60 protein-coding genes (2 of these 60 running past the window's edge) are annotated in these 55007 nt (G+C 64.2%); 24 read left to right on the forward strand and 36 right to left on the reverse strand.

The features are described 5' to 3' along the window. The 7 genes from ACV1FX_RS19180 to ACV1FX_RS19210 all read right to left on the reverse strand — a co-directional run. Positions 1-205: the start of an adenylate/guanylate cyclase domain-containing protein gene (locus ACV1FX_RS19180; protein ID WP_473119111.1), read on the reverse strand. The gene continues 1103 nt to the left of window position 1, outside the view; the window shows 205 of its 1308 coding nt (coding positions 1-205); it begins with the start codon at positions 203-205; its stop codon lies off the left edge, out of view. A 33-nt stretch (positions 206-238) separates the two neighbouring features. Continuing rightward, positions 239-1402, reverse strand: a complete 1164-nt coding sequence (locus ACV1FX_RS19185; RefSeq protein ID WP_473119112.1) for an ABC transporter permease — start codon at positions 1400-1402, stop codon at positions 239-241. Positions 1403-1414: 12 nt separating this feature from the next. Next, entirely contained in the window at positions 1415-2353 is a 939-nt protein-coding gene (locus ACV1FX_RS19190) for an ABC transporter ATP-binding protein (protein ID WP_473119113.1), read from the reverse strand. Beyond that, positions 2350-3153, reverse strand: a complete 804-nt coding sequence (locus ACV1FX_RS19195; RefSeq protein ID WP_473119114.1) for an HlyD family secretion protein — start codon at positions 3151-3153, stop codon at positions 2350-2352. The genes ACV1FX_RS19190 and ACV1FX_RS19195 overlap by 4 nt, the downstream gene beginning before the upstream one ends. Next, entirely contained in the window at positions 3150-3845 is a 696-nt protein-coding gene (locus ACV1FX_RS19200; protein ID WP_473119115.1) for a TetR/AcrR family transcriptional regulator, read from the reverse strand. Before ACV1FX_RS19200 ends, ACV1FX_RS19195 begins: the two co-directional genes overlap by 4 nt. An 83-nt stretch (positions 3846-3928) precedes the next feature. Further along, complete coding sequence (adhP, locus tag ACV1FX_RS19205) at positions 3929-4954, reverse strand: alcohol dehydrogenase AdhP (protein ID WP_473119116.1); 1026 nt, start codon at positions 4952-4954, stop codon at positions 3929-3931. Positions 4955-5103: 149 nt separating this feature from the next. Next, entirely contained in the window at positions 5104-5514 is a 411-nt protein-coding gene (locus ACV1FX_RS19210; RefSeq protein WP_473119117.1) for a DUF2000 family protein, read from the reverse strand. Between the two features lie 193 nt (positions 5515-5707). Between ACV1FX_RS19210 and ACV1FX_RS19215 the strand changes: the two genes are divergently transcribed. After that, positions 5708-7537, forward strand: a complete 1830-nt coding sequence (locus ACV1FX_RS19215; RefSeq protein WP_473119118.1) for a CYTH and CHAD domain-containing protein — start codon at positions 5708-5710, stop codon at positions 7535-7537. Positions 7538-7578: 41 nt separating this feature from the next. Here the strand turns inward: ACV1FX_RS19215 and ACV1FX_RS19220 are convergent, their stop codons facing one another. The 9 genes from ACV1FX_RS19220 to ACV1FX_RS19260 form a co-directional block, all read right to left on the reverse strand. Then, positions 7579-7968 carry a DUF4189 domain-containing protein gene (locus ACV1FX_RS19220; RefSeq protein ID WP_473119119.1) on the reverse strand — a complete coding sequence of 130 codons (390 nt, stop codon included), beginning with the start codon at positions 7966-7968 and terminating at the stop codon, positions 7579-7581. A 209-nt stretch (positions 7969-8177) separates the two neighbouring features. Continuing rightward, a complete protein-coding gene (locus tag ACV1FX_RS19225; RefSeq protein WP_473119120.1) occupies positions 8178-9782 on the reverse strand; it encodes an NTP transferase domain-containing protein in 1605 nt (534 codons plus the stop codon). Next, a complete protein-coding gene (locus ACV1FX_RS19230; RefSeq protein ID WP_473119121.1) occupies positions 9779-10480 on the reverse strand; it encodes an XdhC family protein in 702 nt (233 codons plus the stop codon). Before ACV1FX_RS19230 ends, ACV1FX_RS19225 begins: the two co-directional genes overlap by 4 nt. 2 nt (positions 10481-10482) lie before the next feature. After that, positions 10483-10806 (reverse strand): XdhC family protein, encoded by a 324-nt coding sequence (locus tag ACV1FX_RS19235; RefSeq protein WP_473119122.1) that lies wholly within the window; start codon positions 10804-10806, stop codon positions 10483-10485. A gap of 10 nt (positions 10807-10816) precedes the next feature. Then, entirely contained in the window at positions 10817-12019 is a 1203-nt protein-coding gene (locus ACV1FX_RS19240; protein ID WP_473119123.1) for a vWA domain-containing protein, read from the reverse strand. 125 nt (positions 12020-12144) lie between these two features. Continuing rightward, on the reverse strand, positions 12145-13053 hold the full coding sequence (locus ACV1FX_RS19245; RefSeq protein ID WP_473119124.1) for an AAA family ATPase: 909 nt from the start codon (positions 13051-13053) through the stop codon (positions 12145-12147). A gap of 113 nt (positions 13054-13166) precedes the next feature. Beyond that, positions 13167-13973: an FAD binding domain-containing protein gene (locus tag ACV1FX_RS19250; protein WP_473119125.1), complete on the reverse strand. Its 807-nt coding sequence runs from the start codon at positions 13971-13973 to the stop codon at positions 13167-13169. A gap of 39 nt (positions 13974-14012) precedes the next feature. Beyond that, a complete protein-coding gene (locus ACV1FX_RS19255; protein WP_027525325.1) occupies positions 14013-14498 on the reverse strand; it encodes a (2Fe-2S)-binding protein in 486 nt (161 codons plus the stop codon). Between the two features lie 133 nt (positions 14499-14631). Continuing rightward, positions 14632-15078, reverse strand: a complete 447-nt coding sequence (locus ACV1FX_RS19260) for an SRPBCC family protein (protein ID WP_473119126.1) — start codon at positions 15076-15078, stop codon at positions 14632-14634. A 170-nt stretch (positions 15079-15248) separates the two neighbouring features. On the opposite strand from ACV1FX_RS19260, the gene ACV1FX_RS19265 reads away from it, so the two are divergent. From ACV1FX_RS19265 to ACV1FX_RS19275, 3 genes are all read left to right on the forward strand, one after another. Then, entirely contained in the window at positions 15249-16604 is a 1356-nt protein-coding gene (locus ACV1FX_RS19265) for a 3-carboxy-cis,cis-muconate cycloisomerase (RefSeq protein ID WP_473119127.1), read from the forward strand. Positions 16605-16703: 99 nt separating this feature from the next. Then, the gene (gene pcaD / locus ACV1FX_RS19270; RefSeq protein ID WP_473119128.1) at positions 16704-17486 is read left to right on the forward strand and encodes a 3-oxoadipate enol-lactonase; all 783 of its coding nucleotides are present in this window, start codon (positions 16704-16706) and stop codon (positions 17484-17486) included. A 111-nt stretch (positions 17487-17597) separates the two neighbouring features. Continuing rightward, entirely contained in the window at positions 17598-17990 is a 393-nt protein-coding gene (locus tag ACV1FX_RS19275; protein ID WP_473119129.1) for a carboxymuconolactone decarboxylase family protein, read from the forward strand. On the opposite strand, the gene ACV1FX_RS19280 is transcribed toward ACV1FX_RS19275, so the two are convergent. Beyond that, positions 17952-18485, reverse strand: a complete 534-nt coding sequence (locus tag ACV1FX_RS19280; RefSeq protein WP_473119243.1) for a hypothetical protein — start codon at positions 18483-18485, stop codon at positions 17952-17954. The genes ACV1FX_RS19275 and ACV1FX_RS19280 overlap by 39 nt on opposite strands. 185 nt (positions 18486-18670) lie before the next feature. Next, positions 18671-18829, reverse strand: a complete 159-nt coding sequence (locus tag ACV1FX_RS19285) for a hypothetical protein (protein ID WP_284272422.1) — start codon at positions 18827-18829, stop codon at positions 18671-18673. Positions 18830-19092: 263 nt separating this feature from the next. On the opposite strand from ACV1FX_RS19285, the gene ACV1FX_RS19290 reads away from it, so the two are divergent. The 5 genes from ACV1FX_RS19290 (at position 19093) to ACV1FX_RS19310 (ending at position 24186) form a co-directional block, all read left to right on the forward strand. After that, positions 19093-20010 (forward strand): ABC transporter permease subunit, encoded by a 918-nt coding sequence (locus ACV1FX_RS19290; RefSeq protein WP_473119130.1) that lies wholly within the window; start codon positions 19093-19095, stop codon positions 20008-20010. A 12-nt stretch (positions 20011-20022) separates the two neighbouring features. Next, the gene (gene livM / locus ACV1FX_RS19295) at positions 20023-21348 is read left to right on the forward strand and encodes a high-affinity branched-chain amino acid ABC transporter permease LivM (RefSeq protein ID WP_473119131.1); all 1326 of its coding nucleotides are present in this window, start codon (positions 20023-20025) and stop codon (positions 21346-21348) included. Further along, positions 21345-22178: an ABC transporter ATP-binding protein gene (locus tag ACV1FX_RS19300; RefSeq protein WP_473119132.1), complete on the forward strand. Its 834-nt coding sequence runs from the start codon at positions 21345-21347 to the stop codon at positions 22176-22178. Before livM ends, ACV1FX_RS19300 begins: the two co-directional genes overlap by 4 nt. Next, the gene (locus ACV1FX_RS19305) at positions 22175-22915 is read left to right on the forward strand and encodes an ABC transporter ATP-binding protein (protein WP_473119133.1); all 741 of its coding nucleotides are present in this window, start codon (positions 22175-22177) and stop codon (positions 22913-22915) included. The genes ACV1FX_RS19300 and ACV1FX_RS19305 overlap by 4 nt, the downstream gene beginning before the upstream one ends. Before the next feature lie 152 nt (positions 22916-23067). Continuing rightward, positions 23068-24186, forward strand: a complete 1119-nt coding sequence (locus tag ACV1FX_RS19310; protein ID WP_473119134.1) for a branched-chain amino acid ABC transporter substrate-binding protein — start codon at positions 23068-23070, stop codon at positions 24184-24186. A 69-nt stretch (positions 24187-24255) separates the two neighbouring features. On the opposite strand, the gene ACV1FX_RS19315 is transcribed toward ACV1FX_RS19310, so the two are convergent. Further along, complete coding sequence (locus ACV1FX_RS19315) at positions 24256-24633, reverse strand: response regulator (protein ID WP_473119135.1); 378 nt, start codon at positions 24631-24633, stop codon at positions 24256-24258. Positions 24634-24927: 294 nt separating this feature from the next. Here ACV1FX_RS19315 and ACV1FX_RS19320 point away from each other — a divergent pair, with 294 nt between their 5' ends. Together ACV1FX_RS19320 and ACV1FX_RS19325 are read left to right on the forward strand one after the other, a co-directional pair. Beyond that, entirely contained in the window at positions 24928-27708 is a 2781-nt protein-coding gene (locus tag ACV1FX_RS19320) for a PAS domain S-box protein (protein ID WP_473119136.1), read from the forward strand. Positions 27709-27770: 62 nt separating this feature from the next. Then, the gene (locus ACV1FX_RS19325; protein WP_473119137.1) at positions 27771-28766 is read left to right on the forward strand and encodes a P1 family peptidase; all 996 of its coding nucleotides are present in this window, start codon (positions 27771-27773) and stop codon (positions 28764-28766) included. Positions 28767-28962: 196 nt separating this feature from the next. Here ACV1FX_RS19325 and ACV1FX_RS19330 read toward each other — a convergent pair whose 3' ends face one another. Further along, complete coding sequence (locus ACV1FX_RS19330; protein ID WP_473119138.1) at positions 28963-29805, reverse strand: EF-hand domain-containing protein; 843 nt, start codon at positions 29803-29805, stop codon at positions 28963-28965. 259 nt (positions 29806-30064) lie between these two features. Here ACV1FX_RS19330 and rpe point away from each other — a divergent pair, with 259 nt between their 5' ends. The 3 genes from rpe to ACV1FX_RS19345 all read left to right on the forward strand — a co-directional run bounded on the left by rpe (position 30065) and on the right by ACV1FX_RS19345 (position 31470). Continuing rightward, entirely contained in the window at positions 30065-30766 is a 702-nt protein-coding gene (gene rpe / locus ACV1FX_RS19335) for a ribulose-phosphate 3-epimerase (protein ID WP_473119139.1), read from the forward strand. Positions 30767-30914: 148 nt separating this feature from the next. Beyond that, a complete protein-coding gene (locus ACV1FX_RS19340; RefSeq protein WP_473119140.1) occupies positions 30915-31061 on the forward strand; it encodes a hypothetical protein in 147 nt (48 codons plus the stop codon). A 217-nt stretch (positions 31062-31278) separates the two neighbouring features. Further along, on the forward strand, positions 31279-31470 hold the full coding sequence (locus ACV1FX_RS19345; RefSeq protein ID WP_473119141.1) for a hypothetical protein: 192 nt from the start codon (positions 31279-31281) through the stop codon (positions 31468-31470). Positions 31471-31479: 9 nt separating this feature from the next. On the opposite strand, the gene ACV1FX_RS19350 is transcribed toward ACV1FX_RS19345, so the two are convergent. The 5 genes from ACV1FX_RS19350 to ACV1FX_RS19370 form a co-directional block, all read right to left on the reverse strand. Then, positions 31480-32919, reverse strand: coding sequence for a protein kinase domain-containing protein (locus ACV1FX_RS19350; RefSeq protein WP_473119142.1), 1440 nt, complete (start codon positions 32917-32919; stop codon positions 31480-31482). A 3-nt stretch (positions 32920-32922) separates the two neighbouring features. After that, positions 32923-33663 carry a metallophosphoesterase family protein gene (locus ACV1FX_RS19355; protein WP_473119143.1) on the reverse strand — a complete coding sequence of 247 codons (741 nt, stop codon included), beginning with the start codon at positions 33661-33663 and terminating at the stop codon, positions 32923-32925. A gap of 110 nt (positions 33664-33773) precedes the next feature. Beyond that, positions 33774-34382: a hypothetical protein gene (locus tag ACV1FX_RS19360; RefSeq protein WP_473119144.1), complete on the reverse strand. Its 609-nt coding sequence runs from the start codon at positions 34380-34382 to the stop codon at positions 33774-33776. Continuing rightward, a complete protein-coding gene (locus tag ACV1FX_RS19365; protein WP_473119145.1) occupies positions 34375-35046 on the reverse strand; it encodes a hypothetical protein in 672 nt (223 codons plus the stop codon). Before ACV1FX_RS19365 ends, ACV1FX_RS19360 begins: the two co-directional genes overlap by 8 nt. After that, positions 35043-35813: a MotA/TolQ/ExbB proton channel family protein gene (locus ACV1FX_RS19370; protein ID WP_473119146.1), complete on the reverse strand. Its 771-nt coding sequence runs from the start codon at positions 35811-35813 to the stop codon at positions 35043-35045. Before ACV1FX_RS19370 ends, ACV1FX_RS19365 begins: the two co-directional genes overlap by 4 nt. Before the next feature lie 189 nt (positions 35814-36002). Between ACV1FX_RS19370 and ACV1FX_RS19375 the strand changes: the two genes are divergently transcribed. The 3 genes from ACV1FX_RS19375 (at position 36003) to ACV1FX_RS19385 (ending at position 38432) form a co-directional block, all read left to right on the forward strand. Beyond that, the gene (locus ACV1FX_RS19375) at positions 36003-37373 is read left to right on the forward strand and encodes a sensor histidine kinase (RefSeq protein WP_473119147.1); all 1371 of its coding nucleotides are present in this window, start codon (positions 36003-36005) and stop codon (positions 37371-37373) included. 7 nt (positions 37374-37380) lie between these two features. Further along, positions 37381-38034 carry a response regulator gene (locus tag ACV1FX_RS19380; RefSeq protein WP_473119148.1) on the forward strand — a complete coding sequence of 218 codons (654 nt, stop codon included), beginning with the start codon at positions 37381-37383 and terminating at the stop codon, positions 38032-38034. Between the two features lie 92 nt (positions 38035-38126). Then, complete coding sequence (locus ACV1FX_RS19385) at positions 38127-38432, forward strand: hypothetical protein (protein ID WP_473119149.1); 306 nt, start codon at positions 38127-38129, stop codon at positions 38430-38432. A gap of 12 nt (positions 38433-38444) precedes the next feature. On the opposite strand, the gene ACV1FX_RS19390 is transcribed toward ACV1FX_RS19385, so the two are convergent. Next, complete coding sequence (locus tag ACV1FX_RS19390; protein WP_473119150.1) at positions 38445-39029, reverse strand: TetR/AcrR family transcriptional regulator; 585 nt, start codon at positions 39027-39029, stop codon at positions 38445-38447. A gap of 521 nt (positions 39030-39550) precedes the next feature. Between ACV1FX_RS19390 and purB the strand changes: the two genes are divergently transcribed. Both purB and ACV1FX_RS19400 read left to right on the forward strand, forming a co-directional pair. After that, positions 39551-40858 carry an adenylosuccinate lyase gene (purB, locus tag ACV1FX_RS19395; RefSeq protein WP_473119151.1) on the forward strand — a complete coding sequence of 436 codons (1308 nt, stop codon included), beginning with the start codon at positions 39551-39553 and terminating at the stop codon, positions 40856-40858. A gap of 171 nt (positions 40859-41029) precedes the next feature. After that, positions 41030-42202: a M20 aminoacylase family protein gene (locus tag ACV1FX_RS19400; protein ID WP_473119152.1), complete on the forward strand. Its 1173-nt coding sequence runs from the start codon at positions 41030-41032 to the stop codon at positions 42200-42202. Between the two features lie 13 nt (positions 42203-42215). On the opposite strand, the gene ACV1FX_RS19405 is transcribed toward ACV1FX_RS19400, so the two are convergent. The 8 genes from ACV1FX_RS19405 to ACV1FX_RS19440 form a co-directional block, all read right to left on the reverse strand. Next, positions 42216-42713, reverse strand: coding sequence for a YcxB family protein (locus tag ACV1FX_RS19405; protein ID WP_473119153.1), 498 nt, complete (start codon positions 42711-42713; stop codon positions 42216-42218). Positions 42714-42845: 132 nt separating this feature from the next. Next, positions 42846-44753 carry an acyl-CoA synthetase gene (locus ACV1FX_RS19410; RefSeq protein WP_473119154.1) on the reverse strand — a complete coding sequence of 636 codons (1908 nt, stop codon included), beginning with the start codon at positions 44751-44753 and terminating at the stop codon, positions 42846-42848. A gap of 477 nt (positions 44754-45230) precedes the next feature. Next, positions 45231-45530 carry a hypothetical protein gene (locus ACV1FX_RS19415; protein ID WP_473119155.1) on the reverse strand — a complete coding sequence of 100 codons (300 nt, stop codon included), beginning with the start codon at positions 45528-45530 and terminating at the stop codon, positions 45231-45233. Positions 45531-45549: 19 nt separating this feature from the next. Beyond that, positions 45550-45996 (reverse strand): curlin, encoded by a 447-nt coding sequence (locus ACV1FX_RS19420; RefSeq protein WP_473119156.1) that lies wholly within the window; start codon positions 45994-45996, stop codon positions 45550-45552. A gap of 39 nt (positions 45997-46035) precedes the next feature. Then, entirely contained in the window at positions 46036-46380 is a 345-nt protein-coding gene (locus tag ACV1FX_RS19425; RefSeq protein WP_473119157.1) for a curlin, read from the reverse strand. 33 nt (positions 46381-46413) lie between these two features. Next, complete coding sequence (locus ACV1FX_RS19430; protein ID WP_473119158.1) at positions 46414-46806, reverse strand: curlin; 393 nt, start codon at positions 46804-46806, stop codon at positions 46414-46416. 122 nt (positions 46807-46928) lie between these two features. Next, the gene (locus ACV1FX_RS19435) at positions 46929-47315 is read right to left on the reverse strand and encodes a curlin subunit CsgB (RefSeq protein WP_473119159.1); all 387 of its coding nucleotides are present in this window, start codon (positions 47313-47315) and stop codon (positions 46929-46931) included. A 129-nt stretch (positions 47316-47444) separates the two neighbouring features. Further along, positions 47445-48125: a response regulator transcription factor gene (locus tag ACV1FX_RS19440; RefSeq protein ID WP_473119160.1), complete on the reverse strand. Its 681-nt coding sequence runs from the start codon at positions 48123-48125 to the stop codon at positions 47445-47447. A 656-nt stretch (positions 48126-48781) separates the two neighbouring features. On the opposite strand from ACV1FX_RS19440, the gene ACV1FX_RS19445 reads away from it, so the two are divergent. Genes ACV1FX_RS19445 through ACV1FX_RS19460 form a run of 4 tightly spaced genes read left to right on the forward strand, consistent with a single transcriptional unit; the run spans position 48782 to position 52508 of the window. Further along, on the forward strand, positions 48782-50212 hold the full coding sequence (locus ACV1FX_RS19445; protein WP_473119161.1) for an efflux RND transporter periplasmic adaptor subunit: 1431 nt from the start codon (positions 48782-48784) through the stop codon (positions 50210-50212). Further along, the gene (locus tag ACV1FX_RS19450; RefSeq protein ID WP_473119162.1) at positions 50209-50931 is read left to right on the forward strand and encodes an ABC transporter ATP-binding protein; all 723 of its coding nucleotides are present in this window, start codon (positions 50209-50211) and stop codon (positions 50929-50931) included. Before ACV1FX_RS19445 ends, ACV1FX_RS19450 begins: the two co-directional genes overlap by 4 nt. Next, positions 50928-52151: an ABC transporter permease gene (locus tag ACV1FX_RS19455; RefSeq protein WP_473119163.1), complete on the forward strand. Its 1224-nt coding sequence runs from the start codon at positions 50928-50930 to the stop codon at positions 52149-52151. The genes ACV1FX_RS19450 and ACV1FX_RS19455 overlap by 4 nt, the downstream gene beginning before the upstream one ends. Before the next feature lie 51 nt (positions 52152-52202). Further along, on the forward strand, positions 52203-52508 hold the full coding sequence (locus tag ACV1FX_RS19460; protein WP_473119164.1) for a response regulator transcription factor: 306 nt from the start codon (positions 52203-52205) through the stop codon (positions 52506-52508). A gap of 69 nt (positions 52509-52577) precedes the next feature. On the opposite strand, the gene atzD is transcribed toward ACV1FX_RS19460, so the two are convergent. Next, entirely contained in the window at positions 52578-53699 is a 1122-nt protein-coding gene (gene atzD, locus ACV1FX_RS19465) for a cyanuric acid amidohydrolase (RefSeq protein ID WP_473119165.1), read from the reverse strand. 146 nt (positions 53700-53845) lie between these two features. Beyond that, complete coding sequence (locus tag ACV1FX_RS19470; RefSeq protein ID WP_473119166.1) at positions 53846-54061, reverse strand: hypothetical protein; 216 nt, start codon at positions 54059-54061, stop codon at positions 53846-53848. Between the two features lie 228 nt (positions 54062-54289). Between ACV1FX_RS19470 and ACV1FX_RS19475 the strand changes: the two genes are divergently transcribed. Continuing rightward, positions 54290-55007, forward strand: the 5' portion of a protein-coding gene (locus tag ACV1FX_RS19475; protein WP_473119167.1) for a Crp/Fnr family transcriptional regulator. It continues 89 nt past the right edge of the window; 718 of the gene's 807 nt are visible here — the first part of the coding sequence; its start codon is at positions 54290-54292; the stop codon falls past the right edge of the window.

Consider the following 55007-nt stretch of genomic DNA (forward strand, 5'->3'; position numbering starts at 1 on the left):
CGGACGTCCCGTGCCAGACCCGGTCCACGACGTTCGGGGCGAACAGGTACATCGCAGTGATGAACAGGATCATGACGCATCCCGTCACGATCAGTGCCTTGACGCGCAACAGCTCGGTCCGCAGCACCTCGCGTGCCAGCTCGTGCTCGAAATCAGCCGATATCGCGGCTTGCTGCCCGGTCGCCCCGCCTGCAAATCTGACCATCCCGCCCCCTTCGTCGTGGCGGGGCATTTTGCCTCAATCGAGCGTTCGGCGGAAGCGTGTCACGGCGATGGTCATGGCAACCAGCATGAGGGCCGCCAGCGCCAAAGTGTCATATTGCAGGTTCTGGACGGTTGCGCCCTTGAGCATGATGGCGCGGACGATACGCACATAATGCGTCAGCGGCAGCCCCTCGCCGAGGTATTGCGCCCAGACCGGCATGCCGGCGAAGGGGAACATGAAGCCGGACAGCAAGATGCTCGGCAGGAAGAACATCATCGACATTTGCATGGCCTGGAGCTGGTTCTGCACGATGGTCGAGAAAGTGTAGCCGATCGCGAGATTGGTGGTGATGAACAGCGTCGACAGCAGCGCCAGCAAGGTGAGGCTGCCGAGCACGGGCACGCCGAACAGCAACACACCGATCGACAGGATCAGGAAGGCCTGGATGAAGCCGACCAGCACGTAAGGGATGATCTTGCCGAACATCACCTCGACCGGCCTTATCGGCATCGAGAGCAGGCTTTCCATGGTGCCGCGCTCGACCTCGCGCGTGACCGACAGCGCGGTGAAGATCAGCATGGTCATGGTCAGGATGGTGCCGACGAGGCCCGGCACGATGTTCAGTCGCGAGGATGCGGCCGGATTGTAGCGGGCGTGCGCGCGGATCTCGAACGGCATGTCCGGGGGATCACCGGTGTAGAGATCGTGCTGTAGCGCGGTCTGCACGATCATGCCGAGCGAGCCGAGCGCGGCGCTTGCCGCGACCGGATCGGTCGCGTCGGCAGCGACCAGCAGCGCCGGCTTGTCGCCGCGCCGCACCGCGCGCTCGAAACCGCGGGGAATCTCGACGCCGAACAACACCTTGCCGGACTTCAAGAGGTTGTCGAACTCGTCGACGTCGTGCACCTCGCGGATGAAACGGAAATAGGCGGTGTTCTCCAGCGCCTTCAGCACGGAGCGGGCGAGATCGCTGTCCTCCTGGAGCAGCACCGCGCTCGGCAGGTTGTGCGGCGTGGTGTTGATGGCGTAGCCGAACAGCAGCAGCTGCATCACTGGGATCATCACGATCATGGCGAATGAGACGCGGTCGCGGCGGAGCTGGATGAACTCCTTGACGACCATCGCATAGGACCGCCGCCAGAAGCCGAAGCGCTCGCGGATGTCGTGGCCGTGATCTGAGACGTTTGCAACGCTCATTGGAAATTGTCCTTATTGGAAATTGTCCCTGGAGCGGTTCATGAGCTCGATGAAGACGTCTTCGAGCGAGGGATGCGATTTCTGCCAATGCAGCCCGGCTTTGTCGCGCCACGGCGCGATGCTGGCCTCGAGCGCCGTGACATCGCGGCCGGAGACGTGCAGCGAGGTGCCGAACGGCGCGACCATGTCGACCCCGGGCTTGCCGTTGAGCTCGGCGGCGAGGCCGTTCAAATCATCGCCGGTGACGGTGTAGGTGGTGAGCGCGGATTTCGCGATCACCTCGTCGACCGTACCGTGGGTGAGAAGATGACCGTAGGCGATGTACGCGATCTCGTGGCAGCGCTCGGCCTCATCCATGTAGTGGGTGGAGACCAGCACGGTGAGGCCCTCAGCGGCGAGCGCGTGGATCTCGTTCCAGAAATCGCGCCGTGCCTTTGGATCGACGCCGGCAGTCGGCTCGTCCAACAGCAGGAGCTGCGGATTGGGCAGCGTGCAGGCGCCCAGTGCCAGCCGCTGCTTCCAGCCGCCGGAGAGCTCGCCGGCGAGCTGCTCCTCGCGGCCCGAGAGGCCGAGCCGCTTGATCATTTCACCTGCCGCGCCGCGCGCATCGCGCATGCCGTAGAGCCGCGCAACGAACTCCAGGTTCTCGCGCACCGAGAGATCCTGGTACAGGCTGAAGCGCTGGGTCATGTAGCCGACCTGGCGCTTGATGCGCTCCGCATCGCGCCTGATGTCGTAGCCGAGGCAGGTGCCCTCGCCGCTGTCGGGCGTCAAGAGACCGCAGAGCATGCGGATGGTCGTGGTCTTGCCACTGCCGTTAGGACCGAGAAAGCCGTAGATCGAACCCCGCTTCACCTGCATCGACAGATCATGCACGACTTCGCGGCCACCAAAGGTCTTCGTCAGCCCTTTGACGTCGATCGCGATACCGTTGCCGGCTGTCCCGTTCATCGCTTGTCCGCCACCGGAGTCTTGATGTCAGAAGTCTTGGGATTGAGATAGACGTCGATCGGCTGGCCCACGCGCAGCGCGTCGGGCCGCGACGGTCGCGCCTGGATCAAATAGACGAGCTTGTTGCGTTCATCGAGGCTGTAAATCACCGGCGGCGTATATTCGGCAGTGGTCGCGATGAAATAGATCTTCGCGGTGAGGTCGTCAGCGCAATTGTCGCAGGCGACCCGCACCTGGTCGCCGATCGCAAGCTTCGGCAGCTCCGTTTCCGGCACGAAGAAGCGCAGCTTCATGTTGCCGGGCGGCATGATCGACAGCACCGGCCGCTGCGCCGCCACCATCTCGCCCTCACGAAAATAGATCTGCTGGATGGTGCCGGCGACCGGCGCAAATCCCCTGCGCCGTGCAAGCCGCGTCTCCGACGTCGCGACGCGCGCCTCAGCAACCCGCAGGGCCGAAACCGCGGAATCGAGATTGGCCTGCGTGCCCGAGCCCGTCTTGCTGAGCGAGGCCGCACGATCATAGGTCTGCTGCGCATTCGCCAGCGTCGCCTTGTTCTGGTTGAGATCGGCAAGCTGGAGATCGTCATCGACCGAATAGAGGGCATCGCCGACCTTCACCTCGTCACCTTCGCGAACGTTGAGCTTGGTAACGCGGCCAGCCTCATCAGGGCTGACGAAAATCATGTCGGCCTCGACCCAGCCCTGGAAGCCGGGATCGCGCTGCTCCTTGCAGCCGGCAAGCCCGGTTGCGAGCACAGCGACCAATGCAAATGCAAAAACTGCTTGTGACGACCTCATGTCGTCCTCCGTTCGCCAAAAATCAAATCGAGATGGACGCGCAGCATCTCCTGCGCATCGAGCGGTGCGTGCCGCGCAAACAGGCTCTGCCAGATCACCGCAATCATCGCGGGCGCGACCAGGATCTGCGGAAAGCGCGCAAGGTTTTTTTGCTGAATCTCGCCGCGGGCAATTCCGAGCTCGATCAGCGCGCGCATGCCGGCCATCCCGCGCGACACCACCTCGCGATAGTAGAAGTCGGCCACGGCCGGAAAGCGCGGCCCCTCCGCCACGATCAGGCGCACGAGATCGCCGCGCCTGGTGTTCGCGACCTCCTTGAGGAAATTGGTCGCAAAGGCCTCGACGAGGTCGCGCACCGAGCCGGTCGGCGGCGGCAGCGTGGTGAGCCGCTCGACCACCGGCACAATGACGATGCGCACCAGCTCCTCGAACATGGATTCCTTGTCCTTGAAATGCAGGTAGATCGTGCCCTTCGCCACACCTGCGCGCTTGGCGATGTCGTCGAGCCGTGTCGCCGCGAAGCCGCGCGCGATGAACTCCTCGAGCGCCGCCTCCACGATCGCAGCGCGCCGCTCCGCCGCGCGCGCGGCGCGGTTCGATGCGGGAGTGGTGGTCTCTCCCGTACCTTTGCGGCCTTTACGAACTCCAGGGATTAAGGAGGACGCGGCGGATTTGGTTGGCTTCGAGTTCATCGTCAAAATATGACTGACTAGTCAGTCAAAGTCAAGAATTACCTGGCCGGGCACTTCGTAAATCGACCAACACATTGAAAAAATTAGATGAAATTGAGCACCACGCGACCCTCGATCTTGCCGGCCTTCATCTTCTCGAACACCGTATTGATCTCGGCGAGCGGCACCTTGGTGACTTCGGCATGGACCTTTCCATCGGCTGCGAAGGCGATGGCCTCGTCGAGATCCCTGCGCGTGCCGACGATCGAACCGCGCACGGTGATACGCTTCAAGACGACGTCAAAGATCGGGGTCGGGAATTCCCCGGGCGGCAGACCGACGAGACTGACGGTGCCTTTCCGGCGCACCATCTTCAGCGCCTGCGCGAAGGCGGCCGTCGAGACGGCGGTCATCAGCACGCCATGAGCCCCTCCCCCGGTCGCGGCCAACACCTTGTCGACGGCATCTGCATTCAGCGCGTCAACGGCGAGATCGGCGCCGGTCGTGCGCGCCAGCGCGAGCTTATCCTCGGCAATGTCGATGGCGACGACCTTCAGTCCCATCGCCTTGGCGCATTGGATCGCGACATGGCCGAGACCGCCGACGCCCGAGATCACCACCCATTCGCCAGGCCGTGCCTCGGTCTCTTTCAGCCCCTTGTAGGTCGTCACGCCGGCGCACAGGATCGGCGCCACGGCGGCAAAATCGATATTGGCCGGCAGCTTCGCCGCGAACGCGGCAGCGGCGACGACGTATTCGGCAAAGCCGCCGTTCACGCTGTATCCGGTGTTGTGCTGGTGCTCGCACAGCGTTTCCCAGCCGGTCTCGCAATATTCGCAAGCCATGCACGAATCGTGGAGCCATGCGACGCCGACGGCGTCGCCGACTTTCAAGTTGCTGACGCCCGGTCCAAGCGCCGCGACGACGCCCGCGGCCTCATGGCCGGGAATGAAAGGCGGAACCGGCTTCACCGGCCAGTCGCCCGAGGCCGCATGCAGATCGGTGTGGCAGACGCCGCAAGCCTTCACCTTGACCAGGACCTCACCCGGACCCGGCTGCGGCACCGGCACATCCTTGATCTCGAGTGGCTTGCCGAAACTGGTGACAACGGCAGCTTTCATGGTCGGCATCGGTCTATTCCTTTTGCATTTGCGCAAAGGCAGACTAGTGACCGCCCGATGCGTGCCCTTGATTGGCGTCAAACAGCACAATGTTTGCGCATGGCCTGCGTCGGCAGACCACGCCGTGACAACAGCTTCGCGTGAGCGCGCTGAAAGCGTCAGCCGTGGAACTTCAAACCGTCGACAATTTTATCGATCACTTTGCGCTCGGCGCGCATCGCGATACCGACGAGATTGAGATCGGTGCGCTCGACCGCCCTCACCGCCTCGCGATTGGCGGCATCGTGTGCCGTCTTGAACATGTCCTCAGTATAGACCGCGGGCGTGACGTTGCGCGTCAGGGCGCGATCGAGCGCGCGGGATAATGCAGGGCCATCAGCGCCGTAGATCAGGATCGGCTGGCCGATCAGCGAAAGATATTTCGTCCCCGACGCGTCCTCGTAGGGCTCGCCGATACATTCGGGAAAAGTCGCAGCGATTCCGCTGGTGAGGAACGATGCCACATTGAGCTTCTGCCACGCCTGGAGGTCGGTGCGGATCACGACGGCGATCTTGGTGTCGAATTGCATGACTTCTCCCATACCGCGCATTGCGAAAGACGATTTTTCAAGCGCGCGTCATTTGCGGATGAATGTAATTCAGATTGACCTATTGTTCAGAGCACGAAAATTTCAAACTCGCTGCAACCGGAGACCGCTTCCCCGCGCGAATCGAGTCGGCTATACATCCAAGTTACTGTCATCAAACCGTCACATAAGTCTCATGTCCGAATCTGGCGCGTTGAAGCCGGCCTTCGAAACCGTGCTGGGTGTACCTCGACCCAATGGCCATCTTGTTCCAGAGGACAGGACGAGGACCAAGAAAGAGGACAGGAAGAAAACCAAAAGCTCTCTCGCGTCTCGCGCGGAACAAGAGCCCGGCCCTCAGGAGCGCGTCGACGACGCGCTCGGGCACGGCGACCTCTCTGACGCCGAGGGCGTTCGCGTCGATCAAGCGCCGCCCGTTGGTGACATCTCCGGACAAGACGTCTCCCCGTCGGGCGAGGTTGCTTCACACAGCACCGAACTCGAACTCAAGCTGCTCGTCGATGCCAATCGCCTGGCGGATTTCAACAATGCACCTATCATCGCGGCGAATGCCCGCAACAAGGGCACGCGAAGGCACCTCAAGGCCGTCTACTACGACACGCCCAAGCGCGCGCTTCAACGCAACGGATTGAGCTTCAGGGTCCGCCAGAGCGGCACACGATTCACGCAAACCGTGAAGGCCGAGGCCGCGAGCGACCCGCTCCGGCGCGGCGAGTGGGAGGCGAGCGTGCGGTCCGCTGCTGCGGATATCGCGCTGGCAATGCCGTTCATCCCGGAAAAGCTGCGTGCCGATCTCGATCGTCGTCCGCTCGAGGCGGTCTTCACCACCGACATCCACCGGCATCAGCGCATCGTCGACCTGCCGTCCGGCTCAGTCGAGGTCGCATTCGACCACGGCGTCCTGAAATCCGGCGATCGATCGATGCCGGTCAGCGAGATCGAGTTGGAGCTCAAGTCCGGCAACCCATCGGCGATCTACGAGCTTGCGCTGCGGCTCGCCGAGCATGGCCCGGTGAGACCATCCATCCGCAGCAAATCAGCGCGCGGATTTGACCTCGCCGCCGACACCTCGCCGGCCGCAGGACGGCCGCGCAAGCTGCGCCTCGATCCATCGGCCTCGCTCGATGAGACCTTTGCCGCTATCCTGCGCGCCTGTCTCTTTCATCTCCTCCAGTCGCTTCCCGCCGCTGAGGATGGCCGCAATCCCGAAGGAATTCATCAGCTTCGCGTCGCGCTGCGGCGCCTGCGATCCGCCATGCATCTGATGCAGTCGGTGCTGTCGGTGAGCAAGCTCGACGTGCTGCGCGCAGAGGCCAGGTGGCTGGGACAAAATCTCTCTGCCGCACGCGAGTGGGACGTCTTCCAGAGCGAAACTCTGCGCATCGTTGCACAAGGCTGCCCCTCGATCGCCGGCTTCGATGCTCTGGACGAAGCCGTAGAGCAACGCCGGACCGCCTCCTACGACAAGGCACGCCTGGCACTCGGCGACCGCCGCGCGGCGTATTTCGTGATCGGCCTTGGCGGCTGGATCGAAGCGCGCGGCTGGCGCAGCGACGTCGCCCCCGAACATCTGGCGCAACTGGCTGAACCTGCCATGAACTTTGCGCGGCGCATCCTGTCCGCCCAGCATGCAAAGGTGCTCAAGCGCGGTCGCCGCTTCAAGTCGCTCACGACCGAAGAGTTGCACCGCCTGCGACTTGCGGTGAAGAAGCTCCGCTACGTCGCTGATTTCCTGTTGCCGCTCTACGGACAGCGCAAGTCCGCAAGGCGCTTCTCCGACCGGCTGGCCGATTTGCAGCACGAGCTCGGCATCTACAACGACATGGCGACAACGGCTTCGCTGCTCGCGGATATCGGCACGGAGTCCACAAGCGGCAGCACTGCGGCGGCCGCGATCGCCGGCTGGCAGGCACACGCGATGGTCGGCTCCGAACCGCGCCTGAAGAAGGCGTGGTCGGATTTCGTCAAGGCAAAGGTGCCCTGGTCGATCGACACCGAAGCCTGATCGGCCGAGCCTCGGCAAACCATTCGCGCGAGCTACGCAATTCAGCCCTTCGCGTCACACGCCCAGGCGCGTATCACGCATTCCTTGCCGCCATATTTGTAGCATTCGCGCGTGGCGGCGTTGAGCGTCGTCGAGATCTTCGGCTTCACGGCATAACCATAGGCGCCGCAGGGATTGGCGAGATCGACCGACATCGCGGCGCAGGCGCGCTTCATGGTCACGGTGGTGCACTCGCCCTTGCACTGCTTTTGTGCGGCGGCGCGCGCCGCGGCTTCGCCAGGGAAATCATAGGCATGGCCATAGGCGCCGCATTTGCCGACTGCGAAGGCGCCGGCGGCGTGCGCGTCCGTGACGTGGCGAGCCCCTGCCACAACAACGCTCAGCCCAAAGAAAAACATCGCGCAACGGCGCGCGACGACGTTCGAAGACATGGAAATTCCCCTCCCCCGAGGCAGGCGGAGGGGACTCTATCGGCCGGTCGTTTCCAGATGGTGAACGAGTGGTTGAAATCGCCGCTTTCGTAGGGTGAGTTAGCGTCAGCGTAACCCACCTCTCTACGATCCGCGCTGAAAGAAGTGGTGGGTTACGCCAAGCGGACTACGCTTCGCGCAGCCGCAGGGCTAACCCACCCTACGCAGCCTCAGCCGCGTCTCGCGGCCTCCAGGGCCTGCGGGGTGTCGATGTCGAGGAAGGCGCTCTCGCCGTCGACGGGCACCTCGGCCACGACTTCGGCATGCTTGGCGATCAGATGCCGCGCGCCGATGTCACCGTCGAGCGTCATCAATTCACTGAAGAAGCGGCGCGACCACAGCACGGGATTGCCGCGGCGGCCTTCGCTCACGGGCACGGCAATCAGATTGCCGCGGTCGGGTGCAAAACTGTCGATGAGGCGGTCGATCAGGCCGGCATCGATCAGCGGCATGTCGCCGAGGCAGACCAGCGCACCATCGGAGCCGTTCGGCACGGCCGCGACGCCGGCCTTGACCGAACTTGCGATGCCGCCGGCAAAATCCGGATTGCGAACGAACGTCACCTTCAATCCGGCAAGTGCCTGCTCGACCAGATCAGCCTGATGACCTGTGACGACGATCACCTCGGATGCTTTCGAAGCCAGCACCTGTTCGGTCGCGATCCGCACCAGCTTCTTGCCCTCGAGCTCGGCGAGCAGCTTGTTCGGCCCGCCCATCCGGGTCGAGCGTCCCGCGGCGAGCACGATCGCGGCGACGCGGCTGTTGCCTTCGGTCTCGGGCTTTGCGCGCGGCTGCGGCCGCGTGACGATTTCCATCAACAGGCCGCCGACGCCCATGCCCATCAGTTCGGCGCGCGTGACCTTGATGCCGGCGAGTAGCCGCATCAGCACCCAGTCAAAGCCGTTTTCGACCGGCGATCGTGCACAGCCCGGCGCGCCCAGCACGGGCACCTGGCCGGCGCGTCCGATCAGCAGCAAATTGCCGGGATCGACCGGCATGCCGAAATGCTCGATCGCGCCGCCGATCTCGTTGATCGCGGCCGGGATCACGTCGCGGCGGTCGGCGATCGCGGAAGCCCCGAACACGATGACGAGCTCGGCGCCGAGTGCGAGCAGCTCCTTGATTGCGGCCGACAGCGCCGTTTCTTCGTGCGGCACCCGCCGCTCGGCAATGACGGTCGCGCCCGCAGGCGCCAGCCGTTCGGCGGTAACGCGCAGCGTCTTGTCGACGACCTTGGAGGACAGTCCCGGCAGCAGCGTCGAGACGACGCCGACGCGCTTGATCACGTAGGGCGCAACGCGGAGCACGTCGCGACCCGCCGCCTTCACCGCGGCATCGCGCAACGTTCCTTCAACGCCGAACGGGATGATCTTGACCGTACCGACCATCTCGCCTTCGACCACCGGCTTGAAGGCGGAGAGCGTTGCGAAGGTGATGGCTTCATCGACGTTGTTGATGCGATCGACCGCAGCGCGGTCGATCACCAGTACGCCAGGCCTTGCCGCGAACAGATTGGCGCGGCCGGTGAAGGCGCGCTCGACATGGATGCCGTCGCCGCCGACGGCCTCCGCAATCCCGGCAGCCGCGACGTCCTCGGAGACGTCGCCCTGTTCCATGCGCACCACGACGATGTCCTTGATGCCGGCACGGGTGAGCGCCTCGACCTCGCTAGGGCCGATCGTCGTGCCCTTCTTCAGCACCAGCGGACCCTGGCGCAGGGTGTGGACGGTCACCCCACCGATCGCATCCCTTGGGCTCGCGGGGCCGAACTTCATGCTGCTTCTTCTTTTTCTTTCGGAGGCAGGCGGAGCACCGCCGTGATCTCGGCCATGATCGACACCGCGATCTCGGACGGCGAGACCGCGCCGATCGCGAGCCCGATCGGCGCATGGATCCGGGCGATATCGGAGTCCTGGGCGCCCTGCGCGCGCAGTCGGTCGCCGCGCTTGGTGTGCGTCTTCCGCGAGCCGAGCGCGCCGATATAGAAGCAGTCGCGCTCGAAGGCGTGCAGCAGCGCGGGATCGTCGATCTTGGGATCGTGCGTCAGAGCGACGAAGGCGGTGTAGCGGTCGATGTTGAGCGGCGGCAGCGCGACGTCGGGCCATTCTGCGATCAACGGCACGTCCGGGAAGCGCTCGGGGCTCGCGAAGGCCGTGCGGGGATCGACCACCGTGACATCATAGCCGAGTGAGCGCGCCATCGGCGCCAGCGCCTGGCTGATATGGACGGCGCCGACGATCACCATCTTCGCGGTCGGCGCATAGACGTTGAGGAACAGTTTCTTGCCGGCGGCTTCGACATTGCCGCTCTTGCCCGTGCGGAGCTGCTTTTCCAGCTCGGCGCGCAGCGGATCCTTGGCAAAGTCTCCGGCCTTCACCAGTCGCTGCTCACCGCTCCCGGTGTCGGTGACGAGGATGACCGGCCGCCGCGCGGCGCGCTCGGCATTGAGTTCGTGCAGGGTCTCCAGCTTCACGGCTAGCCCACCTTCTCGACGAAGACGCGGATGGTACCGCCGCAGGACAGCCCGACATTCCAGGCGGTCTCGTCGGCAACGCCGAACTCCAGCATTTTCGGCTTGCCCGTCTCGATCACGTCCATGGCCTCGGTGACCACGGCGCCTTCGACGCAGCCGCCGGACACCGAGCCCAGAAACGTGCCATCGTCGTTGATGACGAGGCTCGAGCCCGCGGGCCGCGGCGCCGAGCCCCAGGTCTCCACCACCGTTGCAAGGGCGACGCCATGGCCGGCCTTCTGCCAGTCCTCCGCCGCCCTCAGGATATCCTCGTCGCGATCGAGCATGGCCTACCTCTCAAGCTGCGGAACGGATCAGGCTGCGGTGATGGGGCGGCAGCGGCTGGGAGAGCGTCTTGATCAGCTCCTGGATCGAACTCAAATTATGTACGGGGCGGAATTCGTCAACGTGGGGCAGCATCATTTTGATGCCCTGCGCCTTGGCCTCGAAGCCGCCGAACCGCAGCAGCGGGTTCAGCCAGATCAGCCGGCGGCAGGAACGGTGCAGCCGGTCCATCTCGAAGGCGAGCTTGGAGTCCGCCTCGCGCTCCAGCCCGTCGGAGATCAGCAGCACGATGGCGCCCTGGCTCAGCACACGCCGCGCCCACAATTTGTTGAAGTTGTGCAGCGAGGTTGCGATGCGCGTGCCGCCGGCCCAGTCCTCCACCGCCGCCGAGCAGCTTGCCAGCGCCTCGTCCGGATCGCGCTGGCGCAGTGCGCGGGTGACGTTGGTGAGGCGGGTGCCGAACAGGAACACGGAGACGCGCTTGCGCGCGTCGGTGATGGCATGGAGGAAATGCAGGAACAGGCGGGTGTATTCGCTCATCGAGCCCGAGATATCGAGCAGCGCCACGATCGGCGCCGGCTTCTCGATCCGGCCGAGGCGGTGGATATCGATGATGTCGCCGCCGGTGTGCAGCGATGCGCGCAAGGTTCGACGCAAATCGAGGCGCAGCCCGCGCCGATCAGGCCGTTGCCGGCGCGTCAGAAGCTCGGCCTGCGGCAGCTTCATCTTCTCGATCGCGCGCAGCGCTTCGCTGATCTCGGCCGCGCTCATCTGCGCAAAATCTTTCTTCTGCAGGATTTCCTTGTCGGAGACCGACAGCCGCAGATCCTGCTCCTGGTGCTGCGGCGTTTCCGTCATCTGCGGCTGCGACAGCGCCTCCTGGACGCGGCGCGAAGCCGGCGGCGGCTTCTTCTTGGCGTGATCGGGCAGCGGCACCGAATCCAGTATGTGCTTCCACTCTTCCGACGCGCGGAAGAACAGGTTGAAGGCCTGCTTGAAGATCAGCGCATGCTCATGGCGCTTGACGAAGATCGCCTCCAGCGTGGTGAAGACGTCGGCGCGGCTGCCGATGTCGATTACCTGGAGCGCGTTGACGGCATCGATCACCGCGCCGGGGCCGACGGGAAGAGCGGCGGCGCGAAGCGCGCGGGCGAAGCCGACGATGTTGTCGGCGAACTGCTCGGTCTTGTCAGGCGCAAGGTGATTGATGGCCATCGTTCAGCACCCTCCACTCGTCATTCCGGGGCGCGCCCTCTTGGGCGCGAGCTATGATGCGCAATTGCGCATCATAGCTTGCGCTCACGCACGCCCCGGAATGACAAGCTCATTTGTGGCACGAGCTAATTCTCGCTCGTCGCGTCCTTCAGCACCTTCTGCAAGGCATCGCCCTGCATGCGGACGATATCGTCCTGATATTTGAGAAGTGCGCCCAGCGTGTCGCCGACGACCTGCGCCGTCAGCGAGCGGGCGTCGAGCTCGGAGAGCGCGGTGGCCCAGTCGATGGTCTCGGCGACGCCAGGGGACTTGTAGAAGTCCTGGTTGCGCAGCGCCTGCACGAAGCGCACGACCTGCTGCGACAGCTTTGCCGAGATGTCCGGCACGCGCGTCTTGATGATCGCGAGCTCGCGGTCGGCGGAGGGATAGTCGACCCAGTGATAGAGACAGCGACGCTTCAGTGCGTCGTGGATCTCGCGGGTGCGGTTGGAAGTGATGATGACGATCGGCGGATGCGGTGCTTTCACGGTGCCGAATTCGGGGATGGTCACCTGGAAGTCGCTGAGGATTTCGAGCAGATACGCCTCGAACGCCTCGTCGGCGCGATCGAGCTCGTCGATCAGGAGCACCGGCGGGCCGGCAACATCCGGCTCCAGCGCCTGGAGCAGCGGGCGCTTGATCAGATAACGATCGGCGAAGATGTCGGACGAAAGCTGCTCGCGATCGGTATCACCGGCGGCCTCCGCCATCCGGATCGCGATCATCTGCGCGGCACTGTTCCACTCGTAGACCGCCGAGGAGACGTCGAGGCCCTCATAGCATTGCAGGCGGATCAGCTTCCGCCCCAATGCCGCCGACAGCACCTTTGCGATCTCGGTCTTGCCGACGCCGGCCTCGCCTTCCAGGAATAGCGGCCGCCCCATGCGCAGCGACAGATACGTCACCGTCGCCAGCGACCGCTCCGCGAGATAGCCGCGCGAAGTGAGGAGTTCGAGCATCGCATCGACCGATGCCGGGAGTGCCGCTGCAGTCATGAAAGAGCCAGTCTCGCTACGCCCGATCCGGGCAACTCTCATTTGCGCATGATCTTGCCGGAAAACCGCTGCACACTTTGGGCTAACGCGGCCCTTCGGGTCCGGATCGTGCGCTACTCTTTGGCGTTGGCAGCGTCGACGGCGCGCCGCGTCAGCACTCCGATCAGATGCGCGCGATACTCCGCGCTGCCGTGGATATCGCTGTTGAGGCCCTCCGCCGGCACGTCGATGCCGTCGAGCACCTTCGAGGAGAAGCGCTTCTTCAAGGCTTCCTCGAACGCGGTGACGCGGAATACGCCGTCCGAGCCGGCTCCGGTGACGGTGACGCGCACATCCGACGGACGTCGCGCCACGAACACGCCAACCAGCGCATAGCGTGAGGCCTGGTTGCGGAATTTGACATAAGCCGCCTTCTTCGGCAGCGGGAACATCACCTTGGTGATGATCTCGTCGGCCTCGAGCGCGGTCGAGAACAGGCCCTGAAAATACTCTTCGGCTTTCAGGCGGCGCTTGTTGGTGACGATGGTGGCGCCGAGGGCGAGCACGGCCGCCGGATAGTCCGCGGTCGGGTCGTTGTTGGCGAGCGAACCGCCGATCGTGCCCTTGTGACGGACCGCCGGATCACCGATTCCGCCCGCAAGGCTCGCGAGCGCCGGGATCGCTTCGCCCACGATCGCCGACGTCGCGACATCGGCGTGCTTCGCCGTGGCGCCGATCACCAGCGAACGGCCCTTCATCTCGATCGTGTCGAGACCTTCGATATGGGAGAGATCGACAAGATGCGGCGGGCTTGCCAGGCGCTGCTTCATCACGGGAATCAGCGTGTGGCCGCCGGCGATCACCTTGGCGTCCTCGTTCTTCACCAGGAGATTGGCGGCCTGCCGCACGGTCCCTGGGCGATGATATTTGAATTCGTACATGATGGACTTCCTGATCGCGAGAGGCGCGCGAGTGTCGGTTTACGCGAGATCGGATTTCGCCATCGCCTTCGCGCCGGCGGCGATCGAGGCGACGATGTTCTGGTAACCGGTGCAGCGGCAGAGATTGCCCTCGAGCTCTTCGCGAATCGTGTGGTCGTCGAGCTCATGGCCCTTGCGATGGACGATGTCGATCGCCGTCATGATCATGCCGGGCGTGCAGAAGCCGCACTGCAGGCCGTGATGCTCGCGGAAGGCCTCCTGCATCGGATGCAGAGGCGCGCCGTCGGCGGCCAGCCCCTCGATGGTCTTGACCTCGTGACCATCGGCCATCACGGCAAGCGTGGTGCAGGATTTCACGGCCTTGCCGTCGAGATGCACGACGCAGGCGCCGCACTGCGACGTGTCGCAGCCGACATGGGTCCCGGTCAGCCGCAGATGCTCGCGCAGGAACTGCACCAGCAGGGTGCGGGGGTCGACGTTGGCGTTGACGGGATTGCCGTTCACGATAAGGGAGATTTTGGCCATCAGGACTCTCTGGTCAGCACCCCGCCGTGTCCGGCGAAGCGGTTCTTATAGTTATTCCAACCCATCATATGGGCCATTGCACCTTCGGGCAACATCGCCCGGAATGCAGGCAGTTATGCCTTCAGGCGCAGGGCTAACCCTGTACCGCCTTGGCGAAATTCGCAAAAAATTCGTCGGCGAGCTTTTTGGCGGCGCCGTTGATCAGGCGCTGGCCGAGCTGCGCCAACTTGCCGCCGATCTGCGCCTCAACGTCATAAGAGAGCAGCGTGCCGCCGTCCTTCTCCGACAGCTTCACCGCCGCACCGCCCTTGGCGAAGCCGGCTACCCCGCCCTCGCCTTCGCCCGATATCTTGTAGCCGTTCGGCGGGTCGAGATCGCTGAGCATCACCTTGCCCTTGAAGCGCGCCGACACCGGGCCGACCTTCATCTTGGCGACGGCGCGAAAACCGCCGTCCTCGGTCTTCTCCAGTTCCTCGCAGCCGGGGATGCAGGCCTTCAGCACCTCGGGATCGTTGAGCTTGCCCCACACGGCCTCGCGCGACGCCGCAAGCTGAACCTCGCCGTTCATTGTCATGGCCATGGGCTGCCTCCCGGGATTTATTGACGCAATGCTGCTCAAGTAACGCAGGGCCGCCGCAAAGGAAAGAGCGGCCGACGATCACATGCAATGCATATTCGCAACTGCAAAAAGCTTGCGCCTGCGGTTTGGGATTGGCAGACGCGGCCCATGGTGGTTAGGTCCCGCGCAACATGAGCACATCCCTCTCCCCCCTGCTTGCACCGATGCTGTCGAGCGCAGCCATGCGCGCGGTCTGCGATGACCGGGCCTACCTGCAAAACATGCTCGAATTTGAGGCAGCATTGGCCCGCGCGGAAGCCGCAACCGGCGTAATTCCCGCAAGCGCGGTCGGCCCAATCGAAGCCGCCTGCAAGGCGTCGGCGTTCGACCTTGCCGCACTCGCGGAGGCCGCGACGCGGTCAGGCAATCTGGCGATCCCCCTTGTCAAGGCGTTGACCGCAGGTGTCGCCAAGGCCGATGCGGACGCCGCGCGCTACGTGCATTGGGGCGCGACCAGCCAGGACGTCATCGACAGCGCGACCATGCTCATGCTTCGCGCCGGGATCGATGCGCTGGACGCCGACCTCAGCCGCGCCATCAAAGGGCTCTCCGCGCTGGCGCGCACCCACCGCAACACCGCCATGGTGGCACGCACCTGGCTGCAGCACGCGCTGCCGATGCCGTTCGGGTTGAAGGCTGCCGAATATGCCGCAAGCCTTGCCCGCGCACGCTGCCGGCTGCGGCGGCTGCGCCGCGAGGGCCTCGCGCTGCAATTCGGCGGCGCCGCCGGTACGCTCGCAGCACTCGGCGACAAGGGGCTCGTCGTCGCCGAGCGACTTGCGCAGGAGCTGGACCTGCAATTGCCCGAGGCGCCCTGGCACACGCATCGCGACCGTATCGCCGAGGCGGCCTCAAGCCTTGCGATTCTCGCCGGCAGTTGCGGCAAGATCGCCCGCGACGTCTCGCTGATGATGCAGACCGACGTTGCCGAAGCCTTTGAGCCCGCCGGCGAAGGCCGCGGCGGCTCCTCGACCATGCCGCACAAGCGCAATCCGGTCGCGGCCGCAAGCGCCCTTGGGGCCGCGACGATGGCGCCGCAATTGGCCGCGACGATCTTCGCGGCCCAGGTCCAGGACCACGAGCGCAGTGCCGGTCCCTGGCACGCGGAATGGCCGACACTGCCGCAATTGATGCTGATCGCCTCCGGCGCGCTCGCAGCCATCGTCGACATCGCCGAAGGCCTCGACGTCGACGCCGCGCGCATGCGCGCCAATCTCGACGCGACGCACGGCCTGATCATGGCGGAAGCCGTCACCTTCGCGCTCGCCGAGACCATCGGCAAGAGCGATGCACATCATCTGGTCGAAGCCGCAAGCAAGAAAGCGGTCGCCGAGAAGAAACATTTGCGCGACGTGCTCACGGCCGATTCGAACGTCACCGCGCATCTTGCGCCGGAGAAAATTGCAGCATTGTTCGAGCCGATGGCCTATCAAGGCGCTTCCCAGGCCCTGATCGACCGGCTGCTGGATTCACTGGATCTCTCCTGATGTCATTGCCGGGCTTGACCCAGCAATCCATCATCGAGAATAAATTCACTTTCCTAGATGGATGCGCGGGTCAAGCCGGCGCATGACGAGGTAGACGCCATGCCCATGATCGACGCCGACGGGTGCCTGCTCAACGTGTCCGTCGAAGGCCGCGACGGCGGGCCGACGCTCATGCTCTCCAATTCGCTCGGCTGCACGCTGCAGATGTGGGAGCCGCAGATGAAGGCGCTGACGCAGGTGTTCCGCGTCATCCGCTACGACCGCCGCGGCCACGGCAAGTCAACCGTGGCTCCCGGCCCCTATTCGATGGAGCGCTTCGGCCGCGACGTGCTCGCGATCCTGGACGATCTCAATATCGAGAAAGTGCATTGGTGCGGCCTGTCGATGGGCGGCATGGTCGGGCAGTGGCTCGGCGCCAACGCGCCGGAGCGGCTCGGCAAGATCATCCTCGCCAATACGAGCTGCTACTATCCGGATCCGACCAACTGGCTCAACCGCATCAAGGCCGTCAAGGAAGGCGGGATCGCAGCCGTCGCCGACACCGTGATCGCAGGCTGGCTGACGGCCGATTTCCGCGAGCGCGAGCCGCAGATCACCGCGAAGATGAAGGCGATGCTGGTGGCCTCGCCCGTCGAGGGCTATCTCGCCTGCTGCGAGGCGCTGTCGACGCTCGACCAGCGTGCGCTGCTGCCGAAGATCAAGAGCCCGACGCTCGTGATCGCCGGGCGTCATGACATGGCAACTCCGATCTCGGCAGGCGAATTGATCCGCAGCCAGATACCCGGCGCCAGCATGACCATCATCGATGCCGCCCACATCTCCAATGTCGAGCAGCCCCACGCGTTCACCGACGCGGTGGTCGGCTTCTTGACGCAACGCTAGTTTCACAACGCGTCATTGCGAGGAGCGCAGCGACGAAGCAATCCAGGCTGTCTCCGCGGACACATCTCTGGATTGCTTCGCTGCACTCGCAATGACGGCTAGGAGGCTCGAATGGACGACGAGAAGCGCCGCGATGCCGGCATGAAGGTGCGCCGCAAGGTGCTCGGCAATGCCTGGGTCGACAAGTCGATCGCCAACCGCAATGCGTTCAACACCGATTTCCAGGACATGATCACCCGCTACGCCTGGGGCGAGATCTGGACGCGGCCGCATTTCGACGAGCGGACGCGGCGCGTGCTCGTCATCGGCACCATGGTCGCGCTCGGGCAATGGGACGAATTTCGCCTGCATGTGCGCGCAGCGCTCGCCGAGGGCGGCTTCACCCCCGACGACATCAAGGAAATCCTTCTGCAGCAGGCTATCTATTGCGGCGTGCCGGCGGCCAACCACGCCGTCAAGGAAGCCTCAGCGATTGTGCAGGAGCTCGGCCTGCTCAAAAGCTAGCGGAGCCCCGGCTTCCGGAACCCCGGCTTCAACCGGCCGCCGGGCCGGCCGTTCGATCACCAGCACGATTGTCGCGCCGAGCAGCAGCAATAGCTCGGTGGCGTGCAGCCTGAGAGCGGCCATCTCTCCCACCTTCGAGGCCATCGCCATGCTCGCAAACGAGATCAGGCTACCGATGACAAGCGCGATGGCGAGCGCCTCGTCGGAGCCGCCGGCCCTGCGGACCCGGGGGATGGCGAGCAGCGCCAGGAAAATGGCAAAGAACGCAACCACGGTGAGGCGGCCGAGCGCCAGCAGCCATGCTGCGCGGACCGTGCTCACGCCCGACATCTGGAGCTGATCGCTGATGAACAGCGCCACCGCGACGCTCGGCCGCTCAAACAGGCCGTGCACGGGGGAGACCATGATGTTGAAGGCGATCAGCGTCCAGGCCGGGATGAAATAGGCGGCGAGCACCACGCCATTGATTGAGCCGATCCGCCAGTTCTTCAGCATTGCCGTTTCCCGCATGATTCCATCTGGCCCGAGCAATCGGGCCTTTTGCGGTAGCTAACTCCCCCCGACTTGAGGGGGCAATTTAAACTCTTTGTTTACCTTAACTGCTGTGGACAAGCCTCAGCCGGGCAAAAGAAAAAGTCCCGCCTTTCGGCGGGACTGCACAATTCCAATGTGCTTCGAGATCAACGCTGGTCCTGACCATGCTGGCCCGGCTTGTCGCCCTGGCGCATCGGATCCTGCTGCTGCTGTCCGGGTTTCTGGCCGCCACCCTGCTGCTGATCGGGGCGCTGGCCGGGCTTCTGATTCTGCTGGCCCGGATTCTGGTTCTGCTGCTTCGTCATCGCGGGAAACTCCCAGGTTGGACGTCACAAGGTCAGATAACGACCGGCAGTGACTATGGTTGCCCGGGAACCGGGTTCCGCCCCCGAGCGACGGAACCCGAAGGCAAAATGAACTCTGTACAAGCCTTTATGCCAAGGCCAGCCCAGTTGCGGCCGCCAGTTCCGTCCTGTTACAACAATCGGATTGCTCGAGGGCTGCCGGGGCCCAAGAACTCTCTCAAGAGCTCCCTTTGAGCCGCGTCAAGTTGAGATAACGGCAGCCCATGGACTATTTCGCCCAGCAGCTCATCAACGGTCTCGTCCTTGGTTCGATCTACGGCCTGATCGCCATCGGCTACACGATGGTCTACGGCATCGTCGGCATGATCAATTTCGCCCATGGCGATATCTTCATGATCGGCGGCTTCATCGCCCTGATCACCTTCCTGATCCTGATCTCGCTCGGCCTGACCGCGGTTCCGATCATCCTCCTGGTCGTACTCCTGGTCTCGATGGCAATCACCGCGCTCTATGGCTGGACGGTCGAGCGCATCGCCTACCGCCCGCTGCGACACTCCTTCCGCCTCGCCCCCATGCTGTCGGCGATCGGCATGTCCTTCGTGCTGACGAACTACTCGCAGGTGGCTCAGGGCGCCCGCGTCAAGCCGATCCCGCCGTTGATCACCGGCGGCTACACGTTGCACGAGAGCGCGGACGGTTTTGTGATCCAGCTCTCCAACATCCAGATCGTGGTGGTCATCACCACCATCGTACTCTTGTTGATCTTCAACCGGCTCGTCTTGCGCACGCGGCTCGGGCGCGACATGCGCGCCTGCGAGCAGGACCAGACCATGGCGGCGCTGCTCGGCGTCAACGTCGACCGCACCATCTCCATGACCTTCGTGATCGGCGCGGCGCTCGCGGCTGTGGCGGGCCTGATGTACCTGCTCTACTATGGCCAGGTCGATTTCAACATGGGCTTCGTCGCCGGTATCAAGGCGTTCACGGCGGCGGTGCTCGGCGGCATCGGCTCGCTGCCCGGCGCGGTGCTGGGCGGGCTTGCGATCGGCCTGATCGAGACCTTCTGGTCGGCCTATTTCTCGGTCGAGTACAAGGACGTCGCCGCGTTCTCGATCCTGATCATCGTGCTAATCTTCATGCCGACCGGCCTGCTCGGCCGTCCCGAAGTCGAAAAAGTCTGACGGATCGCCTGCGTGACAGCTCTTTCGCAAGAAACGGTATCCGCAACCCGCACCGCGGGTATCCCCTTCATCCTGAAAAAGGCCGTCCTGAGCGCTCTCGTCGCGCTGGTGCTGTTTTCGATGATGATCGGCATCCGCACCGAGGCGGGTCCCGATGGGCAACTGACTTACTGGACGCGGCTCGGCGAACTCGCCTCCATCGTCGGCATCGTGTTCGGAGGATCGATCCTCATCGAATTGGCGCGGCAATGGATCGGGCCTGTCGGCGCCGAGAAGCTGGTGCCGCCCACTGTGCATCGCGGCATGTCGTTCCTCGGCCACTACCTGGCGCCCGCGCTTCTGGTCTTCACCTTCCTCGTGCCGGTCATCTTCTATAACCAGCGCTACATCCTCGACCTCGCGATCCTCGTGCTCACCTATGTGATGCTGGGCTGGGGCCTCAACGTGGTGGTCGGGCTCGCCGGCCTGCTCGATCTCGGATACGTCGCCTTCTATGCGGTCGGGGCCTATTCCTACGCACTGCTCGCCACCAATTTCGGGTTGTCATTCTGGATCTGCCTGCCGCTCGCCGGCATCCTCGCAGCCATGTGGGGCGTTATGCTCGGCTTCCCGGTGCTACGGCTGCGCGGCGACTATCTCGCGATCGTCACGCTCGCTTTCGGCGAGATCATCCGGCTCGTCATCATCAACTGGCAGAGTCTGACCGGCGGGCCCAACGGCGTCACCGGCATTCCGCGCCCCACCCTGTTCGGCATCCCGCTCGACAACAGCGACGACGGGCTCGCCGCAAAGCTCGGCATCGAATATTCGCCGACCCACCGCATCGTCTTCCTGTTCTACCTGATCCTGGCGCTGGCGCTGCTCACCAACTGGGTGACGATCCGCCTGCGGCGCCTGCCGATCGGCCGCGCCTGGGAAGCCCTGCGCGAGGATGAGGTCGCCTGCCGTGCGCTCGGAATCAACACCACAACCACGAAACTGACGGCATTCGCGACGGGTGCGCTGTTCGGCGGCTTCGCCGGCGCCTTCTTCGCCACGCGCCAGGGTTTCATCAGCCCGGAATCCTTCACCTTCCAGGAATCCGCACTGGTGCTTGCCATCGTGGTGCTCGGCGGCATGGGCTCGCAGCTTGGCGTGGCGCTTGCCGCTCTCGCCATGATCGGCGGCTTCGAGCTGTTCCGCGGGCTCGAGATCTACCGCATGCTGGTATTCGGTTGGGCGATGGTGCTGATCATGATCTGGCGACCGCGCGGCTTGATCGGCCATCGCACGCCAACCGTGTACCTGAAAAAGTCGCAGGCCATCTCCTCCGACCTCGTCAAGGAAGGCCACGGATGAGCGGCGAACGTATCCTCAGCGTCGATCAGCTCACCATGCGCTTTGGCGGTATCGTCGCCGTGCAGGACCTCTCGTTCTCCGCTGATCGCCGCAAGATCACGGCGCTGATCGGACCGAACGGAGCCGGCAAGACCACGGTGTTCAACTGCATCACCGGCTTCTACAAGCCGACCGGCGGCGCCATCCGCCTCACCCACGATGACGGCAAGGAAATCGCGCTCGAGCGGCTCAACGACTTCCGCATCGCCAAGCATGCCAAGGTCGCCCGCACGTTCCAGAACATCCGCCTGTTTCCCGGGATGACGGTGCTGGAAAACCTCATGGTGGCGCAGCACAACATGTTGATGCACGCGTCCGGTTTCACCTTCCTCGGCCTGATCGGGGCACCGAATTACCGTAGTGCGGAAGCGCAGGCGATCGCTCTGGCGACCGATTGGCTGAAGCGCGTCGGCCTGCTGGATCGCGCCGACGATGCGGCCGGCAACCTCGCCTATGGCGACCAGCGCCGCCTCGAGATCGCGCGCGCGATGTGCACCGAGCCTGCGCTCCTGTGCCTCGACGAACCGGCTGCCGGCCTCAACGCGCGAGAGAGCGCCGCCTTGAGCGAGCTCCTGCTTTTGATCCGCAACGACCTCGGAACCTCGATCCTCCTGATCGAGCACGACATGTCGGTCGTGATGGAGATCTCCGACCACATCGTGGTGATGGACCACGGCGTGAAGATCGCGCAGGGCACGCCGCGCGAGGTGCGCGACGATCCCAAGGTGATCGCCGCCTATCTCGGCGCCGACGAGGAAGAAGCGATGGCGGTCATGGAGAGCGGGTCGTGACGGCGGCATCTCCCCTGCTCGCAATCCGGGGCCTGCGCGCGGCATACGGCAAGATCGAGGCGCTGAAGGGCGTCGACGTCGAGATCAATTCCGGCGAGATCGTCGCGCTGATCGGCGCCAATGGCGCCGGCAAGTCGACGCTCATGATGACGATCTTCGGCAAGCCGCGCGCCCGCGCCGGGCAGATCCTGTACGAGGGCAAGGACATCACGGCGGTCCCGACCCACGAGATCGCCCATTTGCGCATCGCGCAATCGCCGGAAGGCCGCCGCATCTTCCCGCGGATGAGCGTCGCCGAGAACCTGCAGATGGGGGCCGACGTCACCGACTCGACGCCGGCGGAACGGGAGGGCACGCTCGAGCGCGTGTTCGCGCTGTTTCCGCGCCTGAAGGAACGCTTCGCCCAGCGCGGCGGAACCTTGTCAGGCGGCGAGCAGCAGATGCTGGCGATCGGGCGCGCCTTGATGAGCCGCCCTCGCCTGCTCATGCTCGATGAGCCCTCGCTGGGGCTCGCCCCGCTCATTGCGCGGCAGATTTTCGATGCGATCCGCACCCTGAACCGGCAGGACGGCCTGACCGTGCTGATCGTCGAGCAGAATGCCAACCATGCCCTGAAGCTCGCCCATCGCGGCTATGTCATGGTCAACGGCCTGATCACGCTCGCAGGTAGCGGCGCTGAATTGCTGCAGCGCCCCGAAATTCGCGCCGCCTATCTGGAAGGTGGCCGGCACGCCTGACCGGCCCCAGCCTGCGCGAGAATACGGCTAGATATCTTTGCTAATGCCCGTATTTTGCCGGTGACTTCTCCGTAAATTCATTCAAGAATGGCGCCGGTTTGAACCGGGCTAACCCGGCAACTCCCAACAGACGACCACCCGCGAGGTATCTCATGAAATCACTGAAGCTCATCGGTCTGGCATTTGGCGCGTCCGTAGCGCTGTCGACGGCGGCGTTCGCGCAAGATATCACCATCGCAGTCGCGGGCCCGATGACCGGCACCGAGTCCGCGTTCGGCCGGCAGATGAAGAACGGCGCCGACCTGGCGGTGGCGGACATCAACGCCGCCGGCGGCGTCAACGGCAAGAAGCTCGCGCTCGACGCCGAAGACGACGCCTGCGATCCGAAGCAGGCCCGCTCGGTAGCTGAAAAGATCGCCGGCGCCAAGATTCCGTTCGTCGCCGGGCATTTCTGCTCGTCGTCCTCGATCCCTGCCTCTGAAGCCTATGCGGACGGCAACGTCCTGCAGATCACTCCGGCTTCGACCAACCCGCTCTTCACCGAGCGCAAGCTGTGGAACGTGGCACGCGTCTGCGGCCGCGACGACCAGCAGGGCCTGATCGCCGCGCAGTTCATTGTCAAGAACTTCAAGGGCAAGAACATCGCGATCCTCAACGACAAGACCACCTACGGCAAGGGTCTTGCCGACGAGACCAAGAAGGCGCTCAACAAGGCCGGCATCACCGAGAAGCTCTACGAGTCCTATAACAAGGGCGACAAAGACTTCAACGCGATCGTCTCGCGTCTGAAAAAGGAGAATGTCGACCTCGTCTATGTCGGCGGCTACCATCAGGAAGCCGGCCTCATCCTGCGCCAGATGCGCGACCAGGGCCTGAAGACGGTGCTGATGTCGGGCGACGCGCTGGCCGACAAGGAGTACGCCTCCATCACCGGCCCCGCCGGCGAAGGCACGCTGTTCACCTTCGGCCCCGACCCGCGCAACAAGCCGAGCGCAAAGAAGATCGTCGAAGCCTTCAAGGCCAAGGGCATCGATCCCGAAGGCTACACGCTCTACACCTACGCTGCGCTGCAGGTCTGGACGCAGGCGGTCAAGAAGGCCGGCACCACCGACGCCAAGAAGGTCATGGAGACCATCAAGGCCGGCAAGTGGGATACGGTCCTCGGCCCGATCGAGTATGATGCCAAGGGCGACATCAAGCAGATCGACTACGTCGTCTACAAGTGGGACGCCAAGGGCGGTTACGCCGAGCTCGGCGCCAAGGGCTCCTAAAGGGTTCCCTGGCCTCGAAGCCATCCTCACAAACGCCCCGGCTCGCCGGGGCGTTTTCGCATCCGCCGCTCAGACCGCCGCCCTGAGCTTACCCGATTGCGCCGTCTTTAGCGCCTGGAGGAGATCGTTGGGCCGGAACGGCTTCGGCAGGCAGACGACATTGGCAAGGCCGGGCGCCTCCTCCATGAAGTCCAGCGCGGTCATGCCGGAGATGGCGACAATCGGGAAGTTCGGGGAACTCTCGCGGATCGCCGCGATGACCTCGAGGCCGCTGGTGTCGGCCAGAAAAATATCCACGATCGCCGCGTCGAACGCCGCTTCGCCGAATGCCTTCAGGCCGGCCGCGCCGCTCTCCATCTCCACGACCTCGAAACGATTGACCCGGAGCACGATGGACACCATCGCCCGGACCTCTTTCTGGTCGTCGATCACGAGGATACGGGGCATGGAACACCTCCCGGCATCTTGAAATTGGTGTCGGTCGAGGAAACTGACTCCTTGAACGGAATCCCGCCACAGCCGCGAAGGTATTATTTCCCAGGTCGGTAAAGGTCGGCTTACCCGCTCCCCGCTCCTCGCGCTGATAAAAATTAAGTAAGCTCTAACCTTCGGTTGAGTCGCGTATCCTCCCATCAAAGCGCGTGTCCAGACCCCGCTACCGCGGAGAAGGCTGGCGGGCTAAGATGCTCCGGGAGAGAGTGTCTTACTGGAAGTGTCAATGACGGTCCGCAAGAGGTGAACGTGCTGGCACCGAACGACCGAAGCACTTTTCTTTCGACCCTGCCCGCCTGCCAGAGCGATCGCACTGCAGCATTGGCGATCGTCGGGATTTCGACGGTCCTCTTTGTCCTCGCCGTTCCATTCGCCGGCACGCCGCTGGCGCGCGTACCGGCCTTCGTTGCGAGCTATCAATCCGCGCTCGCCGTCAGCGACACCATCACCGCAGTGCTGCTGCTGTCGCAATTCGCTGTGCTACGCACCCGTGCTCTGCTGATGCTTGCAACGGGCTACCTATTCACGGCGGCTGCGGCGATCGTCCACGCCCTTACTTTTCCCGGTCTCTTTGCGCCGGCGGGATTGCTCGGCGCGGGTCCGCAAACCACCGTGTGGATCTACATGATCTGGCACGGCGGCTTTCCGCTTTGCGTGCTGGCCTATGCGTGGACGAAAGGCGCCGATGGCGGCGTCAGGATCGCGGGGCCGGTCCGCCATGCCGTCGTCGGGAGCATGCTCGGGGTCGCAGCGCTCATGACCGTGTTGACGTGGCTCGTCACCAGCCAGCACGACCTGCTGCCGGTGCTGCTTCGCGACGGCCGCTACACGGTGACCATGATCGGCGTGGTTTCCTTCGTATGGTCCCTGAGCTTCGCGGCCCTCATCCTGCTGTGGTTCCGCAAGCCACATTCGGTGATCGACGTCTGGCTCATGGTCGTCATGTGCGCGTGGCTGTTCGACATCGCGCTCTCTGCGATCATCAATGTCGCGCGGTTCGATCTCGGTTTCTATGCGGGGCGCATCTACGGTCTTTTGGCCGCGAGCTTCGTGCTCGCCGTTCTGTTGATCGAGAATGTCCGCCTCCAGGCGCAGACCATGGATCTGCTCGGCATGCTGCGACGGCAATCGGCCTCGGAGCGCGACCAACACGGCGAACGCGAGCGGCTGTTCAGCGCGGTCGTGGAATCCTCCAACGATGCCATCATCACCAAGTCGCTCGATGGAACCATCACCGCGTGGAATCGCGCCGCCGAGCGCCTGTTCGGCTTCTCCGCGGCGGAAGCCGTCGGCCAGCCGATCGACATCATCATGCCGGAGGGCAGCCGGGAAGAGACGGAAGAGATACTCGCCCGTACCCGCAATGGGGAGGTCATCGAGCAGCAGGAAACCGTGCGCGTGAACAAGAGCGGGCAGCCGCTCGACATCGTGCTCAGCCTGTTCCCGCTCTGGTCGTCAGACCGCAAGATCATCGGCGCCTCCAAGATCGCCCGCGACATCACCGAGCGGAAGCGAACGCAGGCCGCGCTCAATCGCGAGGTCGAGGAGCGCCAGCGCATCTTCGAGACATCGCAGGACCTGATCCTGGTCACCGACGGTTACGGCAATTTCGTCCAGGTCAGCCCGAGCGTGAGGAATATCCTCGGCTTCGGCCCGGAAGACATGATCGGCCACAACGCGACGGAGTTCATCCATCCCGATGATCTCGATAGGACGCGCGAGGAAATGCGCGCCGCGCGGCGCGGCCTGACCAAGCGCAGTTTCGAGGCACGCTACCCCCACAGGGACGGGCATGACGTCACGCTGAACTGGATGGGCACCTGGTCGGCACCGGTGAAGCGTCATTTCTTCATTGGACGCGACCTCACCGAAAAGCAGACAGCCGAGGCGCAGTTCAGGCAGGCGCAGAAAATGGATGCTATCGGCCAGCTCACCGGCGGCGTCGCGCATGATTTCAACAACGTGCTCACGGTCATCACGGGCACGATCGGAATCCTGTCCGACGCCGTCAACGACAGGCCTGATCTGGCGGCAATTACCAGGCTGATCGACGATGCGGCCGAACGCGGCGCGCAATTGACCAGGCACCTTCTCGCCTTTGCCCGCAAACAGCCGCTGCAGCCGCGCGAGGTCGACCCTAACGCGCTGGTCGTGGAAGCGGCCAAGCTGCTGCATCCGACGCTTGGCGAGCAGATCACCATCTCGCCGCAGCTGACCGAGGACGCCTGGCCGGCGCTGGTCGATCCGAGCCAGCTCACGACCGCGATCCTGAACCTCGCCCTGAACGCGCGCGATGCCATGCCCGACGGCGGCACGCTGGTCCTGGAGACCCGCAACGTCTTCCTCGACGAAAGCTATGCGAGCATGAACGTCGACATCATCGCCGGCAGTTACGTGATGATCGCGGTGAGCGACACCGGCACCGGCATTCCGGCTGAGCTGATCGAGCGTGTGTTCGATCCCTTCTTCACGACGAAAGAGGTCGGCAAGGGTACAGGACTTGGGCTGAGCATGGTGTTCGGCTTCGTCAAGCAGTCCGGCGGACACGTCAAGATCTACAGCGAGGAAGGTCACGGCACGAGCGTGAAGATCTATCTGCCGCGCTCAACTGGCGTGCAGGAGACCCCGCTCGAGGCGATGCGGAACGTGCCGATCGAGGGCGGCGACGAAAAGATCCTGATCGTCGAGGATGACGCGCTGGTACGCCAATATGTCGTGACCCAGATCAGGAGCCTCGGCTACAACGCGCTGGAAGCGGCGAATGCCGCAGAAGCGCTGACACTGATCGACGGCAATGCCGACATCGACCTGCTCTTCACCGACGTGATCATGCCGGGCGCCATGAACGGTCGCCAGCTCGCCGACGAGGCCGCAAGGCGCCGCCCGATGCTGAAGACGCTGTTCACGTCAGGCTATACCGAAAACGCCATCGTCCATCACGGCCGGCTCGACTCCGGTGTGCTGCTGCTCGCAAAACCCTACCGCAAGTCCGAGCTCGCCCGGATGCTCCGCGTCGCGCTCGCCGGTTGAGCGCGGCTTGCGCCTGCGCTATCGCTGACGGCACTGTCGCTTGCAGCGCCGGGAGTGCCGCCTTGAAAAACCTCCTCACCGACATCGCCGGCGTCCGCGTCGGGCACGCCCATGATGAAAAGCTCGCTTCGGGGGCGACTGCGATCGTGTTCGACCAGCCGGCGGTGGCGGCGATCGACGTGCGCGGTGGCGGGCCGGGGACGCGTGAGGACGCGCTGCTCGATCTTGCCAACACGGTCGAGCGCGTCGATGCCATCGCGCTGTCGGGCGGTTCCGCCTTTGGGCTCGAGACCGGCGGCGGCGTACAGGCCTGGCTCGCCGAGCAGGGCCGCGGATTCCGCGTCCGCGAGGCGATCATCCCGATCGTGCCGGGCGCAATCCTGTTCGATCTGCTCAATGGCGGCGACAAGGCCTGGGGCCGCTTCGCGCCCTATCGCGACCTCGGTTACGCCGCGGCTGCCTCGGCCGGTGTGGACTTCGCGCTCGGCAGCGTCGGCGCGGGCCTCGGCGCCACCACGGCGAATTTCAAGGGCGGGCTCGGCTCGGCGTCCGCCGTGACCAGCAACGGCATCAAGGTCGCGGCGATCGCCGCCGTCAACGCGGTCGGCAGCGTCACGGTCGGCGACGGCCCCTGGTTCTGGGCCGCGCCGTTCGAGGTGAGCGGCGAGTTCGGCGGCCGCGGCCTGCCGGACGCCTTCACCGATGACATGCTCAAGATGCGCATCAAGGGCGGACCGGCCGCGAGCGCGCGCGAGAACACGACGATCGGCCTCGTCGTCACCGACGCGACGCTGACCAAGGCGCAAGCCAAGCGCCTCGCCATGATCGGGCAGACCGGCTTTGCCCGCGCGATCTATCCCGTGCATGCACCGACCGACGGCGACGTGCTGTTTGCCGCCGCGACCTGCGAGAAGGCGATCGATCCGATCATCGACCTCACAGAGGTCGGCATGGTTGCAGCCAATGTCGTGGCGCGCGCGATCGCACGCGGCGTGCACGATGCCACGGCGTTGTCGTTCGCCGGAGCGCTGCCTTCGTGGAAGGATCGGTACGGCTAGTCCAACATTCTCGTCACCGCCCGGCTTGAAAACGGGTGATCCAATCACCAGAGACGTGGTTGGAGACTCGCGACAAAAAGCTCGAAGACAACCCCATGCAAAGTACGGCGGCTGTCGCCGTCGCTATGCTCGGGGAACACCGAAACGGTTGAGACTGCAGAGGGATACGGCCAACCGGGGGGCGCAGCGTCCCCGCTTATGCGCTCACCGACAGCGACGAGGCCGCGGAGGCCGACAATTGCTGCGCTTCGCGCTGGATCATCTGCTCGATCCAGTTGTAGGACGATGTCGCAGAGTTCGAGCCGCTGGAGTTGGAGCCGGAGTTCGATGAGCTCGACGCCGCCGGCGTCGTCATCGAGACTTTCGAGCCGTCGGCATAGGTGAGGGTGGTCGTGGTCGAGCCGTCGCTGTTGGTCACGGACGTCGAGGTCGCCCCGGTCAACGGATCGGAACTGCCGTCCGAGCCGCTGCTGCTGGCATCCCCGGAACCGCTGGAGCTGCCGGCGCTTTCGGCCTGATGGTGACCGTGATGTCCCCCCTTCAGCGCCTTCGACATCTCGTCGAGGCTGACGCTGCCGTCGCCATTGGTGTCGAGCTTGGAGAAGACGTCGTCGGCCTGCGCCAGATTGGTGCCGCCGGCACCCAGCGCGTTCTCGAATTCCGATTTGGTGATCTTGCCGTCGCCATCGGCATCGATCTGCGAGAACAGATCCTTCAGGGCGTCCTGCGGGCTCATCGAGGTCGACGACGAACTCGTTGAGGAGCTCGACGAGGTCGAGCTGGAGGAGCTGCTCGTGCTCGCCGACGACTGGCTCTGCGCCGCAATCAGCGCGCTCATCGTCTCAGGCGATATCTGCGGACAATTGCCGGCATTGACCGACGAGCTCGCGCCGCTCGTCGTGCTGCTGCCGCTGTCGATCGAGAACGGGTTGGTCGTCCCCTGCGTGGAGCTCGTCTGCTGCGTGGAGGACGTCTTCGAGGACGTCAGCGACTGCAACGCGTCGAGCGCACCCGATACGGCACCAAGGGCGAACAACATTCGACAACTCCGGACGATGCGGCGAGCCGCGGCTAATGCTCCAATCCAGTCAGCAAGCGTCGTGCCAGCGCAAAAACCTCAATCAAATCCGGCTGTCCCGCGCCTTGCACCGTCTGGGAACACCGGCAATTCGTGCCGGGCACGGCAGAATTTTCCGCCCACAGGAAGCGCCTTCCCCCTGCATTGCTCCCCCGCATCGCCCATGTTAGGCGAGGCCGATCGTCACACGGCCCAACGGCTTTTTCGGGAAACTGTGCCCATGACCCAAGCCCTCGCACTCCGCCCCCTGGTGATCGCGCCGTCGATCCTGGCGTCGGATTTTTCCAGGCTCGGCGAAGAGGTGCGCGCGGTCGACGCCGCCGGCGCCGACTGGATGCATCTCGACGTCATGGACGGACATTTTGTTCCGAACATCTCGTATGGCCCCGACGTCATCAAGGCGATGCGTCCGCACACCAAGAAGATCTTCGACGCGCATCTGATGATCGCCCCCTGCGATCCCTATCTGGAGGCCTTCGCGAAGGCCGGCTGCGACCACATCACCGTGCATGCGGAGGCAGGTCCCCACCTGCATCGCTCGCTCCAGGCGATCCGCGCGCTCGGCAAGAAGGCCGGCGTCTCGCTCAACCCGGGCACGCCGATCAGCGCGATCGAATACGTCGTCGACCTCATCGATCTCGTGCTGGTGATGTCGGTCAATCCCGGCTTCGGCGGACAGGCCTTCATTCCCTCCGCGCTCGGCAAGATCCGCGACATCCGCGCGATGACCGCAGGCAGGCCGATCGATATCGAGGTCGATGGCGGCGTCGGGCCCGATGTCGCGGGCGCCCTCGCGGCGGCCGGTGCGAACGCCTTCGTCGCCGGCACCGCGGTGTTCCGTGGCGGCACGCAAGAGGCCTACAAGACCAGCATCGCCGCGATCCGCAATGCGGCCGCAAACGCGCGCGGCGAAGCGATCTGAGCCCGCGCGCACGAAATATATTGCGGGTTTCGAGGGCTTACGCACCGTGACGGACTTAAGATTGCCGCGAACCCCGTAGTCATCCCGGCTTCCCTGATTCGTACAAATCGATGCACAAGAGCGCTCCCCTTTTGGACGGGAGCACATCATGGCGACGACCCTGGTCTGGACTGGCGTGGCGTTGTGGCTTGGCTTGAATGCAGCGATTGCGGCCCGCTGCATCTATGCCGCGCGACCGGTGAAAGTCGCGGCTCGTTCCGCCCGCATCATCCATCTTGATCGCCACCGGGGCTGAACGCCCGTGCAGGTCGCGATCGTGAGACGTCAACCGAAGCGCAGGTGCCGCATCCCGCGGCGCCCGCACACCTATCTCGATTATTTCTTTGATCGCTTTGAGCGTACCGCGTGCGAGACCAACGACGACACCCGGTCCGAGATGTTCGACTTGGGCTTGGACCGGGACCCGTTCGAGTCACAGCGTCAGCACTGAAATCATTTTTTGGAATAGCCTGATGAAACCGCTTTGCCCCAACTGCCTGAACGAGATGTCGAAGGCAGCTTCCTCCCGCAATCTGTTCAATTGTGAGCCCTGCCGCGAGATCATCCAGTTCTTCGGCGTCGGTCCCAACGGCAGCGACGCCGGCCCGGACTTCTGGCTGCCCGTCCGCCGCAAGCGTGAGGGTCACGCTGCTCGCGCCGCCTGATTCGCAGAACTAGCCCGCAGCTTCGTCCGCCCTCACCTCTTCTACATCCGCGGCCATCCTCGGCGGCCGTACCACGGTCACGGTGCAGGTTGCTTCCGACGCGACCTTCGATGAAACGCTGCCGAGAAGCGTGCGCCTGAACGAACTCTGCCGCGCCCCGATGATGACGTGGTCGACCTGGTTGATCTCGGCGAACTCCAGGATCGCGGCAGCCGGATCGACCGACTCCAGCACATGAACCGTGAGCCGGCTCTCGTCGAGCTTGAGCGGCGTCGCCCAATGCCTGAGCGCGACCATCCGGTCGATATGCTTGTTGGAGCCGTCTTCGTCGAGCGTCCGGTCGATCACGAGACGGTTCAGCTTCAGCACGTTGATACAGGCGAGCCGCGCCGAGGGTAGCGTCGCCAGGATCCGCTCGGTCGTGACGAGCAGCGCCTCGTTCAATTCCACCGCGCCCTCGGCTGTGTCGAGCGCGATCGCAATGATCGGGCTCGAGGCAATCTGCGCCGCCACGTCAGATTTCGGCCGCGGCTGCGTCACCTCCTGATTGAAGCGCCGCCGCCAGGCGATCGAGAGGGGATCGCGTTTCAGCCGTTCCGAGCGGGCGGTGAGCCTGACCTTGTCGGGATGGGTGAGATCGAAGGCAAGCTGCGAGGCGGTCGGGTAGCGTCGGACCGGCTCGATCTCCAGACACCTGAGCACGATCTCCTGAAGCCAGGGTGGATAGTCGGGGCGCAATTGGCGCGGCGGATGCGGATCGCGCCATAGCCGCCGTCGCATTGCACGCAGCGTCTCGCCCTCGCCGAACGGACGCTCCCCCGTCGTGAAGAAATAGAGCAGCACACCCAGCGAAAACAGATCGCTGCGCGGATCGTCGCGCACCCCGAGCAGCCGCTCAGGGGCCATGTAGGGCGCGGTGCCGTAAGGCAGCCGGAACTCCTCCTGCAACAGGTCCGGCAGATGGTCGTGGTGCGACAGCCCAAAGTCGATCAGCACCGCTTCGCCGCTTGCCCGGAACATGATGCTGCTCGGCTTGATGTCGTGATGGATCACGTTCTGCCGGTGCAGGTCGGCCAGCGCCGTCGCAATCTTCGCGACCAGCGCACGCGCCTCCTCATACGGCAGAGGCAAATCGGGCAGCCGCGGATAGAGCGTGGTACCGGGAAGCTGCTCGATCACGACATAGGCCTGGCGCGCGAAATCGCCGGTGCCGAAGCAGTGCGGCACGTGCGGGCCGGCGAGCCGCGGCAGGATCATCTGCTCCATCTCGAAGGAGACGATGGCCGCGGGGTCCTCGCCCTCGGACACCCGCGGAACCTTCATCAGAAGTGGCGCGTCGATACCGGGACGGGTGACGGTCCACAGCGTCGCCATGCCGCCGGCATGCACGCATTCACCGATGGTGAAGCCGTCGATCTCAGCTCCGACCTTGACCAGGGATTTCGGCATGGCTCAGCGCCCCTGCGACAGCCGGTCGGCCAGCCAATGCGGCAGGCCGTTCTCCCGGATCCGGCTCGCCGCCGCCTCGATGTCATAGGGCGCGCGGCAATAGGTGATCTGGCAGCTCTCGGTGTCGAACAGCGTGAAGCAGGCGGAGGGATCGCCATCGCGCGGCTGGCCGACCGAGCCCATCACCGCGAGCCATTGCCGGCCCCGGAGCAGCTGAACGGGAACGTCGGTCTTGGGTACGAAGCTCGTCATCTTCGCGGTCACCGACATCGAATAAAGCGCCGGGCGATGGATGTGGCCGCAAAACGTGACATGACATGGCGTCGCGATCAGGCTTTTTGCGGCGTCCGTCGTCGAGCGGACATAGTGCCATCGCGCCGGGTGCGAGGCTTCCGAATGCACATAGAGGCGGTCGGTATCCTCGACTGACATGGGCAACTCCGCGAGAAAGCGCCGCTGCGCAGCATCGAGCCGGCCGCGGGTCCATTCGATCGCGATCTGCGCCTCGGCGTTCATGGTCTCGGCCGACGACTGGACCGCCTGGTCGTGATTGCCGCGCACGGCGACGGCGCCGTGAGCCACCAGTTCCATTGCGGTATCGACCACCCATTCCGGATCGGCACCATAGCCGACGAAATCGCCGAGCAGGATGAAGCGCTCGGCCCCGCGCTCGCGCGCCGCCCTCAGGCACACGTCAAAGGCCTGCCGGTTGCCATGGATATCCGAAAAGACGGCCAGTCGCACGCGTCCTCCACCCTCAAAACTCGTTCGTATGCCGATAAAGCCAATTTGAGGGACGTCAACAAGATGCGACAGCGCACGGCTGTTGACCAGCCGTTGCCGCCCGGTAGAGCCTATTGCTCGTCCTTGGGGGGCATTCTGGGCGGCGGCAGCGGCGTGAACACCGCACCCTGCTCGCTACCGGCCGGCGGCGCCCTGAACTCGCCGGTCGATGAATCCCCGCCGGCCGTCTCGATCACGGCCTTGGGCGTCACATATTCCCGGACCATGTCGATGATGGTGCCATCACCGCCGCCAAAATCCGCGGCGCGCCCGCCCTGGGGGCGTCCTGCCGCGATCTCGTTCTCCGCAGCATGGGTCTTCTCCGCCAGCGCATCATTATAGGGAACGCGAAACGCCCTCGGGATGCCGCTCGGCCGGTGATCGTCGTCAAGCTCCTCGACCCACAGATAGATCGTGCCCGGGTCACCTTCCAGCGAATGCGGCTCGACGATGCGCGCCGCCAACAGCTTGAATGACACAGGCAACCGGTCCGCGCTGGCCCAGCCGAGCAGACCGCGCATCGCGCCGAAGCTGACGAGATAGAAGACACTGGTCACAATGACCGCCGCGGCCTTCAGCGACCAGTGCAGGCGTCCGTAGACCAGGACGACCAGAAGCAGCGCGCCGATCACGGCGTAGGCGACCGAAATCGTGAGTATGATCAGTTGCAGGCTAGTCACGGCGCGTCCTCACGCCGGTCTTGGGATCGATATCCGCGCCGTTGCGCCAACTGCTGCGGAACGTTTCCAGCAGCGATTTCGGCCGCTGGTCGACATTGACCACCTTGCCTTCGGAATCGAGCCGGAACCGCACCGCGGTCTTTTCGTCACCGGTATGGTTGACCGTCAGCTTGTTGTCGAAAATTACCTGGGCGGTCGGGTTGAGCTTCTGCACCTTCACGTTGGCCGAGACCGGCTCGCCGGTGGTCGCCTGGAAATGCGAGACATTGACGGTGTATTCGCCGGCGACGATGCCGCGCACGGTGACGATCTCCTCGCGGATGGGGGATGCGATCTTCTTGCCGTTGACCACGATGAAATCATTGGCGCCGCCGCGGTCGTCGCGGTCGAGCGTGAGAAAGCCGGCCTCGCGATGCCGGTACCAGGCGATGTTGCCGGCGGGATCCTGCACGAACAGGTCGAGATCGTCAGGGTGATTGTCCGGCCAGTCCAGCGTGATCATGAACTCGGCCTTGGAGTCGATCTTGCCGTCCTTGGCATCCGGCGACACGGCGAGGAGCGCGAGGAAGAACAGGAACGCGATCACCTGGAGCGCCTTGAACAGCATCACGCCGAGCGGATCGAACGGCTCCTCGCGCGGATAGAGCCCGAAATCGTCCATCATGGCGACATACCCGGACGCTTGCGTTCCAGGGCCGGCGTGACGTAGGTCTCGGTCAGTACGACGGCGTCGGAGAACACCCGCTGGGTCGCGGCGTCGAGCATGTAGTACTGGATGCGGACGAGGATCGAGCCAACGAGGCCGGCAAGGGTCGTGTACATCGCGACGGCCATGCCGTCGCTCATCAACCCCATCGAGGACCGCATCGCGACCTTGTCGGCCGCGTCCAGTCCCGCGATCGGCGCCAGCATGATGATGAAGCCGACAATGGTGCCGAGCAGGCCGAGCTTCATCAGCGTATCCGAGACGAAAGCGCCGAACCCGTTGGACCCGCGCAGGCGATCGGCGAGCGTCCGCAGCAGCAACGTCTGGTCGACCGGCCGATAGTCCTGCGCCGCGGCTTTCGTCACCAGGCTATCGATGTGATTCCTGACGAGGCCACGCGGCAGCGATGTGCCGGCAGCATCCAGCGCCTTGCTGCCGTCCATCGCCGAGAGTACCGCACGGCAGCGCCGCGCCGCCGCCCCTTCCCGCGCGATCGCGCGGGTCCGCCAGAAGCAGTGAGCGCAGGTGACGACATAGAGCACCGCGATCAGGCTCGAAATGTAGGTGCGGTCGGAGGCGACCATCAGATGGATCAGGCCGAAGCGCCACAGCAGCACGACGGCGAAGACCGAGAGTCCCGTGAAGATCATCCAGAGCAGGAGCGCGCTCCGCTCCGACGGGTCGGCCGCAGGCGGCGCGCTCTTGCCGATGGTGATCGAACTCATGCTGCCTCGCTCCCCGGTCCGTTTGGCGACCCGCCGCCGATTAGATCAAAGCCGCCGCGCGCAGTCCAAAGAGCCATGCCCAAATCGGCTTGGGAAATTTTCCCGAGCAGCATCACCCTGCAGCTCCCGCGATTGGCAAGGTGCGGCGGCGTTGTTATCGTGACCTTATCAAACGTTGGGGGTGATCGCATGCGCCTCGTGCTCCATCTCGTCGCCCGCTTGCTTGTGATCGTCGCCCTGTGCCTGACCGCCGCGACGGTCTGGGCGACTTTTGATGCCTATCGCAGCGTCGATCGCGCCACTGCCGCTTCCGCCCAGAGGGTCGCGCAGACGCTGGAGGCGCTGTACTGGCGAGAGCTCTTGCTGCGCAGCAGCAGGATGCGCGAGCATCTCGTACCGGTTCCGGACTGGCGCACGCTCGAGACGATGAAGCTGATTGCGCCGGGCGTCTGCGTGCAGTTCCAGCCCGCGGCCGCATTCGAGAAGCCGCTGTGCGGCCAGAGCCAGGGGATCGGCCGGACCCCGCCGCTCTGGTTTGCGTCCCTGGTCCCGATCTTCCTCGGCAGTCACGCCGAGGTGGTGCGGCCGGTGAGCCCGCGTGCAGCCGCTGCCGGCACGGTGGTGGCGACACCTGATCAGGCTGCGGCGATCTCGCTCGCCTGGGAGTACATTCTCAACGTGATCGACGTCGCGCTCCTGATGTCGGCGGCGATTGCATTGCTGGCCTCGCTCGCGATTGCGCATGCGCTGGCACCGGCCCGCTCGATCGTGACCGCGTTGCAGCGGATGGCGCGCGGGCAGTACCGCACGCCCCTGCCGCGCTTCCGCTCCATGGAGCTTGCGATGATCGGCAAGGCTGTCGGCGCGCTCGGCGGGCGGCTCGAGGAAGCGACCGAGCAGCGCGCGGCGCTGACGAGGCGCCTGCTCGAGATCCGCGACGACGAGCGGCGCGCGCTCGCCCGCGAGCTGCACGACGAGTTCGGGCAAAATCTGTCCGCCATCCTCGCATTCGCCAGCACCATCGAAGCGGCGGGCGCGAAGCAGACGGATGCACGCGGCATCGCACAGGATGCGCGCATGATCTCGCAGGCCGCGCATCGCATCATGGCATCGCTCCGCGACACGCTGAAGCGGCTGCGCAATCCCTTGCCGGAGGAGCTGGGGCTGGAGGCGAGCCTCGTCAATCTTGTCGATAGCTGGCGCTCGCAGAGCGCGACGCAGCCGACGATCCAGCTCGACCTCAAGGGCGACCTTGCAGACATCAGCGGCACGGCGGCAACCACCGCCTATCGCGTCGCCCAGGAATGCCTGACCAATGCCCTGCGCCACAGCGCGGCACGCGAGATCAACTTGCGGATAGAGCGGCGCGCCGGCGAGGACGACACCCTCTTGATCCGCGTCGAGGACGACGGCGGCGGCGATGCAGACCGGGTATCACAGTCGGCCGGCTTCGGGCTGACCGGCATCCGCGAGCGCGTCGCGGCCGCCGGCGGCTCGCTGTCGATCGCGCGCGCCAATCGCGGGCTGAGCGTGGCGGCGACCATCCCGCTGGCCGCATGAGGCTGACATGACGCAGGTGGCGGCAAAGGGCATCTCGGTGCTGCTGGTCGACGATCATCCGATCGTTCGGCAAGGCTACCGCCGCGTCCTGGAAAGCCAGGACGATCTGCGTGTCGTCGCTGAGGCCGACAATGCCGCGGACGCCTACGGCGCGTTCAAGACACACGACCCTGATGTCATCGTGCTCGACATCTCGATGCCCGGCGCAAGCGGCCTCGAAGCCATCCGCAACATCCGTGCCCGCAACCCTCGTGCGCGCATTCTCGTCTTCACCATGCACAACGAGGCCGTGCTGGTGAAAGCGGCCTTTGGCGCCGGCGCATGCGGCTTCGTCACCAAGAGCAGCGAGCCCTCGGCTGTGGTCGCAGCCGTCCGCGCGGTTGCCCGTGGCGAGCGCGCCATGAGTGACGACATCGCCCACGTTCTGGCCGAGGAGAGCCTGTCACCGACGGGCTCGGTGCTCGATCAGCTGGGCGAGCGCGAGATCGAGATTTTGCGGCAGTTCGTCAGCGGCGCCACCACCGAGCAGATCGCCTCGCACCTCAATCTCAGTGTGAAGACCGTCCAGAACTACCACTATCTGATCAAGACCAAGACCGGCGCGCGCACGGACGCACAGCTCGTCCGGCTCGCGGCGAGCTGCGGACTGATGCGGATCTAGCAGCAATGCTGACGCATGGAGATCGTTGAGAGTCGCTTCAGCGGAACTGAGAGCACTCAGCTTAGGTTATAGCCGAGTGGAGGAGTAACGCCATGAGTAAGGCCAATCATAAGACAGTCGCCCATCCCCCGATCATTACCGTAGGCGAACTCATCGACGAGCTCTGCCGCCTGCCAGATACGGCTGCCGTCGGTTTCCGCTGCCCCATGCTCGAACAGGAGCTAACATTCTATCGCCTTCGAAAGCGATCCAGGGACGTCGTCGAAATCGAGATCAATGCCTATCCGGAAAGCCCGCCGGTTGTGCCGTCGAGCGACGGCGCCATCCACGCGCGGCGAAAACCCGCTCATCCGCTTTCGCTTCACAACGGCCCCCTTGCCCAAAAGACCAGAGGGTGAGACGGGGCGTCCTTACGCCTTCAACCCGCGCAGCAACAGCGCCAGCGTCGCATCGACGCGCGTAGGCAGATCGGCGTCCTTCCACTCGTCGGCGTGGGCGGGATGGTGATAGCGGCTGGTCGCATCGAAAATCGCGCGCGCGGTAGCCTTGGTGTCGGCGACATCGAACACGCCCTGCTTCACGCCGTCTGACAGGATCGCCGACATCTGCTCGACGAGGCCGTCCTTGTGGCACCTCACCGCCGCGCAGGCTTCGCGCGCGAGCGTCAGATAGGTCTGGAACATCTCGGGATCGTCGCAGACGCGCTCGCGTTTGGCGGCGAACAGCGTCCGCAGCCAAGCCTCGAGCCGCGCCGGTGCCGGCCCGGTATCCTGGGCGATCTTGCGTAGCGGTGCATCCATGCGCTCGAGCCAGCGCTTGGCCACGGCCTCGCGCAGCGAGGCCTTGCTCGGAAAATGGCGATAGACGCTGCCATGGCTCACATCGAGCGCACGGGCAACGTCGACCACGGTGGCCTTGGCAAGCCCATAGCGCCTGAGCACGTCCTCGGTGACTTCGAGGATGCGCTCCGGCGTCAAGACAACGGCTTCGTTCATGCCAGCACCATGTTCCCGTGGGAGGGGCCATTCACCCGGCGATCAGGCCGCATTCCGAAGCGGCCGTGCCGGTCATTCGGAAAGCTCTTGCCTTAATGCGGCAGTTTTGCAGCCTGCGCCGCGATCTGGCGGGCCACCAGCACATTGAGCCAATGCCCAATCTGCCCGGCGATATTGATGATTTCGGTCGTCATTGTCGTAAGTCTCCACTTCGTCCGCGACCCACCCTCTTGTTACGGCCTGGGAGTCCGTTTGTTTCGGACCCGGGCCTCGGAATGGAGACGCGGGACGCCCAATCGGAGCGTCCGTAAGCGGATATACACGTCTCGCTGACAGATTTCAATATCTGTCATTCAGTTTCTTGTGATTGACGGGCCCTGCGAAAACGCCGGCCTAATCCCCCGTTTGCAGAGCCATGCCGTTTGTTTCGCTCCCCCTGCTCTGCTAAATCGCGGCGTAAAAAGCATTTTGGCCGGTGTCCGCGCCCTCGGGCGCGCCCCGCCCCACCTGGAGCGCCCGCAATGATCCCCCGTTATACCCGCCCGGAAATGGCCTCGATCTGGGAGCCGCAGACGCGGTTCAAGATCTGGTTCGAGATCGAGGCGCATGCGGCGGACGCGCTCGCCGAGCTCGGAACGATCCCGAAGCAGGCCGCCAAGACGGTCTGGGACAAGGCCCGCAACGCCACCTTCGACGTCGCGCGCATCGACGAGATCGAGCGCGAGACCAAGCACGACGTCATCGCCTTCCTCACACACCTCGCCGAGATCGTCGGCCCCGAGGCGCGCTTCGTGCACCAGGGCATGACCTCGTCCGACGTGCTCGACACCTGCCTCAACGTCCAGCTCACCCGCGCTGCCGACCTGCTGCTCGCCGATCTCGACAAGGTGCTGGCAGCGCTGAAGAAGCGCGCCTTCGAGCACAAGATGACGCCGACCATCGGCCGGTCCCACGGCATCCATGCCGAGCCGGTGACGTTCGGCCTCAAGCTCGCCTTTGCCTATGCCGAGTTCTCACGCGCCAAGGAGCGCCTGATCGCGGCGCGCAAGGAAGTCGCAACCTGCGCCATCTCCGGTGCCGTCGGCACCTTCGCGCAGATCGACCCACGCGTCGAAGAGCACGTTGCGAAAGCCATGGGACTGACGCCGGAGCCGATCTCGACGCAGGTCATCCCGCGTGATCGCCACGCGATGTATTTTGCGACCCTCGGCGTGATCGCCTCTTCCGTGGAGCGTCTCGCGGTGGAGATCCGCCATCTCCAGCGCACCGAGGTGCTGGAAGCCGAAGAGTTCTTCTCGGAAGGCCAGAAGGGCTCCTCCGCAATGCCGCACAAGCGCAACCCGGTGCTGTCGGAAAACCTCACCGGCCTGTCGCGCATGGTGCGCGCCTATGTGACCCCGGCACTGGAGAACGTCGTGCTCTGGCACGAGCGCGATATCTCGCACTCCTCCGCCGAGCGCATGATCGGCCCCGATGCGACGGTCACGCTCGACTTCGCGCTGGTGCGCCTGGCTGGTCTGATCGACAAGCTGCTGGTTTATCCTGCCAACATGCAGAAGAATCTCGACCGCCTCGGCGGCCTCGTCCATTCGCAGCGCGTGCTGCTGGCGCTGACGCAGAAGGGCGCGAGCCGCGAGGATGCCTACAAGCTGGTGCAGCGCAACGCCATGCCGGTCTGGCGCGGCGAAGGCGACTTCTTGCAGCTGCTCAAGAAGGACGCCGAGGTGAAGAAGTACCTCTCGGATGCCGAGATCGAGGAGCAGTTCGACCTCGGCTACCACCTCAAGCACGTCGACACGATCTTCAAGCGCGTGTTCGGGGAGAGCTGAACTCTCCCGTCATTCCGGGGCACGCCACCGGATCCGGGCGAGGCCCGGCCCGATGACAGGCTCCAGTGAACCCGGAATCTCGCGCCACAATCTCCAGATTCCGGGTTCGATGCTTCGCACCGCCCCGGAATGACGATATCCTCGGGCAACCCAACAAGAAACGGAGCCCCCATGCCCGTCATCAACCGCGTCGCCGCCCTCTCCGACGAAATGGCCGCCTGGCGCCATGACTTCCACGAGAATCCCGAGCTGCTCTACGAGGTGCACCGCACCGCTGGCATCGTTGCCGACAAGCTGCGCGCGTTCGGCTGTGACGAGGTGGTGACCGGCATCGGCCGCACCGGCGTGGTCGGCGTGATCCGCGGGCGCAAGAGTGGTTCGGGAAGGACGATCGGCCTGCGCGCCGACATGGACGCGCTGCCGATCATGGAGACGTCGGGCGTGCCCTACGCCTCGAAAGTCCCCGGCAAGATGCACGCCTGCGGCCATGACGGGCACACCGCGATGCTGCTGGGCGCGGCAAAGTACCTCGCCGAGACCCGCAATTTCGATGGCACGGCCGTGGTGATCTTCCAGCCCGCGGAAGAAGGCGGAGGCGGCGGCAAGGCGATGGTCGACGACGGCCTGATGACCCGCTGGGGCATCCAGGAGGTCTACGGCATGCACAACATGCCGGGCCTGCCGGAGGGTCATTTCGCAACGACGCCGGGGGCGATGCTCGCCTCCTCCGACAACATCCAGATCATCGTTCACGGCAAGGGTGGCCATGCCGGCGCCGGCCCGCACAAGTCGATCGACAGCGTGCTGATCGGATCGCAGATCGTGAATGCGCTGCAATCGATCGTCGCGCGCAACGTCGACCCACTTAAATCTGCGGTCGTCTCGATCACGCAATTTCACGCTGGCACGGCATTCAACATCATCCCGGAGGTCGCCGAGCTCGGCGGCACGGTGCGCACGCTCGACCCCGAGGTGCGCGACCTCGTCGAGCGCCGCATCGGCGAGGTCGCCGACAGCGTGGCGCGCGCCTATGGCGGATCGGCCGAGACGAAGTACTCGCGCATGTATCCGGTGACGATGAACCACACGCGCGAAGCCGGCGTTGCCGCCGAGGTCGCCCGCGAGATTGCCGGCGCCGATCGCGTCAACGAGAAATTCATTCCGATGATGGGCGCCGAGGATTTCTCATTCATGCTGGAGGCGCGTCCCGGCGCGATGATCCTGGTCGGCATGGGCGACGGCAACGAGTGCCACCACCCCGCTTACGTCTTCAACGACAACATCCTCGGCCACGGCGCGTCCTATTGGGTTCGCCTGATCGAGAAGACGATGCCGGCGGGCTGAGCCACTCTGCCCGTTACGCCGCGCCGGCGCGCTTGCCGGCAAACTCGATGAAGCTGCGCTCGTCGTCGTCGGAGTGGAAGGCGATGCGGGGGATGAAGACCCCCGCGGCGCGGTCCATCCAGAGCACGATGATGTTTCTGGCGACGCTCACCCCTTCGATCGCCGGCCAGTCCACGCTGAGCACGGTGCCATTGCCGGCATCGACGAAGCCCTGCTCGGTCACGGTGATCTCGCGATTGCCGAGAACCCAGCCGGCGTCCTTGACATGGCGGCGAAGTCCCAGCCGCGACAGCACGCCGACGACCACGAGCGTGCTCAGGATGCCGAACAGCACGGAGATCGCATCAACCGATCCCGGCCAGAGCGCCGAGGCGGCGATGCCAAGCAGCATCGGCAAGGCGCCGGCCGCCAGAAGCACGAGCCGCATCCACTTTCCATAGACTCGAGCCTGCGCAAGACGCACGAATTCGGCCCAGTGCGCCAGATCGCGATGGTATTTCAGCGGCGACATCCGTTGATCCCCGAGAAGAAACCGCTGCCCGCAAGGCAAGGTGTCGGGCCGATTCATGGCCCGACAAGGTTTCGTCGCCCGATCGCTCTCCAAGGTTCGGAAAATCGCGTCGATTCCGGAACTTGTCAGCACCTACGCATGCACCACCTCATGCCGCATCACGAAGGGGTCGAGCAATTTGTGGACCTCGCCTGCGACCTGGTCGCGCCTGCCTTGCGGCACATTCGCGATCGTCACCGTCGCGATCGAGCCGTGGCTGCCATGGGCGCTAACCCTCACCTTGCAGTCGACGCCCGTCTCGGTGAGCGGGGTGAGCACCTTGGCAAACACGCGCTGGGCGGCGTCCCAGCGCAGTTGCGGCTTGAACACCTTGCCGACGCCGGTGACGGGCATCGGATCGATCGGAATGATCTGCACGGGCACGGCGGCGCGCTCGGGCGTGCGCTCGCGCACCCAGGTCTCCAGTTCGCCCGGCTCGACCGTGGCACCAGGCTTGAGCTGCACGTAGCCGACGGGGAGTTCGCCGGCATAGGCGTCGGGCTGTCCGACGACGGCGGCAAAGCCGACGGCCGGGTGCTGGAACATGATCTCTTCGATCGGTGCCGGATCGATGTTGTGGCCACCGCGGATCACGAGGTCCTTGGCGCGGCCCGTGATCCAGAGATGGCCGTCTGCATCGAGCCGGCCGAGATCGCCGGAATTGACCCAGACCTCGTCGACGAACGCGCCGTTGTTGTGGGCAGGGTTGAGATAGCCGCCGAACACGCCGGGCCCGGCCATGATCACGACGCCGATCTCGTCCACGGCGCAGTCACGCTCCAGCCGTCCGTCGGCGTCGAGCTTGACAATGCGCACGCGGGCGTAAGGCATCGGCAGGCCGACCGAGCCGAGGCGGATGGCGCGATCCGGATAGGCCATGGTGTGGACGCCCGAGGTCTCGGTCATGCCGTAGACCTCGACCACCGGAAGCTTCAGTCTATCCTGGATCGCGGAGCCGACCGCCACCGGAATCGCCGAGCCACCGCCGGCGGCATATTTCAGGCTCGAAATGTCGGCATTGCCGCGCGGCACCGCGAGCGTTGCCGCAAGCACGGTTGGCACGCTCGAGAGCGCCTCGGGCTTGAAGCGCTCGATCAGCGCCCAGATGTTCTTCACCGCATTGGGATTACGCCAGCCGGATGGTGACAACACCACGAGGCATCCGCCACCGGCCAGCGTCGTCAGTACCTGCGTCAGCGAGCCCCCGACGTGAAACAGCGGCATGCCGAACAGCAGATTGGCACCCAGCTTCGACTTCAGAAGCAGGTTGAGCCCCCACGCCTGATAGACCTGGTTGGTGTGGCTGTGGCGCACGAGCTTTGGCGTGCCGGTAGTGCCGCCCGTATGAAAATAGGCGGCGATGTCGCTGCCGGAAAACCTGCGGCCGCTGACGAGCCTGTCCGACGGCTGCTGCTTGATGAGATCGTTGAACGCGAAGATGCCGTTCGCGGGATCGCCGCCGCCACCGATCTGCACGATCGCCTTGAGGCGTTTCAAGGACGGGCGGATCTGCTCGACCTTCTGCCAGATGTCGGTGCCGGGCATCGGCCCGAGCGCGACCAGGATCGTGGTGTTGGCGGCCTCCAGGATCTCCGCGATCTGATGCGACTCCAGCAGCGGATTGACGGGATTGGCAATGCCGGTCGCCTCCGCGCCGAACAGCGTCACGAAAGCGTCGGGCAGCAGTGGCAGCATGAAGCTGATGACGTCGTCCTTGCCAACCCCCAGCGCGTGAAACATGTTGGCGGCCTGCGTGACGCGCGCGACGAAATCCCGATGCGAGATCACCAGCGGCGCATCGGCGGGATCTGCATTGGGCAAGAACTGGATCGCCGGCGCATCGGGATTACTGACCGCCCCGAGCCTGATCGCCTCATAGGTGCTTTCGGCCGCGATGCGCTCCACGTAAGACACCTGCTCCAGCGTCCGGACCTGCTCGTCCGTGGCCAATTCCGGATAGTCGTCGCCGATGAACCGATCGAGCGCGTGAATGCCCGCCATTCCGTCCGTCCTCCCTCATGACTTGGGCCGCCCGGCCTCTTTGGGTTTTGCTTTCAGGCGGGGCTCGATCCGTCGTTGCGGGCCGAGGGCGAACAGAATGATCGATGATTTGGCCGCAGTCCATGCCCCCCCGGGAAACGGAGATTTGACGCCTCGCGCGCATGGCCGCGCCCACCCGGGTTAGCGTGATTGGCGATTGAACCCCCTCAACCGCCCGGGGGGACCGAGGTACGACTGAAGTTGCGATTTAGGTTTTTTGCCGGGCGCAGTCTGTCGGGAAAGAGGACACCATGACCATCGACGCGGCGCGAGCGGACGGCGAACGATCTGCGCGATGACGTCTACGTATCGTGCACGACGGAAGCCAGCAGCATCGCCAGCAAGCTGGTCGCCGCGGCGCTGCCTGGGCGCCTGACGCTGGTCGAGCAGACGGTCGTGGAGCCAACCGGTGCGAGCCGCTAAGCGGCATCTCAATCTTCATTGCCCGGAGTGGCTGCGCAACCATTCGCGCAAGGCAGGCGGCAGATCAGCCGGATTCGTGCTCTGGGTCACGACCGCGGTATTTCCGCCGCTCTTGCGATAGACGGTCGTTCGCCCGGGCTCTTTCTCGATCCGCACTTCGGCTTGCGCGGGATCGCCGCTTTGGGTGATCACCGTCCGGCCGTTGGCATCCTGCACGATCGTGGTATGGCCGTCTCCGTCGTTGCCCGCCGATGCCGACCCCGTTCCGCCCGACACCATCATCACCACTCCTGCTGCAAACAGAATGAGCTTCATGGCAGACCTGCCTTTCTGATCATCGCCCGAACTGGAATATGGCTGCCCAGTTGAAGCGACCGAACTGGCTGACGGTCCCCCTGTTCATATCACCAATTTGCACCAGGAGGGTATTCGTCATGTTGCCCATCTGGGTGACCTGGGCGGTGTTGTTCACGCCGGACTGGCCGATCGCAGCGCTGGTCGTGGTTCCGATCTGAATAATGCTCGCATAGTTGAGGTTTCCGGTCTGGATGATCGTGGCCTCGACTGGACCCGTGCCGATCTCGATGACCTTCGCGATGTTGATCTGGCTGTTTTCCTCGATCACCACAGGCTTTAAATTGTTGCCGAACTCGACGACCGTCTCAAAACTGACCGAGCTGTTCGACGTGCCGCTCCGAAATGAGCCGGCGGAAGCCGCGGTCGTCGCGCTCATTGCGGCGACGACCGCGATCGCGGTCCGGATGTGACGACGCCAATTCATGGGACTTCCTCCCGACGTGTACGAATCGACGTTCGACTCTCACGGACTGGTCTGCGCGACGTGCGACGTGCTGTTCAGCCCGACCTGGCCGACGAACCCGGAATTCAAGCTCCCGAATTGGGAGATCGAAGCGCTGTTCGTTCCGCCAAACTGCAGGACGCCGGTCGCATTGTTGTTTCCGGTCTGGGTGACCGTCGCGCTGGTCGTGCCGCCGATCATGAATATGCCGGCCATGTTGGTCGAACTGCTCTGATTCAGGACGACCGGCGGTCCGTTGATCGAAACGATCGTCTTGATATCGGCGCTTTGCGCTCTCGCCGGGCCGTTCGCTACGCAACAGGAGACGAGAGCTGCCATCGCAGCGACCAGAAGATGCTTGTTCATCACGTGCCTCCAGATTGTTGCCGAGATCTCAGATCACGGGGCTGCCTGCAGGATCGTGGAGCCGTTCAGGAACCCGAACTGGCCCACGGCGGCCGTGTTGTTCAAGCCAATCTGACCGATCAGGCTCGTGTTGGAGCCGCCGACCTGACCGACCGCAGCATTGTTGGTCGCGGTAGGCGTCGTGCCGCCCTGTCCGATCGTCGCCGAGTTGACCGAGGACAGCGATCCGAGTTGCACACTCGTCGCCTGGTTGTTCGCACCGAATTGCAGCGTCGTCGCGGTGTTGTTCACCGGACCGCTCTGCGTGGTCGACGAAACATTCGTCGTACCGAACTGCAACACGGTCGCCGTATTATCAGCCTTCGCATCGACAGAAGCCAATGCGCCGAGCATGACGACCGTCGCGACTAGATGATTGATCCGCATGTGACTTCTCCGCCAATAGTAACTGGTCGATCCGCCGCTTCATCAACGAGCCTGATCGCAATTTTTTTGGAATATGGCCTGGGCGCGCCCGCGTGGCGCGCCCAGGTAGGTACGGGGCTGGCTTAGTGCTGCGTAATGGAGCTGAGGTTCAGGCCGCCACCGATCTGCCCAACGGCAGCGAAGTTGTTCGGCGCGCCGCCGATCGAGTTCTGGCTGATCCCGCTGGTGTTGTTGCCAGTTGCAACCTGCCCAGTGACGGCCGCGTTCGCGGCGCCGATCTGAAGCACGCCGCTGGTGTTGTTGAGCGAAGGAGAGGTCGTGCCCTGCATGGTGCTCGCACCATTCAGGATGCCGACCTGAACCGTGGTCGAGCTGTCGTTGACGTGACCCTGCTGGTTCACGGAGGAGCCGTTTACGAGGCCGACCTGGAAGGTGGTCGCGGTGTTGTCGGCGCGGGCGCCGGCGGTGAGGGCGATAAGTGCGGCGGAAGCGAAAATCAACTTACGCATGGAGTATCCCTTTCGTGCCAAGGTTAGCGGTGAGCGATGTCGTATGCAAAACTCTGCGACATCATGCGGGATACTCTGAACCGTCGACGCGGCGCTTGATAGACTGAGGTTCATGCTAGTCCGGACGGACTAGATGCCGCGCGCGACTTCGGCTCCGTTGAATGCGGCGGCACCGTGTCGTGTCGTCGCGACGTTCGGCCCGATGCTGTCGACGAGCCTCACCACCTCGATGGGCGAACGCAGCTGCAGCTTCCGCATCATTCGCGCGCGGTGCACCTTCACCGTCACCTCGCTGACATTCAACCTGGCTGCGATCTGCTTGGCGATGAGCCCCTCCGCCATGAGCAGCAATATGTCGCGCTCGCGCACCGTGAGCTCGTCGAAGCGCCGCCGGGCTTCGCGCACGACGAATTCGCGCTCCAGCCGCCTGCGATCGCGCTCCACGCCGAGTCGCACCGCGTCGAGAAGCTCCTGCTCCCGAAACGGTTTTGGCAAGAACTCCACCGCGCCGCGCTTCATCGCTTCCACCGAAACGCGAACGTCGGAATGGCCGCTGATGAACACGATCGGGACCGAAACGCCGGAGTCCGCCAGCGTTCGCTGCAGGTCGAGTCCTGTCGGCGAGGTGCCGGGAAAGCGAACGTCGAGCACCAGGCACGAGGGACCATCGGAGAGTTGCTCTGCCAGGAATTCGTCGGTCGAGCCGAACAGCCTCACTTCAAGTCCGGCATCGTGGCAGAGATCTCCAAGCAAGCTCCTTATTTGCTCATCATCATCAATCACATAGATCGTTGGCGGGCTCGTTCTCATGACCCAAAGTCTCCTCGTCCTATTCTTTTTGTCGTGAGAACCGATTCGAAGCCGGTTCCCTCACGTGCAATCAACCAATCCTAGTGCAGCCGTGTGATATTGCTGCGGGCCAGATCACACTTTCTGTGTTCCTTCCTGCTTGATGCGAGAAATTGATGACGACCTGCCGCATACGCTGGCATCGGATCATTGCTTCGCATTTGACGATGGTCATTAATCTGTCGTGGAATCACGGCCTCGCCGCCGACGACATGACGCAGCGTTGCGGATGCGGAAGGCCGAGCTTCCGTGCGACGAATGTGCTGAAGCCGCTGCCGTGTCGCCGATGTGCTCATGGTGCGCTCTCATGCACGAGCAGAAATCAGTACGCTTCGACCGGCGCATTTTGCCTCCACACCATAGCACATTTTGCAATTAGTAATTGAAAAAGGTCGATTCTGGGGCCGCATCGAATCTCGAAGTATATCCATCATCCCAAAAGTGGCGGATCGGCAGCTCACAACTTGACGTTTGTTTCATCGAGCACACACGTCCGAAGACCTAGAACCGACGACATATTGCTGGACCGTCAAGCGAAAGCACGGGAATTACCACCTGTGCGTGAGGGTGCGAATTGTGCCTGACGGTCTTCTTTTTGATAAGGCCGGGGTTTCAATATGCGTTTTGTGCCAATCCTCGTCGCGTTGGGTGGCGTGTCCGCATTTGCGGCGGCTTTTGCCATCGATCCAGCCGGTGTGCGCTCTTCGGCCGCATGGATCGCGAACCAAGCCGGACACACCTATCGCACAACCACGCAGACCATCCTGCCCGCCGTACGCGAGACGCCGACGTTCGGCTCCGACGCGCCGATGTTCCGCTACGCTTCGATCCAGCGTGGCAGCATCGAGCAGACGATCACGGTGACCGGCGCACTTCAACCGGTGAAGACGATCGAGGTGGGCTCGCAACTGTCGGGGCAGATCTCGAAGGTCTACGTCGACTTCAACGACAATGTGCGAAAAGATCAGCCACTGGCACAGATCGACCCGCGGAGCTTCGCGGCCAAGGTCGACGAAGCCAAGGCGGCGATCGAGATGGCGCACGCCAATGTCGAGCTGGAGCAGGCCAAGCTCGACCGGGGCAAGATCGATCTGGAGAATGCCAAGGGCACGAGGGCCGTGCTGGCGGCCAAGCTCGACAGTGCCCAGGCCGTGAAGGCGTCTGCGCAGCGGACCCTCCAGCGCAAATTGGCGTTGCAGTCGCAGAACGTGGTGGCGGCCACGACAGTCGAGGATGCGCAGACCGATTTCACTGCACGCCTCGCACAGGAGCGCGAGGCCGAGGTCCTCGTGACGCTGAACTCCTATGCCGTCGAAGGCGCCACCGCCGACGTGCGCCGGATCGAGGCCGAGCTCCAGCAAGCGAGGACGGCGGTCCCGGAAAAGGAAGCCATCCTCCGCGCCGCCGAGGCAGATCTCGATCGTACCATCATCCGCTCGCCGATCGACGGCGTGATCGTCGGCAGATTCATCAACGAGGGCCAGACGCTTGCGGTCGGCCTCGAGGCGCGAACCGCCTTCCTGGTGGCGCACCGGCTCGAAGACATGGAAATCCACGCCCAGGTCGATGAGGCGGATATCGGACGCATCGCCGCCGGCCAGCGTGCACACTTCACGGTCGATTCCTATCCCGACCGCCGCTTCGAAGCGATCGTGCGGCAGGTCCGCAAGGCGCCGCAGACGCAGCAGCACGTGGTCACCTACACCGTCGTGCTGTCGACCTCCAACCTCGACGGCGCGCTGCTCCCCGGCATGACCGCGCTCGTCAAGATCGTGGTCGACCGTCAGGACGACGTTCTGAAGATACCGGTCGCGGCGCTCCGCTTCCAGCCTAGCGGCACGCAGCCATCAACGGCCCAAGGTCGGGACGGCGTATGGCTGCGCACGCCCACCGGTTCGCTGAAGCGCATCGCGGTCACGGTCGGCACCGACGGCGCCGAGCAGGTCGCCCTGAAGAGCGGCGATCTGACGGAAGGCAGCCAGGTCGCGATCGGACAGGCGATCCGGCCTGCGGGCATGGAGCTTCTCGGAATAAGGTTCGGATCATGACCGCCCTGCCCGCACTGGTCAGTCTCAGATCGGTCTGCCGCACCTACCGGACCGACGGTGTCGCGGTGACCGCGGTGCGCGACGTCAGCTTCGACATCCAGCGCGGCGAAAGTCTTGCGATCATGGGCCCGTCGGGGTCCGGCAAATCGACCTTGATGAACATGATCGGATTACTCGATCGTCCGAGCGAGGGCGCGATCCTCCTGGAAGGCGGCGACGTCGCCGATCTGGCCGATGACCGCAGGTCCGAACTGCGTGCCCACGCCATCGGCTTCGTGTTCCAATCCTACAATCTTCTTGCGCGGCACAACGCGGTCGAGAACGTGGCGCTGCCGCTCGTCTACGGCGGCATCCGTCACAAGCAACGGATGCTGCGTGCCGAACAGTGCCTCGAGGCCGTCGGCATGCTGCACCGGTCGCGGCATTTTCCGCGGCAACTATCCGGTGGCGAGCAGCAGCGCGTTGCGATCGCGCGGGCCCTTGTCGCAGCGCCGGCGATCGTGCTCGCGGACGAGCCGACCGGCGCGCTGGACAGCCGGACCGGCGCCGAGATTCTGGCCCTGTTCGACGCACTCCACGACACCGGCCAGACCATCGTGATGATCACCCACGATTCCGGCGTGGCCGCGCGCTGCGAACGAACCATTCGCCTGCATGACGGCGAGGTCGTCGCGGATGAGATGCGTGCCCCAATGCCAAACAGGGTCTGGGCATCATGACCGCATATCAGGCCCTTCAGACCGCCCTTCACGCGCTGCGCCTGAATCCGCTGCGCAGTTTCCTGACCATCCTGGGAATCGTGATCGGCGTGGCCTCTATCGTGACCGTCTTCGCCATCGGCAAGGGCGCGCAGCTTCGCGTCGAGGAGCAGATCCGCTCGATCGGCTCCAACGTGCTGATGATCGAGCCGGGCGCGATACAACAGGGTGCCGTTCGCATGAAGGCGGGCACCAAGCTGACGATGACCGAGGGCGACGTGCAGGCGATCCTCGATCAGATTCCGGAGATCCAGACCGCTGCAGGTTCGGTCGCCGGCACCGGGCAAGTCATCCGGGAAGCCAGGAACTGGAACACCACGATCAACGGTACGACCACCTCGCACTTCATGGTGCGCGACTGGCAATTGTCATCCGGTCGATACTTCTCCGCGGCCGAGGAAGCGAGCGCAGCGAAGGTCGTCATCCTCGGCAGCGCCGCCGCCAAGGAGTTGTTCGCGCCGGGCGACGATCCGATCGGCGCGCAAGTCAGGATCATGCAGGTCCCGCTCGAAGTCATCGGCGTGCTCGATCGCAAGGGTCCGGCGCAGGACGATGTCGCCTTCGTGCCACTGACCACCGCCAAGCTGCGCTTTCTCGGCAGCGCGAGCGGCATCAACCGGGACGCCATCGCCTATATCCTCGTCAAGGTCGCCTCCGATACCCAGATGGCGGGCGCGACCAGTGAGATCGAAGGCCTGCTGCGGCAGCGACACAGGATCCCCGCCGGCCAGGCCGACGATTTCAAGGTCCAGGATCCCGCGGCCGCCATGGAGGCACAACAGGGCGCCATCCGCACCGTGGCGCTGCTGCTGTTCGCGATCGCCTCGGTCTCGCTCCTCGTCGGCGGCATCAGCATCATGAACGTCATGATCGTTTCCGTCACCGAACGCACCCGCGAGATCGGAATTCGCCGCGCGCTCGGCGGCCGGATGCGCGATATCCGCCTGCAGTTTCTTTGTGAGGCTCTCGTCCTTTGTCTTCTTGGCGGCGCCATCGGCGTCGTCGGCGGCGTCACGCTGTCGATGACCGTGGCGCGAATAGCCGGCTGGGTCACTGCGATCGACATGCAGTCGATCGGCCTCGCCGTTGGATTTTCAGCCGTGACCGGTGTGATCTTCGGGTTCTATCCCGCCCACATGGCTTCCAAGCTCAGTCCGATCGAAGCGCTCAAGGTGGAGTGAGAGAAATGCTGGGATGGTCACATCAACCTTCATGCCAGGGAGGAATTGGTCATGAATACAAGCGTACCGATCACACCGACGCCGCGTGAGCGCGAGCTCATGATGCTGATTGCCCGTGGCATGCAGAACAAGAACATCGCCTACGAGCTCAAGATCTCCGAAAATACGGTTCGCGCACATATCGGCAATATCATGCGCAAATACCGCCTTCAGAACCGGACCCAGATTGCCATCATCTTCGCGCTTCATGCCGCTTCACCATCACTGCGCAGTGACCTCGTGAGCGCCGCCGGTCCGACACTCGGTTCGGCTCCCGTGTCGATCCAGCATCGCAGCGTGAACAGCGCCGCGAAGTGAACGCACTATATTGGCCGACGCGAGCCGGCCGAACCACCGACGAGCACGTGGATACTCCCTCCGCTGCGCTCAATCGGAATCATCGATGAGCCGCACGATGGCGGCAACAGGGCCGCCGCCCGGGGGCCCCTGATGCTCGGCCCCGCCGGAGACGTAGACAGCGCCGGTTCCTGCAAGACCGCCGATCAGGCCGCCAACGGCGGCGCGAGCATGCCTTGTCGCGCTGATGTCGGTATCCTCCAGCATGGTATGACGGAAACCGCGGACGCTGCCGTTCGGCGAGGCCTCCGCCTTGGCGAAGATATTGACGAGCTCGCGGCCCGTATCCGCCGTCGATCCCGCCTTAAGCCCCGCGCCCGCGAGCGCCTCGATTACGGCCGCGGCATCGATCGCGTCATGCATGACGGCATGGCCGATCTCGTACGGGCTCGCCGAAGACATCGTGTTGCCGAGCACGATGACGACGTTGTGCATCAACTCGATCCCCGCCGAAGTTGAGGCGACCGATGAAAACAGATCGAACCGCCGCAGCACGTCCTCGTCGCGGGTCGCTCCCTCGATCTCTCCGAGCGCCACCGCGACGCCAAGCGCGGAGGCGCCGCGCGAATAGGCCATCGAGCTGTAGGCACTCGTCGTCACGGTTGTCTTGCCGCGCGCGGAGGCCGCCTCGACACGGTCACTGGTCAGCAGCGGGCATTTGATCTGGACGAAATGCACGTCTTTCGGCTCGGTGATGCCGGCGTCTGCCATGGCTGACACCACGGCCTTTGCCGTTTCCTCGATCTGCGCGCTGCGGCCGAGCTCCTCAGGCAGGAAATCCCGGGTCTGCGCCATGCCGATGCTGAGCCGCTTTCCAGCAAGACCAGCCGGCGCCTGCACGATGCTTCGGCGCGTGAACACGGTGATGTGCGGACTGAGCACACCTTCGGTGCCGCCCGACATCACGAATGCGATGCGCTGCTCGACCTGATGAGGCGCCAGCCCCAGATGCGGCGCAAGCGCCGCGCAGAGCGCAGCCACGGCATACTCGCGCGTGAAGTCGTTGACGCCGCCATTGCCCTCCGTCTTGCCCAGGATCGCGAGGATCGCCTTCGGATCGATCTCGCCCTGCTCGATCATCCTCAATAGGCCTGCCACATCGCCGGGCCCTTTGGTGGCAATGCGAACGACGCCGACCGATGTTGTGCGCATGCCATCCCCCTCGCGGCGCGGCGATGCAGCAGCCGACCGCGCAACGAGCATAGTGGCCGGGACGGGGATTTCCAGACTGCAAAATTTGCTGCCGCTTTCGTCAGGCTGTCATTTGAACCGCTGCACAGAATTGCAGCATGCGGCGATCAACCGGTCCCTGTGATCTGCGGCTCCAGGCGCCGCGCCGCGCGAAACTCATCCAGATGATGGATATTGGGCGCGAACGCCGCCTTCCTGGATAGGAGATGATAGACGCGCGCGACGGTCCGCTGCTTGTGCTTTGCCGCTCCCGCCGGCAAGGCACGCGCCTTGCGGGTGGCCGCAATCGCGTGCTCACGAAAATAGTCGCAAGAATCGGACATGACAGCTCACCGGACATTGCTTTCGGTGCTAACGGCCTCGAATAGGGTCCGTTCCTCTCCCGGTCAGACCGGTTTCTCGGGCTCGACGAGTGGACGATTGCCGAAACCGCCGCGCGGGCTAGAATTGGCCGCTTGCATCGAATCCGCCGGTCATCTTACTCAAACGATCCTTATCGATTTCGATTATCCGTATCCGAAAAGCACCGTCGGCTTGAGGCGTGGGGAAATATGATGGCGTCCAGCGCAGATATCTCGTCGATTTTAAACCGCATTCTCGATACGGCTGCGGACAATTTCAGGGTCGCAAAAATCCTGATGCAGATGGGCCTCGACCCCAACAACATCACCTACGACGCCCTGTTCAACCGCCTGCTGGAAATCTTACTGGCCAACATCACGCTCGCCAATCTGTTCGCCGTTGTCGGCGCGATCTTCTTCGTGGCGACCCTTCTGATGCAGACCATGGTGCCGCTGCGGGTCGCCAACATGATCGGCTGCGCGTTGTTCGCCGCCTACGGCCTGCTGTCCGGCAACATGTCGACCTTTCTGCTCTATCTGCTGCTGGTCCCGATCAACGGCGTTCGCCTCCGCCAGATGCTCAAGCTCGTGAAGAAGGCGCGCCACGCGACGCAGGGCGACATGTCCATGGAATGGCTGAAGCCCTTCATGACGGAGCGCAAGTACCGCCATGGTGACACGCTCTTCAAGATCCACGACCCAGCCAACGAGATGTTCCTGACGGTGACCGGAAAATTCCTGGTCAAGGAGATCAACATCGAGATCCCGCCTGGTCGCCTGATGGGTGAGCTCGGCTTCCTGACCCCGAACAACCAGCGCACCGGAACGGTGGAGTGCATCGAGGACGGCCAGGTGCTGACCATCACCTATGAACGGCTGCTCGAGATCTACTTCCAGGATCCACAGTTCGGCTACTACTTCCTGGTCC

It is taken from the genome of Bradyrhizobium ingae (genome assembly GCF_055791185.1).

What these genes read in the sequence shown, in the direction of transcription:
- ACV1FX_RS19185 (WP_473119112.1), bottom strand. Translation starts at nt 1,402, where the DNA reads ATGAGCGTTGCAAACGTCTCAGATCACGGCCACGACATCCGCGAGCGC.
- ACV1FX_RS19190 (WP_473119113.1), bottom strand. Translation starts at nt 2,353, where the DNA reads ATGAACGGGACAGCCGGCAACGGTATCGCGATCGACGTCAAAGGGCTG.
- ACV1FX_RS19195 (WP_473119114.1), bottom strand. Translation starts at nt 3,153, where the DNA reads ATGAGGTCGTCACAAGCAGTTTTTGCATTTGCATTGGTCGCTGTGCTC.
- ACV1FX_RS19200 (WP_473119115.1), bottom strand. Translation starts at nt 3,845, where the DNA reads ATGAACTCGAAGCCAACCAAATCCGCCGCGTCCTCCTTAATCCCTGGA.
- adhP (WP_473119116.1), bottom strand. Translation starts at nt 4,954, where the DNA reads ATGCCGACCATGAAAGCTGCCGTTGTCACCAGTTTCGGCAAGCCACTC.
- ACV1FX_RS19210 (WP_473119117.1), bottom strand. Translation starts at nt 5,514, where the DNA reads ATGCAATTCGACACCAAGATCGCCGTCGTGATCCGCACCGACCTCCAG.
- ACV1FX_RS19215 (WP_473119118.1), top strand. Translation starts at nt 5,708, where the DNA reads ATGTCCGAATCTGGCGCGTTGAAGCCGGCCTTCGAAACCGTGCTGGGT.
- ACV1FX_RS19220 (WP_473119119.1), bottom strand. Translation starts at nt 7,968, where the DNA reads ATGTCTTCGAACGTCGTCGCGCGCCGTTGCGCGATGTTTTTCTTTGGG.
- ACV1FX_RS19225 (WP_473119120.1), bottom strand. Translation starts at nt 9,782, where the DNA reads ATGAAGTTCGGCCCCGCGAGCCCAAGGGATGCGATCGGTGGGGTGACC.
- ACV1FX_RS19235 (WP_473119122.1), bottom strand. Translation starts at nt 10,806, where the DNA reads ATGCTCGATCGCGACGAGGATATCCTGAGGGCGGCGGAGGACTGGCAG.
- ACV1FX_RS19240 (WP_473119123.1), bottom strand. Translation starts at nt 12,019, where the DNA reads ATGGCCATCAATCACCTTGCGCCTGACAAGACCGAGCAGTTCGCCGAC.
- ACV1FX_RS19245 (WP_473119124.1), bottom strand. Translation starts at nt 13,053, where the DNA reads ATGACTGCAGCGGCACTCCCGGCATCGGTCGATGCGATGCTCGAACTC.
- ACV1FX_RS19250 (WP_473119125.1), bottom strand. Translation starts at nt 13,973, where the DNA reads ATGTACGAATTCAAATATCATCGCCCAGGGACCGTGCGGCAGGCCGCC.
- ACV1FX_RS19255 (WP_027525325.1), bottom strand. Translation starts at nt 14,498, where the DNA reads ATGGCCAAAATCTCCCTTATCGTGAACGGCAATCCCGTCAACGCCAAC.
- ACV1FX_RS19260 (WP_473119126.1), bottom strand. Translation starts at nt 15,078, where the DNA reads ATGGCCATGACAATGAACGGCGAGGTTCAGCTTGCGGCGTCGCGCGAG.
- ACV1FX_RS19265 (WP_473119127.1), top strand. Translation starts at nt 15,249, where the DNA reads ATGAGCACATCCCTCTCCCCCCTGCTTGCACCGATGCTGTCGAGCGCA.
- pcaD (WP_473119128.1), top strand. Translation starts at nt 16,704, where the DNA reads ATGCCCATGATCGACGCCGACGGGTGCCTGCTCAACGTGTCCGTCGAA.
- ACV1FX_RS19275 (WP_473119129.1), top strand. Translation starts at nt 17,598, where the DNA reads ATGGACGACGAGAAGCGCCGCGATGCCGGCATGAAGGTGCGCCGCAAG.
- ACV1FX_RS19280 (WP_473119243.1), bottom strand. Translation starts at nt 18,485, where the DNA reads ATGCTGAAGAACTGGCGGATCGGCTCAATCAATGGCGTGGTGCTCGCC.
- ACV1FX_RS19285 (WP_284272422.1), bottom strand. Translation starts at nt 18,829, where the DNA reads ATGACGAAGCAGCAGAACCAGAATCCGGGCCAGCAGAATCAGAAGCCC.
- ACV1FX_RS19290 (WP_473119130.1), top strand. Translation starts at nt 19,093, where the DNA reads ATGGACTATTTCGCCCAGCAGCTCATCAACGGTCTCGTCCTTGGTTCG.
- ACV1FX_RS19300 (WP_473119132.1), top strand. Translation starts at nt 21,345, where the DNA reads ATGAGCGGCGAACGTATCCTCAGCGTCGATCAGCTCACCATGCGCTTT.
- ACV1FX_RS19310 (WP_473119134.1), top strand. Translation starts at nt 23,068, where the DNA reads ATGAAATCACTGAAGCTCATCGGTCTGGCATTTGGCGCGTCCGTAGCG.
- ACV1FX_RS19315 (WP_473119135.1), bottom strand. Translation starts at nt 24,633, where the DNA reads ATGCCCCGTATCCTCGTGATCGACGACCAGAAAGAGGTCCGGGCGATG.
- ACV1FX_RS19330 (WP_473119138.1), bottom strand. Translation starts at nt 29,805, where the DNA reads ATGTTGTTCGCCCTTGGTGCCGTATCGGGTGCGCTCGACGCGTTGCAG.
- rpe (WP_473119139.1), top strand. Translation starts at nt 30,065, where the DNA reads ATGACCCAAGCCCTCGCACTCCGCCCCCTGGTGATCGCGCCGTCGATC.
- ACV1FX_RS19340 (WP_473119140.1), top strand. Translation starts at nt 30,915, where the DNA reads ATGGCGACGACCCTGGTCTGGACTGGCGTGGCGTTGTGGCTTGGCTTG.
- ACV1FX_RS19345 (WP_473119141.1), top strand. Translation starts at nt 31,279, where the DNA reads ATGAAACCGCTTTGCCCCAACTGCCTGAACGAGATGTCGAAGGCAGCT.
- ACV1FX_RS19350 (WP_473119142.1), bottom strand. Translation starts at nt 32,919, where the DNA reads ATGCCGAAATCCCTGGTCAAGGTCGGAGCTGAGATCGACGGCTTCACC.
- ACV1FX_RS19365 (WP_473119145.1), bottom strand. Translation starts at nt 35,046, where the DNA reads ATGATGGACGATTTCGGGCTCTATCCGCGCGAGGAGCCGTTCGATCCG.
- ACV1FX_RS19370 (WP_473119146.1), bottom strand. Translation starts at nt 35,813, where the DNA reads ATGAGTTCGATCACCATCGGCAAGAGCGCGCCGCCTGCGGCCGACCCG.
- ACV1FX_RS19375 (WP_473119147.1), top strand. Translation starts at nt 36,003, where the DNA reads ATGCGCCTCGTGCTCCATCTCGTCGCCCGCTTGCTTGTGATCGTCGCC.
- ACV1FX_RS19380 (WP_473119148.1), top strand. Translation starts at nt 37,381, where the DNA reads ATGACGCAGGTGGCGGCAAAGGGCATCTCGGTGCTGCTGGTCGACGAT.
- ACV1FX_RS19385 (WP_473119149.1), top strand. Translation starts at nt 38,127, where the DNA reads ATGAGTAAGGCCAATCATAAGACAGTCGCCCATCCCCCGATCATTACC.
- ACV1FX_RS19390 (WP_473119150.1), bottom strand. Translation starts at nt 39,029, where the DNA reads ATGAACGAAGCCGTTGTCTTGACGCCGGAGCGCATCCTCGAAGTCACC.
- purB (WP_473119151.1), top strand. Translation starts at nt 39,551, where the DNA reads ATGATCCCCCGTTATACCCGCCCGGAAATGGCCTCGATCTGGGAGCCG.
- ACV1FX_RS19400 (WP_473119152.1), top strand. Translation starts at nt 41,030, where the DNA reads ATGCCCGTCATCAACCGCGTCGCCGCCCTCTCCGACGAAATGGCCGCC.
- ACV1FX_RS19405 (WP_473119153.1), bottom strand. Translation starts at nt 42,713, where the DNA reads ATGTCGCCGCTGAAATACCATCGCGATCTGGCGCACTGGGCCGAATTC.
- ACV1FX_RS19410 (WP_473119154.1), bottom strand. Translation starts at nt 44,753, where the DNA reads ATGGCGGGCATTCACGCGCTCGATCGGTTCATCGGCGACGACTATCCG.
- ACV1FX_RS19415 (WP_473119155.1), bottom strand. Translation starts at nt 45,530, where the DNA reads ATGAAGCTCATTCTGTTTGCAGCAGGAGTGGTGATGATGGTGTCGGGC.
- ACV1FX_RS19420 (WP_473119156.1), bottom strand. Translation starts at nt 45,996, where the DNA reads ATGAATTGGCGTCGTCACATCCGGACCGCGATCGCGGTCGTCGCCGCA.
- ACV1FX_RS19425 (WP_473119157.1), bottom strand. Translation starts at nt 46,380, where the DNA reads ATGAACAAGCATCTTCTGGTCGCTGCGATGGCAGCTCTCGTCTCCTGT.
- ACV1FX_RS19430 (WP_473119158.1), bottom strand. Translation starts at nt 46,806, where the DNA reads ATGCGGATCAATCATCTAGTCGCGACGGTCGTCATGCTCGGCGCATTG.
- ACV1FX_RS19435 (WP_473119159.1), bottom strand. Translation starts at nt 47,315, where the DNA reads ATGCGTAAGTTGATTTTCGCTTCCGCCGCACTTATCGCCCTCACCGCC.
- ACV1FX_RS19440 (WP_473119160.1), bottom strand. Translation starts at nt 48,125, where the DNA reads ATGAGAACGAGCCCGCCAACGATCTATGTGATTGATGATGATGAGCAA.
- ACV1FX_RS19445 (WP_473119161.1), top strand. Translation starts at nt 48,782, where the DNA reads ATGCGTTTTGTGCCAATCCTCGTCGCGTTGGGTGGCGTGTCCGCATTT.
- ACV1FX_RS19450 (WP_473119162.1), top strand. Translation starts at nt 50,209, where the DNA reads ATGACCGCCCTGCCCGCACTGGTCAGTCTCAGATCGGTCTGCCGCACC.
- ACV1FX_RS19455 (WP_473119163.1), top strand. Translation starts at nt 50,928, where the DNA reads ATGACCGCATATCAGGCCCTTCAGACCGCCCTTCACGCGCTGCGCCTG.
- ACV1FX_RS19460 (WP_473119164.1), top strand. Translation starts at nt 52,203, where the DNA reads ATGAATACAAGCGTACCGATCACACCGACGCCGCGTGAGCGCGAGCTC.
- atzD (WP_473119165.1), bottom strand. Translation starts at nt 53,699, where the DNA reads ATGCGCACAACATCGGTCGGCGTCGTTCGCATTGCCACCAAAGGGCCC.
- ACV1FX_RS19470 (WP_473119166.1), bottom strand. Translation starts at nt 54,061, where the DNA reads ATGTCCGATTCTTGCGACTATTTTCGTGAGCACGCGATTGCGGCCACC.